The organism is Burkholderia sp. L27(2015) (assembly GCF_009765705.1).
GTDB lineage: Bacteria > Pseudomonadota > Gammaproteobacteria > Burkholderiales > Burkholderiaceae > LMUX01.
Genome location: NZ_LMUX01000021.1, coordinates 1,421,154 through 1,478,824 on the forward strand (window position 1 = coordinate 1,421,154; position 57,671 = coordinate 1,478,824).

The window sequence follows — 57,671 nt, forward strand, 5'->3', positions numbered from 1 at the left end:
AATCATGGCAAGGACAGGATGAAAATCACCCAAATCACAACGTATCGTCTGCCGCCGCGCTGGGCATTCGTGAAAATCGAAACAGATGAAGGCATCACAGGCTGGGGAGAAGCGGTGATCGAAGGGCGTGCCCGCACCGTCGAGGCGGCAGTGCTGGAGTGCGCACAGGATCTGATCGGCAAGGACCCGAGTCGAATCAACGACCTGTGGCAGATGCTGTACCGCGCGGGCTTTTACCGCGGCGGCGCGATTTTGATGAGCGCCATTGCCGGCATCGACCAGGCCTTGTGGGACATCAAGGGCAAGGCGCTGGGCGTGCCCGTGTACCAGTTGCTGGGCGGCTTGGTGCGTGACCGGATGAAAACCTACAGTTGGGTGGGGGGCGACAGGCCCGCGGATATCATTCGCGATATTCGCGCTCGGGTCGAGCTGGGTTTTGACACCTTCAAGCTCAACGGTTGCGAAGAAATGGGCATGATCGATTCGAGCCGTACCGTTGATGCCGCCGTCGCCAAAGTTGCAGAAATCCGCGCAGCGTTCGGCGACCAGATCGAGTTCGGCCTCGACTTTCACGGCCGCGTGTCCGCGCCCATGGCAAAGGTACTGATCAAGGAGCTGGAGCCGTATCGTCCGCTGTTTATCGAGGAGCCGGTGCTACCGGAGCAGTCGGAGCACTATGCGCGGCTCGCGGCACAAACGCATATCCCGCTTGCCGCGGGCGAGCGCATGTACAGCCGCTTTGAATTCAAGCGCGTACTGGAAGCGGGTGGACTCGCGATACTGCAGCCTGATGTGTCACATGCCGGCGGCATTACCGAGTGCGTAAAGATTGCGGCGATGGCCGAAACGTATGACGTGGCGCTGGCGCCGCATTGCCCGCTGGGACCCCTTGCGCTGGCTGCGTGTCTGCATGTGGATTTCGTCTCCTGGAATGCCTTTATCCAGGAACAAAGCATGGGCATCCACTACAACCAAGGCGGCGAGGTGCTGGACTATGTGTTGAACAAGGAAGATTTTGCGCTGGACGGTGGTTATATCGCGCCGTTCACCAAGCCAGGACTAGGCGTCGAAATCGACGAAGCACTCGTTATCGAGCGCAGCCGCAACGCACCCGACTGGCGCAACCCCTTGTGGCGACATCGCGATGGCAGTGTGGCGGAGTGGTAGAAGAGCGGTAGAGGCGAGCGTATAGAGGCTCCATCGGCCGGCTTCTACTCGATATCGCAGGACCAGGCGAAGCAACGCCGCCTTTTGCGTAACACGAAATTTCGTAACACGTAGTTCAGGACAACCAGGAGGGAAGTATTAAACCAATTAACCGATACAGAATCAATAAATAAGTATACCTAAATAAATAAATTAAAATTAAGGAATGGAGAAGACGATGAAGAAGACTCTACTCGCAGCGGCGCTGATGAGTGCGGGCGCCTGCGCATACGCGCAGAGCAGCGTTACGCTTTACGGGCGGCTGGACAACGGCATCGAGTACATGTCGGGTGTGCCCACCGGTCCCACAACGGCGCAATCGCGGCTTCGCGTCGAAAGCGGGGATTGGGGCACCAGCCTGTTCGGGATGAAAGGCGTCGAGGACATCGGCGGGGGCACCAAAGTGACGTTCCACTTGGAGGATGGGCTAAACACCGTGAACGGCGCGAGCGCCGGACCGGCTGGCACCGCCTTCAGCCGGTACGCCGACGTCGGTGTTACCAACGACACCTACGGTACGCTGTTGTTGGGCAAGGAGCTTTGGATATCGAACATGGATTGGGATTTCGATCCACTGGGCCAGTCGAACTGGTCGTCCGCCTCGCTGGTGGGAGGGCGTAACTGGGTCGGCTCGCAAAACGGCATCACCTATGAGACGCCTACGGTGGGTGGCTTTAACGCGGTAGGGGTGTATGGGCTAAGCAACTCAACGGACTTCAACGGCAACACCACGCCGGGTACGCAGAATGGGCGACGTGCGGGTTTTGCTGCGACCTATACCTCGGTGCTGTTTCAAGTGCGTGGGATTTACGACGAAATCCGCGACAGCACGGGCGGTTTCACCGATGTGTACGCGTCTTCGCGCGAATACTTCGCGGGCTTGAACGTGTTTCTCGGGCCCGTCACGTTGCAAGCGGCCTATCAAGGTTCGCATGCACCGCAGGCTGCGGCGGGTGCACCGTCGACTACCAACCTCGAGTGGGGAGGTGCGACTTATCGGATCAATCCTGAGGTGGCGTTGATTGCGGCGGTCTACCATGTGAACGCGAACAACGGCGGCGGGTCGGCCACCATGTACACGCTTTCGGGTACGTACAGTTTATCCAAGCGTACCTTGATTGCCCTGGAGGCCGCGACTTTGCACAATAGCAAGAACGGTGCTTTCGGGCTGAACGCGAACGAGCCGGGTACCGGCGACGCGCCACTGGCCGGCCATGGTCAGTCGGGCGTGTTCGTGGACTTGCAGCACGAGTTCTAGTACGACAGCTCCGGGTCTTGAGTTCCGCGTCCAGGGCTCCGCGGCTAGAACTCTGAGTCTAAAGCTCCGGGTCTAGCGCTTCGGGTCCAGAGCCTTTTCTCTACGGGTGGGTTCCCGCCGTCATGCTTCAATCGACTGACGGGAAATCCAGCACCGTCTGTGCGAGCGTCTTAGCGCACTGAATTGTCCAGACTGACCATAAAGACGGGGAGATCGGTCGTAGGCGGCTTGGCCGGCACCTGGAAAAACATCTCAGCGACCCAGCCTCGGTGATAGCTTGCATGGTTGACCAAATGCAGGAATATCGCGCCGCGCGACATGACCGCTTGCTCGCCCGATATAAATTTGAACGGTACGGCTTCGTCCAATGTGAGGTCGGACTGCTTCGCGCTCCAGTCGATGACCCAGTCGTTCATGGTCTGCTGCGCTTGCCACAGATCAGCCAGTTTGGGATGAAGCACAAGGTTGCGTGCGGTGTAGCCATGGTCGCGCCCCTCGAGATGCGCTTGCCAGATGCGATCGACCACGTAATTGTGGTTGAGGGTGCCCACCATCGTTTTGAACAGCGTCTGCCGCGGTCGATCCCATTCGACTTCGGGTAGATTCGCAACAGCGTCGAACATCAGTCGGTCGGCCCACGCTTTGTACTGGGAAAGCATGACAGCGGTGCGTGTATTGATCATCTTGTGTATCGCCGGTTGATAAAGGTTAAGTGGTGCACGCAGCACCGCTGGTTAGCTGGTCGCTTGGATAACGGTGCCTTTTCGACAAATTCCGTGCGGTTTCGAAAGAACCGAAAAGCCGCGGCGCTTATAATTTTTTGCACTTTGCTTGAGCGATCGATCGCGTTTTAATTAGCGAATACGGCTCACCGTGGTCGAATCTGCCTACATAGCTTACGTGGTTTCCAATCCCGCCGCCGGGTCCTGCCGGGCGGCCGAGCGCCGAGGAGCAACACATGTCTTCCGATCAAGAAGTCCTACCGCCGCTGCCGCCCTTCACGCGCGAGACCGCGATCCAGAAGGTTCGCCTGGCCGAAGATGGCTGGAACACGCGCGATCCGGCAAGGGTTGCACGTGCCTATTCGCTCGATACGAAGTGGCGTAATCGGGCGGAATTTGCGAACAACCGCGACGAGGCACGCGCGTTCCTGGAACGCAAATGGAAAAGAGAACTGGACTATCGCTTGATCAAGGAGTTGTGGGCGTTCGAGGGCAACCGCATCGCCGTGCGCTTCGCCTACGAAAGCCATGACGATTCCGGTAACTGGTCTCGATCCTACGGCAACGAGAACTGGGAGTTCGGCCCGGATGGACTGATGCATCATCGCTATGCGAGCATCAACGACCTGCCGATCAAGGAGGCCGATCGCAAATTTCATTGGCCGCTGGGCCGCCGACCCGACGATCACCCGGGGCTCAGCGAACTGGGGTTGTGATCACGCTTGTGATCAGACTTGCCTTCAAGAAATCGGCCGCGCGTCAAAGATCTTGTCGAGGGGTATCGGACGGTGCCGCAAAAAGCCCTGCGCATAGTCGATCCCCATTTCGCGCAGTAACGATTCGACGGCCTCGGTCTCGACAAATTCGGCTACGGTTTTCTTACCCGTTATCTTCGCAACGTCACGGATGCACCGTACCGTAGCTTGATCGACCAAGTCGACCACCAGATCCCGAACGAATTGTCCATCGATTTTCAGGTAATCGACGGGCAGGCTCTTGAGGTAGCCGAACGACGAGGCGCCACTACCGAAGTCGTCGAGCGCGAAGCGAACGCCGAATTTCCGCATGGACTCAAAGAAGCAGATCGCGTCGCTCAAGTTGGTGATGGCCGCGGTTTCAGTGATCTCAAAGCATAGCTTTTGATGATCGAATGCGATGGTTTCCATCAACTCCATCACGTAGCGATGGAAATCACGGTCGCCGATCGACTGGCCTGACAGGTTGATCGCTACGGTGCCGACATGTGGGAGCGTCGCCCTGTGCTCGGCCATCCACTCGAATACCTCATGCACGACCCAGCGATCGATACGTGTAGCCATATGAAAACGCTCAGCGGAGGGCAGGAACGCACCGGGCGAAATCAGCGTTCCATCATCGTTGATCAGTCGTAGCAAGATCTCGACGTGCAGGCCACCGTTTTCATCGCCCAATGGCGTGATCTGCTGCCAGTGCAGGGCGAACTGCCCTTTGTCCAACGCTTGTTCAAGCCGGTAAACCCATTGCATGTCTTGGCGATGGGCCTCGATCATCTCATCGGCCGCAAAGTAGGTATGCACGCGGTTTCGCCCGGCTGCCTTGGCGGCATAACATGCGCTGTCGGCCGCTTGCAAGATACTCGCCGTGGTCGGCCACCCCGCGTCCACCGGGACCAGCCCTATACTTGCACCGATATGGAAACGCTGGTTTCCGTGTTGAAACCGTACTGCATCGATTCCCTGACAGATCGTCTGCGCGATGTCTTGTGCCGTCTTAAAAGAGCAGTTTTCGAGGATCAGGCCAAACTCATCGCCGCCTAAGCGGGCGAAGGCATCACCCTTGCGCACGAATCGCCTGATGATGCCGACCACCTGCTTGAGCACTTGGTCCCCAGCAGCATGCCCAGCCGCATCATTGACCAGACTGAATCGGTCAAGATCGATGTACATCAATGCGTATTGCGCCTCTCCTCTGTGAGCGGCGGTCAACGTCAGTTGCAAGCACCGCTCGAATTCGTCGCGATTGAGAAGCCCCGTGAGCGTGTCATGCGTTGCCCGGTACTTCATTTCGTCGTTCAGGCGACGTTGTTCGGAGACGTCGCGCACGACCAACACCACGCCTAGCGTCTGGCCGGCAACATTCTTGATCGGTCCCGCGGACCCTTCAATATAATATTCTTGGCAATCGCGGCTGATCAATATCGTGTGATCGGCCAAGCTGACGAAACGCTCCTCGGATAGGGAAACGTTCACCGGACTATCGACCGGCAATCGGCTCACGTCCATGACGATGTGCAATATCGTTTCAGACGGCCGCCCCCGAGCATAGCCATTCGTCCAGCCGGTGAGTCGTTCAGCGACGGGATTAAGGTACTCGACTCGACCTCGCGCATCCGTGGTGATGACGCCATCACCAATGGAATGAAGCGTCACACGCAATCGCTCATGCTGCGCGGCGAGTTCGCGTTGCATGCGCTTGCGTTCGGTCACGTCCACCATCACCGTCAGTGAGTGCAAAGGCAAATCGCCGGTATCGCGTTGGATCACGGACGACACCATCATGTCGATGAGAGTCCCGTCCTTGCGCATGGCCTGGTATTCGATACCGTGACATTGGCCAGTTCGGAAAAGCTCAGGGATGACCGTCTCAGTGGCATAGGCACGCGATGCCGGCGTCAAAAAATCTACAACCAAACGGCCGACCACCTCGTCACGCGCATAGCCGAGCGTTCTTAGCCAGACATCGCTCACGTGTACCAAGCGCCCTTGTGCATCAATCGAATGGAGCATGGCCGGCGTGGCTTTAAAAAGCATCCGGTAGCGTTGCTCACTCACTGCCTTTGTTTGTTTTACCAACGATAACTGTTGTTCGTTCAACAGGGATGGATCCTGGTCTTTCGTCTGCATGTATCGGGGGGGGCGGTTCTGTATAAATATGTGCCGCGCTTCGGTCCATGATCGGGTGGGCAATCTATTTATGCATTGCCGTTACTGCACCGACGCACAGCAGAAGCGGGCGCTTCGCACCCAGGCCTTCGAGGCGAGGGAAAGCGTGACAGGCACTCCGATGTTATAGCGCCTTTCTGAATAGATTAGTCATCCTTAAGTACTTCGCATTCATCCACGCGTCGGACGACAAATTGGCAATAGCCCTATTCCATCGGAATCGTCGTAATAATTGAGAACAATTCTTGCTCTATCTAATATAAATTCCATATAAATTTCGAGTGTAATGTGGCCAACTAGCGAACCGGTTATAAGCGATCCACGTTTTCTTGACAATTGAATGAAGAGGCATTAGCGTGCTGCTTTCTTTCTTCAATGACAAGCCTCGCCATGCATTCAGCGCTTTCGCAGTTTCGTCGCCCCCGCATTGACGGTGGCCCACGATGCGCTGGCGACTTGTCGAGAAAAGTCGCGGCCATCGACGCGGCCGATTCCAACTCGTTAGTAATGGAAACTTTCTACTCGCGGCCCGACACGGTCAGCCTGGCTGTGATTGAAGGCGATCGGCCCATCGGCTTAATTAACCGCGATATTTTCCTGTCGCAAATGAGCAAGCGGTTCCACCGCGAGCTTTATGACAAGAAGACCTGTATCGCGTTCATGGACAAAGAGCCACTCATCGTCGACGCCGACATGAGCATCGAAGAGCTGACATTCAAGATCGTAGAAGTGGGTGAAAAAGCGCTGATTGATGGATTCATCGTAACGCGGGCAGGCCGATTTGCCGGCATCGGCAGCGGCTTGAAGTTGCTGGGTACCGTGGCCGAAATTCAGGCGCAAAGGAATCGCCAGCTCATGCAGAGCATCGAATATGCCAGCGTGATCCAGCGAGCCATGCTGCGCGCCTCGCGCGAGGCGCTGTCGACGACGCTGCCCGCCGCTGCGCTGGTATGGGAACCGCGCGACGTGGTCGGTGGCGACTTCTATCATTTCGCAGCGCTTTCCGATGGATGGTTCGGCGCTGTAGCCGACTGCACCGGACACGGGGTGCCTGGCGCTTTCATGACGCTGCTTGCATCGTCGTCGTTGTCGCAGGCGCTTGAGTTGATCGGCCCGCGCGATCCGGCCGCGCTGCTTGCGGCAGTCAATAGCAACGTCAAGGGGCTGTTGGGACAGGTCAACGCGGGCGGGGCGTCGCCGCAGTCCAACGATGGCCTTGATGCCGCGTTTTTCTGGCTCGATGCACAGCGGCAGCAGCTGAATTTCTCAGGCGCGCGCATCGCGCTGCACATTCTGCGACCCGATGCAAATCAGTTCGAAAGCATCCCGGGCGAACGCATGGGTGTGGGCTACGTCGACAGTCTCGCAGACTATGCATGGACGCTGCATACGATTACGGTCCCGCACGGCAGCCTGCTGTTCATTTCGACAGACGGTCTGATCGATCAGATCGGCGGTCCGCGCGAGATCACCTTCGGCAAACGCCGGGCCCTCGATCTGATCCTTGAGCATCGGGCGCAATCGCCGTCCGCGATCTGCGAAATCCTGCAGCGCGCACTCGCCGACTGGCAAGGTGCGCAAACTCGTCGCGACGACGTCACCCTATTTTTTGCACGCGTTTAAGGTAGTCCATGAACATGTCCGAATTCCTAGGCCAGGAGAACGCGTTTTTTGAGCTCGCTCAGCAACGTAACCTGATTTTTTATCACAAGGGCTACTTTTCCCATAGCATCGTTACGGCGATGAGCGAGGTCGTGAAACTGCAATTGGAAGTTGCAGGCGTCGGCGCTCCGACCCGGCGTAAATTGTTTTCATCCTTTATCGAGCTCTCGCAAAATATCGTCCACTATTCGTCCGATTGGCTCGTCGAAGGTCAGGACCAGGGTGGCGCGATACGCGAGGGCGCGGTGTACATCGTCACCGAGGTGGAGCGACAGCGACACCTCATGCTATGCGTGAATCCCATTGCGCGAGCTGCGGTGAAAGATCTGCGCGAAACGCTGGAACCGCTGCGCAACATGTCGCCCGATGAAATCAAACAAGCGTACAAGGTATCGTTGCGTGCAGACACGCCCGCGCAAAGCAAGGGCGCGGGGCTGGGATTTCTGACGATGGCGCGCGATGCGAGCGAGCCGCTCGAATTCGGATTTTTCCCACGTGCCGACGACCCGGAAACCACGCTGTTTTGCCTCAAGACCATCATCTGAAGTAAGGTATGTGTACCATCCATGGATAACTTTTACATTGCCGCCACGGCTACGTCGCCGGAAGTGAATTTCCGGTTCGACCAGAACCTGCTGTCGCTCAGTGGTGAGTCTTACCCCGAGAACGCGGCCGCGTTCTATACGCCTGTCATCGAGAAACTGCGAACCTACCTGGCGAGCTGCGCCGATACCGTTGTCACCGCCAACGTCACCCTGACGTACTTCAATAGCTCCAGCACGAAGATTCTGTTCAGCATATTCGATGCGCTGGACCGGGCGGCTTCATCGGGAAATCGCGTGTTGGTGAACTGGTATCGCGACGAAGAGGAAGAGACGATTCTCGAATTCTGCGAGGAGTTGCAAATCGATTTTACGGCGATCGAGTTTACCGATTGCCCCATTGCGACTTAAGGACGGTGATCGTAGTGTCGACTTCCCCCTCGGACGCGGCTTCGAACGACGCGCCGGATCTGTTTCAGAGCGAGACTGCAGCGCTCGAAAAAGCGCGCGCGATCCGTGCGAACGCCGACGCAGATGCCGAGAACTACCGCCTGGCGCTAGGTGAACTCATCGGGTATTTCGAGCGCCTGATGCGTGAGACGCGTCGTCTGATCGGACGCAGCGATCGCACCGAACGCGAAATGCATGCGCTCACCCAGCAGTTGCAATATCGCGCAACCCACGACGGGCTAACCGGTGTGTTCAACCGCAGTGCGGTGATTGAGCAGGCGAGCAAGGCATTGCGCCTGGAGCGCACGGTGATGGTCGTCCTCGACATCGACGAGTTCAAGAAGGTCAACGACGATTTTGGCCATCCCGCAGGCGACGCGGTCATTCTCGGCGTCGTCGATTGTTTGCGGCGCATCGTGGGAGAGCGAGGTGTCATTGGCCGTATCGGCGGCGAAGAATTTACAGTGGTGTTGCCGCGGCATGATCTAACCGATGCCTTGGAATTGGCTGAGAGCATGCGTTCGGCTATTTGCAAGCACCTTTTCGCACCGCCTGTGAATCGTCGCATTACGGCCAGTTTCGGCGTCAGTGTCAATGCAGTTGGCACCGATTTCGACACGGGCTACGGGCTGGCGGACGCTGCCTTGTATAGAGCGAAGCGTGGGGGCCGCAATCGTGTGGAGATTGCTGATCCGCAATTGGCATCGATTTCAAGCGTAGCTAGGTGATTTCGAGGAAAGCATGACAACTGTCAATCAACCGCCTGTTCACCGTCCCGAGAATCTCGGGCGTGCACGTACCGCTGCACGCTCGATGTTCGATCCTGCGCTCGTGAAGCCGGCCATCGTCGATGCGTTCAAGAAGCTCGGCCCGCGCACGCAGCTTCGTAACCCGGTGATGTTCTGCGTCTATATCGGCAGTATCATGACGACGGTGCTGTGGGTCGCCGCGCTGGCAGGGCAAGCCGAAGCGCCGGCGGGGTTCATTCTGGCCGTCTCGCTATGGCTCTGGTTCACGGTGCTCTTCGCGAATTTAGCGGAAGCGCTCGCCGAAGGCCGTTCGAAAGCCCAGGCCGCATCGCTTAGGATTGCGAGGTACAACGTGGTGGCCAAGAAGCTCGACGAGCCGCATGCGAAGGCGCCGCTGCGCATCACGACGTCGACGGAACTGCGCAAGGGCGATGTCGTGCTCGTCGAAGCCGGCGACACGATGCCCGCCGACGGCGAGGTGATTGAAGGCGTCGCATCGGTCGACGAGTCGGCGATCACCGGCGAATCCGCACCGGTCATCCGTGAATCGGGCGGCGACTTCTCGTCCGTTACCGGCGGCACGCGCGTACTGTCCGACTGGATTGTCGTACGCGTGAGCGTGAATCCGGGCGAAGCGTTCCTCGACCGGATGATCGCGATGGTCGAAGGCGCAAAGCGCCAGAAGACGCCCAACGAGATCGCGCTGACGATTCTGCTCGTGGCGCTCTCGCTCGTAATGCTGTTCTCGACGACGTCGCTGTTGCCGTTCTCGATCTTTGCGGTTGCGGTAACGAAGCTTGGCCATGTCGTCATTATTACGGCGCTCGTCGCATTGCTCGTGTGTCTGCTCCCGACGACGATCGGCGCCCTGCTCTCGGCTATCGGCGTTGCCGGCATGAGCCGCCTGCTGCAGGTCAATGTGATCGCCACCTCGGGCCGCGCCATCGAAGCGGCCGGCGACGTTGACGTGCTGCTGCTCGACAAGACCGGCACGATCACGCTCGGCAATCGCCAGGCCTCCACGTTCGTGCCGGCACCCGGTGTGACGGAGGAGTTCCTCGCGGACGCGGCGCAGCTTGCATCGCTTGCCGACGAAACGCCTGAGGGACGAAGCATCCTCGCGCTGGCCAAGCGGCGCTTCAACATCCGTGAGCGCGACATGGGTTCGCTGCACGCTCAGTTCCTCGGCTTCACCGCGCAAACGCGCATGAGTGGCGTCGATCTGCTGAACCGTGAGATCCGCAAGGGCTCGGCCGACGCCGTGCGCCGCTACGTCGAAGCAGGGGGCGGCAGCTTTCCGCAGGAAGTACAAAAGGCGGTCGACGAAGTGGCTCGCCGCGGCAGCACGCCGTTGGTGGTGGCGGAGAAGCAGGGCGCGCACGGTGAGGAGCCGGGCGCCGCGAGCGTGCTCGGCGTGATTGAGCTGAAGGATATCGTCAAGAGCGGCCTCAAGGAGCGCTTTGCCGAGCTTCGGAGGATGGGCATCAAGACGGTGATGGTGACGGGCGACAACTGGTTGACGGCGGCCGCGATTGCCGCTGAAGCGGGCGTCGACGACTTCGTTGCCGAAGCCACGCCAGAAGCCAAGCTGGCGGTCATCCGCTCGCATCAGGCCGAAGGACGGTTTGTCGCGATGACGGGCGACGGCATCAACGACGCACCGGCACTTGCGCAGGCTGACGTGGCCTTGGCAATGAACACGGGTACGCAAGCCGCGAAGGAAGCGGGCAATATGGTCGACCTCGACTCGAACCCGACGAAGCTGATCGAGATCGTCGAGATCGGCAAGCAGATGTTGATGACCCGGGGCTCGTTGACCACGCTCTCGCTCGCCAACGACGTCGCCAAGTACTTCGCGATCATTCCGGCTGCGTTTGCTTCGACGTATCCGCAGCTACGCGTGTTCAACGTGATGCATTTGACCTCGCCGACCTCCGCGATTCTGTCGGCGGTGATCTTCAACGCGCTGATCATTGTGTTCTTGATCCCGCTCGCGTTGAAGGGCGTGAAGTACCGCGCGCTCGGCGCGGCCCCATTACTGCGTCGCAACCTGCTGATCTATGGCCTCGGCGGTATCATCTTGCCGTTCCCATTCATCAAGCTGGTCGATATGGTGATTGCCGCGATGGGTTGGGCCTGATCGGCCCGTTCACGCTCAGCAGCCGCCCTTGTCGTGGCAAAACCGAATATCGCCGTACCATGCCTGCGCGGTTGAATTGGTGTTGTCCGAATCGGTCAGCACCCCATACGCCAACAGCTTGCCGGGTTTTTCGTGGAAGACACTTTGGAAATCGTCGGCTACGTTCCGGTTGAAGCTCTGCCATTGTCCCAGTGAGGCATCGCCGCCGGCCGCGACGACCATTTGAATTCGGTCGGTATGCGGATTGGGAATAACGTTGCCGACCGGCGCCGTAGTGGACCAGATATACATCAGCGTGGCGTAAGGCAGATCCTGGCCGCCTATCGACTTGGCCAGGCGTGCGGCAGTGCGGTCGCCTAACGACAACTGACTTTTATCGCCGTCGAAAATCAGTATCAGGCGTGCCGGAGCGTCCTCCAGAGCTGCCACACTATTGTCGGCTTTGGGAACCGGGTGATCGACCTTCCAGCGCCAACTGAGCCAGGGCGTTTGCGTGAGATCCGTATTCCCATCGTGCATCAGAGCCGAAGCCGATCCGGCGGAGTCGGCTTCGATGACCGTCGCACCGGAAACCGAGACCAATTTATATTGGGTCGGTACTTTACCTTTTGCCACGGGCAAATTCTTCCAACCCGCCGGCAAATCGGGGCCAGGCGACGACGCCGAAAAAACCGGGCTGGGCGCATCCGCAGGTGCGGCGGGTGTGCTGCTTTGCGCGTAGACGGGGCTGTTGGCGACCAGCATGGCACCCAAGCATAGGATGCCGGAGCTAACTAAAGCACGGGGCACACGGAGCATTACGTTCTCCTCGGGGGAAGGGGGGCGCCGCAGGAAGCTGTTGCGGCAGCACGCAAAGGGTGCTTTTGGGGCGGCCACGACGGGCACCGGACTTTGATTATTGTAGTCAATACTATGCACAGCGTGTGTCATTGCAGCTTCACGATAGGGATCAAAATCTGCTAGGCATCCACAAATTTACACGGAATGCCATCAGACAAGATGCCGCAGTGTTGCAGCCTATCGGCGGTCTCTCAATCGTTATATCCGGTGATATATTACGCCCGCCAAGCGCGCCGTGCTGCTTGCCAAGCTGAATGCAGCCTTTCAGCAAGTTCAGCCTTGTCCAACCTACCTCGGAATATTTCGGATGAAAAAAATTGCCTTAGCCGGCACGATTGCGGGCCTGCTTTCCGTGGCAGCACATGCGCAAAGCAGCGTCACCCTGTATGGAGTAATCGATGAAGGTGTTCAGTTCAATTCCAACGCCAAGAATGTCGTCGGCGGGACCAACGTGGGCGGCCGCTCAGTCTCACTGGAATCGGCAAGTGGCGGTCTGTCGAACAATCGTTGGGGGTTGCGTGGTACGGAAGATCTAGGCAGCGGCCTCAAGGCCATCTTCACGCTCGAGTCTGGATTCAATCTCAATACCGGTGCTTTCGGACAAGGCACCACGCCCTTCGGCCGACAGGCGTTTGTCGGATTGAGCAGTGTCCAATACGGCACGGTCACCATGGGTCGCCAATACGACAGCATCGTTACCTATGTTCAACCCGTGACCACCATTCGTTACTTTGGCGGTTCGTTACTGATCGAGCATCCGGGCGATCTCGACAACTTCAACAATTCGCTGCGTACCAACAACACCGTCACCTATGCGAGCCCGGACTTCAATGGCTTGACCATGGGTGCCCAGGTCAGCCTGGGCGGGCAAGCCGGCAACGTGACCGCAGGGGGGGGCTATTCGGCCGGCGCAACCTACGCCAACGGTCCGATCACGCTGGGTGCCGGCTATAACTACTTCAAGAACCCGACCGGCGCTGCTGGCACCGGGCTATTCACCGATAACGTCAACGGGTCTTCTATCCTTAGCGGTGTCTTGAATAGCGGTTATGCAACGGCCAACTCCTACCAGGTCGCAGCCGCTGGCGGCACTTACGATTTGGGGGCGGCCCTGATTGGCGTGAGCTACTCCAACGTCAAGTACGGCACCATCAGCGCACTGAATGGCGCCACCGCTACCTTTAACGATGTGGAAGTCGGCTTCAAATGGCGCTTCACACCAGCGTTGTTCGCGGGGCTCTCGTATAACTATCTTAAAGGCAATAGCGTCGACTTCAAGCCGGGCGCCAGCGTAGGCAATCAACACTTCAACGAAGTCAGCCTGCTCACCGATTACGCGCTATCCAGGCGCACTGATGTCTATATCCTCGGCGCTTACCAGCGAGCATCGGGTACCAGTTCCACAGGATCTGCGGCGGTGGCTGACATCGGAAACAGCGGGGATTCGTCGAACGACGGCCAAGCGATTGTTCGAGTGGGGATGCGCCATCGCTTCTAATTGAACGACTAGCGGTATGGCACTGTATATGGCTCGTCTTTCGACGAGCCATTCTTTTGTGGACTTGCCTGAGATTGGCACTCAGGCAGGTCGTGCCAACGGCATGGCAATACTAGGGTTAACCCTAGGCCATGCTTTCAATTGTCATACTCCACTGTTACAGACGACTTGAGATTTTTTGACTCATCTGCGGTACATTTCCTGTCATGTGTAGTGATCGCATCCAGAGTAAGGTGTGGAATCTACTTGATGTGGAGCCGCGATAGGCATTTCGGGGGCAACTAGAGGTTGAAGCAAAGGCAACAAGCTGTGGCAAGTTTTTATCGTTCTTGCGGTTGGCGTGTTGAGGCACTTTCTATCTATAAGGAGAAGTAAAAATGAAATTAGCTAACGTGCTCAAAATGACTTGTACAGTTTTTGCAGTGGCCTTCGCATGTCAGGCGTACGCCCAGGCATCGGGCGCGGCCGATGCAACCGCAACCCCCACACCGTCGGCCAAGAAGACGGTCCGAACGGCGAACCATAGGCTGGCTCTTGCGGTGCGGCACGCGCTGAGTAGGACGAAAGGTCTCGATGTTGCACGAGTCGTGGTCCTCGCCAGGAGCGGGAAGATCTCGCTTAACGGATCGATGCCGACCCAGGATCAGGTCGACAAGACCACCGACGTCGCCAAGGGTGTGCCCGGCGTGATCTCCGTCAACAATCAACTGACCGCGGGTACAGTCAATCCGTAGTCGTCGCTGTATGTATTCCCTAGCGTCGGGCCCGCTGATACCGGCTGGCCCGGCGTACATCACTTGCTCACATCCGTCATAATCGCAGCACCATACGCCTAATGTGTTTTAACGCTGGTTTCCTGCCCGTGCTGCACTATATTAAGAGGCTGGGGCGCATCGAGAAGGAGCGCGCTCGAACCGCTTGAGAGAAGAGGGGTAAAAATGCCTAGGCTTTACGCGCAAACCCGACTTTCTGTAGAGCCCGTAATCCTGGTGTCGCAGGCCATCGATACCGAACAGCGATGGCGCTGCCCGTCTCGCCTGGTGGACACACCCGCGCAGCCGGACGGCAATGTGACGATCTCGCGGTGGACGCGAGACGACGTGAAGACCGTCGAAATCACGCCTCAAGTCGATAACGAATTCCACACGATCGGCATCAACCTTAAATCCACGCGCGTGACGTTTTACCATGGCGGCCGGCCGCTGCACGATGGGTGCGTCATGCCGGGCGTAACTCAGGTAACGTGCCCCGGCGAGCCGGTGCGGGCGCTGTTCTACATGCCGTGCGATGTGCTGCATGTGTACGTGACACAAGCGTTGCTGGCCGAGTGCTATGAGAGTGCGTTCAACATTGCGCCCGTCGGTGACCTCCTCATCAGCGACCCCTCGTTGATTCGTGACCCCGTAATCGAACGCCTGGCGCTTGCGCTTGCGAATGCGTCGGATGTCTGCGGTGCGTTCAGCCGTGTCTACACCGAGAGTGTCGGGCTCGCCATCGTCTCGCGCCTGCTTGCACGCGAGTTCAACCGCGTCGGGCGTCCGCGTTCCGTGGCCGCGGTGGGTTTGCCCGCGTGGCAAGCCAAACGCGCGATCGACTACATCGACGCACACCTGACCGATTCGATCGGGCTGGCCGATATCGCGCAAAGCACGGGGCTCTCTCGTATGCACTTTGCCGCGCAGTTCCGTGCCGCGACGGGTTTGCGTCCTCATGAATTCGTCTTGCGCCGGCGTATCGAGCGTGCGCAAAGCCTATTGCTGCAGTCCAGGCTAACCTCGCTGGACATCGCTTTGAGCACAGGTTTTCGTTCGCAAGCTCACTTCACGACAGTATTCAAGCGTTTGGTTGGGGAAACGCCGGCTCGCTGGCGGGCGATCGTTCGCGACAAATAAGTTCTCAACCTACCCAGGGACGCACACACGCCCGCCATTCGTTCATTTACGTCGATCATGTCGATCAAGAAGTCGCCCTAGCATGAGCACATCCCCGACAGAGAACCCGCGCTCGCCTTGGCATCCCGGTGAACTGGAACTCCAGAAAGCGGCTGGGGTTGCGCAGCGGATGGAGGAAATCGGGCGGCAAGTGATTCGTGGTTTCATGCTCGATCAGCATCGTGCGTTTTACATGCAGCTGCCGTTCGTGGTTCTCGGGGCCGTGGATAAGGATGGCGACCCATGGGCTACGTTGCTCGCGGGCACGCCTGGGTTCCTGCAGGCACCGACTCGACACAGACTGAGCGTGAGCACCGGCAAGCGCGATTCGAGGGACCCCGCCAGCAGTGGGTTCGATAACGGCGCGTCGGTCGGGTTGCTCGGCATAGAACTGGACACGCGGCGCCGCAACCGTTTGAACGGCGTCGTGCGCAATAGTAGCGAGGCGGGTTTCGACATCGAGGTTGCCCAGAGTTTCGGCAATTGCCCGCAATATATCCAACTGCGCGATTTCGAATTTGTCCGCGACTCGGCAAGTGTGTCGAAGCAGGAAGCCGTGCGCCTGTCTGAGTTGTCCGAGCGTGCCCGGGCGATGATCACAGGAGCGGACACGTTGTTCGTCGCTTCCTATGTGGATATCGACGGGGAGCCTCGGCAAGTCGACGTCTCGCATCGCGGTGGCCGGGCGGGCTTCGTGCGTCTGGGCGACGATGGCGTTCTAACGATTCCGGAGTTCGCCGGGAATTTGTTTTTCGCAACGCTGGGCAATTTTCTCGTCAATCCCAAAGCAGGGCTTCTTTTCACCGATTTCGAAACGGGCGATTTGCTCCAGCTTTCGGGAGACGCCGAGATCGTCCTGCAGTCGCCGGAGATCGCCGCGTTCCAGGGGGCGGAGCGGTTATGGCGTTTCAAGCCGCGCCGTATCGTCTATCGTCCCGATGCTTTGCCCCTGCATTGGACGTTCCAGCGCGAAGGCTGGTCGCCCAACTCGCTGATGACCGGCGACTGGGCACAGGTCGAAGAGCGGCTGAAGGCGGCGGCATTAGCAGATTCGTGGCGACCGTTCAGGGTTACCAAGATCGCCGACGAGAGTTCCTTGATTCGGTCGTTCTACCTCGAGCCGCAAGACGGAGCAGGTCGGCTCGCGCATCAAGCAGGCCAGCACCTGCCGATCCGTGTCACGCTGGCGGGCACCAGTAAGCCCGTCATACGGACTTATACGCTTTCGGTCAGCCCATCTGACGAGTTCTACCGGATCAGCGTCAAGCGCGAAGGCGCGGTATCCGTGTACCTCCACGACACGCTTCGCGTGGGCGATGTGATCGAGGCCAGGGCGCCTGCCGGTCAGTTCACCATCGACGCCTTGGAGCGGCGACCTGCTGTGCTCCTGGCCGCCGGTGTCGGCGTGACGCCGATGCTCGCCATGCTGCGCCACATCGTATATGAGGGGCTGCGCACCCGGCGGGTGCGGCCGACCTGGTTCTTCCAGTCGGCACATGCATTGGCCGAGCGCGCGTTCACAACCGAAATACACGAGTTGGCCCAGAGGGCGCAGGGCCGCGTGCACGTGATGCGATTGCTGACGGATCCATCGGGCGCGCTCAAGGATAAAGACTACGACGTGGTGGGCCGGATCGATTTGAGGCTGCTTAAACAGGTATTGTCGTTCAACGATTACGACTTCTATCTATGCGGCCCGGGTGCATTCATGCAGTCGATCTACGATGGCCTGCGCAATTTGAACGTTGCCGATGCGCGCATCCATGCCGAGTCGTTCGGGCCCGCTGCGCTGCGCAGAAAGTGCGACCACTCGATCGATGCGGCGCCTGAGCACGTGCCGGCTGAAGCGCCGATTTCCATCGCGTTCGTCAAGTCGGGCCAGCAGGCGCAGTGGACGCCGGGAAGTGGCTCCTTGCTGAAACTGGCGGAGTCGTGCGGACTGTCGCCCGAATTCGGCTGCCGTGGTGGCACGTGCGGCACGTGTCGAACCCGCATCGTGAAGGGCGTGGTGGCCTACGCGGTCCCCCCTGCGTTCAAGGTCCCCGAGGATGAAGCGCTGATCTGCTGCGCCGTGCCTGCCAAACCGGAGGTGGGCGACAACGACCCGGACGACCCGCTGCAGCTCGATCTCTGAGCGCGTGGGTGGGTGTATCAAGACGCAGGTGCCCGGCGCGCCTGCAAAGCGAAGCGCGGGCTGACTGAACCTGCAGCGTAAGGCTCGCACACATCCTTGCCAAGGTGAGGAAAACGAGTGACGAAAACGAGGTGACGAAAATGAACATCCAGAAGGGCAACACCGCAGTCGTAATCATCGATCCGCAAAACGACGTGCTCAGCGAAAAGGGCGCCAACTGGGGCGCTGTGGGCGCGAGCGTTACCGAGAACCGAACGGTGGAGAATCTGGAGCGCATTTTCAAGGCGGCGAAGGCGAAGGGATACGAAGTGTTTATATCCCCTCATTATTTCTATCCCACCGATATCACCTGGAAAATGAACGGGCTGCTGGAAGCCGACGAGTTCGAGACCGGCACCTTCGCCAGGAGCGGTGCCTTGAACCTGACAGGCTTTCTGAATTCGGGAGCGGACTGGCTGGAGCGCTTCAAGCCTTATATCGAAGACGGCAAGACTATCGTTGCGAGCCCCCACAAGGTGTTCGGGCCGCAGACCAACGATCTCGTCCTGCAACTACGCAAGCGCGGCATCAGCGGCATCATCCTCGGCGGCATGCTCGCGAACATGTGCGTGGAGTCACATTTGCGCGATTTCGTCGAGCAGGGTTTCGAGGTGGCGGTCGTCTCCGATGCCGTGGCTGGACCACGTCACCCGGTATGGGGAGACGGCTATAAGGCGGCCATGATCAACTATCGGTTTTTGGCCCATGCGGTGGTGTCCACCGATGAAGTGGTGGATGCGATGAACTGAGGGGATAGTGCGGGCTTGGACATCAAACATTTTCTGACAGTTTGCACGCGCCGCACGAGGTCGTTGCGCGACGGCGAATGCTACTATGTCGCGAGTTTCTGCATGCAGTTCGAATGCAGCCTATATGCGTGATTTTTCAAGGGGATGTTCTTGAAGCTGCAAGCTCCTGCGGTAGCCCAACCCGGCGATTCGCTCAGCGCGGTCGGCACGCCCGCATTGCTGATCGATCTCGATGCGTTCGAAGCCAACTTACAAAAAATTTCGGACTTCGCCGCCGCTCATGGCGTGGCGTTGCGACCGCACGCGAAGGCTCACAAGTCGAGCGAGATCGCGAAGCGCCAGCTCGCGGCTGGGGCTGTGGGCATCTGTTGCCAGAAACTCAGCGAAGCTTATCCGTTCGCGGCGGCGGGCATTCCCAGCATACACATCAGCAATGAATTCGTCGGCGCCGACAAAGTCGCCATGGCGGTCGAGTTGGCGGCACATGTGCGCTTGAGCGTGTGCGTCGATTCCGTCGCTCAAGTTACTGCGCTGGGAGTTGCAGCCAAAAGCGCGGGCGTGCGTATCGATGTGCTGCCTGAGGTCGACGTGGGGCAGGGACGTTGCGGCGTGAATACGACCGAGGCGTTGCTCGAACTGGTCGATGCCATTGCGGCGCAAACTGCGCTTCGGTTCGGCGGCTTGCAGGCGTATCACGGCGGTGCACAACACATTGCAGTGCATGCGGAGCGCAAGGTCGCCGCGCAACGGGCGGCTGAGCTGGCGTCGCATTATGTCCAGGCGCTGCATGCGCGCGGCATAAACTGCGACGTCGTAACGGGCGGCGGTACCGGGACGATAGAGTTCGACGCGGCAAGCGGCGTCTACACGGAGCTGCAACCGGGGTCGTACTTGTTCATGGACGCGCATTACGGCGCTAATCAATGGACGGGCGCGCTGCGACTTCGCCACAGCCTTTTTATCGCATCGACCATCATGAGCGCGGCGCGCGCGGGCATTGCCGTGTGCGACGTGGGCTTGAAGGGCCTGGCGGTGGATTCGGGGCTACCGCGACGAATTTACTGGGAGAACGACGGGCAGGAGGCCGAGCTGCGCTACACGGCCGCGAACGACGAGCACGGCGTGTTGGTGGTGACCGACACCATGCCGAACACGATGCGCGAACTGCTGGGGCAACGCATCTTCTTTGCGCCGGGGCATTGCGATCCGACCGCCAACCTATACGACGAGTACGTGTGCTTTCGCGGCGCGCAGGTCGAGCAAGTATGGGCGATCGATGCGCGCGGACTTTCGCGGTGATGCGGGTATTGTCCTAGCGGCGACGCGCGTATCGTGCCGTTATGCGGCGACATGCGTGTCGTGCGGCCATGCGGCGACACGCATATCTCTCCTTAATGCGGCGACGCGCGCGTCGTGCCGCTAACGCGCCGGGTCGGCAGCGGGCGCATCCGGGTTGCACTCCGCTAGCTCTTCGAGCAACGACGCAGACGGCGCAAAAAACAAGCTACCCGTTACCGCTTTACTGAAATCGAGCAAGCGGTCATAGTTTCCCGCCGGCCGCCCGACAAACATGTTCTCGAGCATCAACTCGATCGGCGCGGGCGAGCGCGCATAGCCGATGAAATACGTGCCGAATTCGCCGAACCCCGGCCGTCCAAACGGCATGTTGGCGCGCAGTATTTTCACCTCTTCGCCGTTATCGGTGATGGTGGTGAGCGAGCTGTGCGACGAGCTCGGTTTGACCGACTCGTCCAGTTCGATGTCGGAGAGCTTGGTGCGGCCTATGATGCGTTCCTGTGCTTCGGTCGATAACGCGTTCCAGCCTGTCATGTCGTGCAGATATTTTTGCACCAGGATATAGCTCCCACCCGCCGCGGCCGCATCTTCATCGCCGACGATCGCAAAGACCGGTATTTCGTCGCCGCTGGGATTTTCAGTGCCGTCGACGAAGCCGACCATGCTGCGTTGTTCAAAATTACGAAAGCCATGCACCTCATCCACGACCGTCACTGCTGAACCGAGTGGGCTCATGAGTTGAGTCGCCAATTCGAAGCAGAGATTCATCTCGTTGGCGCAGATGTGCAGGAGAATATCCCCGGGCGTCGAGACCGCGACGCGCTCCCCCGAGCCTATCGCGAGAAACGGATGCAGACTCGCAGGACGCGGCTCACCGAACAGTACGTCCCAGGCGTGCGAGCCAAACCCACACACGCACGACAATTCACCCGCAGGCGCACGTCGGCCCACTGCCCTGACCAAGGCCGCGACATCACCGCACCAGGCACGGACAGTCTCATAGCTGGCGGGATCGTCGGAAATGGTAGCGACGATGAAAATCGCGCAAGGGGCGGCCGCGACGAAGGTTGCCTGTGGTCGGGCGCTTGAGGCGGCGGATATCGGAGTGTCACTCATCGGTTCGTGCCTAAATGGTCGGGGATTTTTCCGTGCAAATTGTAATCGGAATGGCGCAATGGCAGGGAACAATTCAATTGGGAACGCGATGCGGAAGCGAACGCAACAGCCCGCCGGCGGGGCGCGGGCGCACACTGACCACCGTGCAGGGGGACGCACCGCGTGTGGCTGAAACTACGTCGCGCTCGGCGCGATGGCAAGCTGTTCAAGCAGGGCCTTGGCCGGCCGTGACAACCCATCCGGATGCTTCACACAGGCCAGCAGTTGACGCGTCGCCCAACGGTCGGTCAGCGCAATGCGCCGGATGCCGTTTTTTCCGCGATACCGCTGCGCTGCGGTGGCTGGCACGATACCGATCCCAGCACCGCCTTCAACCATGCTGCATATCGCCTCGAACGTTCGCACTTGCGCTCTGAAACGCAAAGGTTGCCCCGCGAGCACAGCGTGTTCGCATACGTGTTGCTGTAAGGGACTGCCGGGACTCAAGCCGATAAACTTGCGCCCGAGCACTTCCTGGAGCGCCACGCGCCGATGTATCGCCAAGGCGTCGTCCCGGCCCACTACAAGGACGAGACGATCCGTGGCAAACGGAAACACGTGCAGTGCGCCGTGATCGACCGCGTCGGAAACGATGCCGACTTCCGCCACGTCAGCGAGCACGGCCTTGACTGTTTCCACGCTGAGGCGCTCTTTCAAATCGATATGAACGTTCGGATGGTCGCGGAGAAACGGACTCAACACTCGCGGTAGGAATTCTGTGATTGCCGAGGTATTCGCCCAAAGGCGGATGGATGCTACGCGCCCGCTTGAATGCTCTTTCAGTTCCCCTTGCAGGCGTTCCATCTGCCCCAACACCAGTCGTGCGTGATGAGCCAGCGTGTCGCCTGTGGGCGTGGATTCGACACCGCGACGGCCACGTTCGAGCAAGGGCATGCCGATCACCTCTTCCATGCCGCGCAAGCGCGCGCTGGCCGAGGGCAGGGACATATTCGCCTGGGCGGCACCCTGCGTGATGCTGCCGGATTCGAGAATATGCAAAAACAGGCGGAGGTCGATCAGGTCAAAGCGCATCAATACAGCTCCAGCAAAAATACAGGTCCCGCTCAGTTTTCACTCAGTTCACATTTTTGCCAGCCTTAGTCAAATCCTAAGGCTCATTGCGTATCATCCGCATTGTGCCAGCTATTGCATCTGGGAGAATGAGCCGGCTACCACTCTAGAACTACTATCATGACCTCGTTTTTTACCGCTCAAATTGCAGTGATCGCTCTCACGTTTGTGCTCGCGGGCACGGTGAAGGGCGTCACCGGCATGGGATTGCCTACCGTCGCGATGGGCGTTCTGGGGGCGTTTATGTTGCCGGTCCAAGCCGCTGCGCTCCTCATCTTGCCATCGTTCGTCACCAACGTCTGGCAATTGTTCGCGGGCCCGCGCTTCGGTACGCTGGCGAGACGGTTGTGGCCCATGTTGATCGGTATCGTGATCGGTACGCTGATTGCGGCCTCGTTCATTGCCGGCGGCGCGGCCCATTGGGCGGTCACCGGCTTAGGGCTTGCCTTGATGGTCTACGGCGCGGTGGGCTTGCTGGCGCGTCAGTTTTCGGTGCCGGGTCGGATCGAAAACCGTCTATCGCCTATCGTGGGGCTAGTCACGGGCTTCATTACGGGCGGCACAGGCGTGTTTGTCATCCCTGCGGTGCCCTATCTTCAGGCGCTCGATCTGACGAAAGAGGAACTGGTGCAGGCGCTGGGCCTGTCTTTTACCGTATCGACGATAGCGCTCGCGGCGGGTCTTGCGCGTGAGCACGCTTTTGTCATCGGGGACATCCGCAATTCGCTGTTCGCGGTGGCGCCCGCGCTGTTGGGCATGTGGATAGGGCAGGGTATCCGCAATCGGGTCAGTCCCGCGACATTCCGGCGATGGCTTTTTGTTTGCCTGCTGGGGCTGGGTTTGGAAATGCTGTTGCGCTCGTACTTATGACGTGTGCAGCGATGACGAGCGCGATGGGGTCTCGACAACACAAGCGCCAGCCGAGGGGCGCATCGACTTCCGCCATGCCCCTCGGAGCGAACGGCTGCGCAACAACATCATGGCGCAAGCCGCAGCAGACTGATTCAGTGTGCCGGGGACGCGCGCGTGCCGCCACCCGCCTGCACGTCGTCGTATTCCCGCGAGATGTCCTTGTTCGTGTAATCGACTAGCCGCGAGGAGGCAATCAGGCTGATCACCGCGCACACCACGATATAAGCCGCGATGGCATAGCCCGAATGGTAGTAAGCGAAGAGCGCGGTCGCAATCAGCGGCGCGGGGCCGCCGGCAATGACCGAAGCCAACTGGTAGCCCAAGGATGCACCGCTGTAACGCATTCGGCCCGTAAAGGATTCCGCGATCAAAGCGGCCTGGGGGCCGTACATCATTGCATGCGGTACCAGCGAAAGCACAATGGCCACGAAGATCCACATCGGATCCTTGGTGCCGACCATCGCAAAATAGAGCACGCCGAATACGCCGACGACGGCGGCACCGATCATGTACATCCGACGCCGCCCGATCAGATCGGACACGTGACCAAACAGCGGGATGGTTCCGAATTCCACCACCGAAGCCACCAGCACGGCGGTGAGCAACATGTCGCGTGTCATGCCCAGTGTCGAGACGCCATACGTGAAGACAAAGGCCGTGAAAATATAGAAAGGCGCTTGTTCGGCCATGCGCGCTAAGGCCGAGAGCAGGATGTCTTTCGGTTGGCGACGCAATACCTCGAGGATCGGCGTCTTCTCGATCTTGCGCTCAGCCAGAAGCCGCGAAAAAATGGGCGTTTCGAGAATATTCAATCGGATGTATAGACCGACCGCGACCAGCACGATACTGAGGAAGAACGGTATGCGCCAGCCCCACGTGAGAAAGCCGCTGCCGGAGATCTCACTCACAGCCAGCACCGCCAGGTTGGCCAGGAAAAGTCCCGCCGGCACCCCGAACTGCGGCAAGGAGGCGACGAAGCCGCGATGTGCGTTGGTGCGAGCCCATTCCATCGACATCAAGACCGAGCCACCCCATTCACCGCCCACGCCCACACCCTGGATGAAGCGCAGCACCGTGAGCAGGACTGCGCCCCAGATGCCGATTTGCGAATAGGTGGGCACAAAGGCCACGGCAAACGTCGCGACGCCCATCAGCAATAGGGTGACGATCAGCGTGGCTTTACGTCCGATCCGATCGCCGTAGTGGCCGAAAATGGCCGCGCCGACTGGCCGTGCTATGAAGCCGACGGCATAGATCAAAAAAGCCTGTAGTGTGCCGACGAGTGGGGCCGATTGCGGAAAATACAGCTTCGCGAAAACCAGGCCGGTCACTGTACTGTAGAGGAAGAAGTCGTACCATTCGATCGTGGTACCGATCGTGCTTGCGATGACGGCGCGGCGCAACTGGCGCCGGGCATTTTCATCGGAGAGGGGCATCGCCCCTGATTGGGTGGCAGCCATTTGAAACCTCCCCACAAAAAAGGGCGATACCGTGTATAGACAATTTACGCGGCGGGAGGTTCCGGCAGTGCAAAATGCGGCTGGGCAGAAAGCGTCACGATCAGCGTAGTTGCTTCAGCCCCCTGGGATCCGTTGAGTTTTCAGTGGCTGGGCAGGCGATAGGCAAACTCATAGAAGTGCGCACCCTCGACGATATTAATCTTGAAGTCACCCTCGATGCCGGTCAGTTCTTCCGTTCCAGAATCCGGCACGACGGTCACAGACAGAGAGGCTACGCCGCGATTCATGGTGCCCGTATGCTGCAGCACGAAGGAACCGTGTTTGCCTGCCAAAACCCCGGTGACCCTTTCTATGGCAACGTAGCCAGCCGAGCCTTTAACGCTCGTCCCAGCGCTGAGCATCTGCCCCTTTGTGCTTGCCGCGAGATCACCGGAAATCTGCTTGTTGATAGACATGCGAGCAAGCCGCTTTGGATCGGAATCCTCACTTTCAAACGGCATGGGTTGGAGTGAAACGACGAATGTGCCTTTTGCGATTTGGGTCATGGAAACTCCCTGTTTGATACCGTTGATAACCGCTAGCGGTAAGACTCAGGACAGTACACCACGGCAGACATGAGTTCAATCGTCCGCAATCCCGCCCGGGTTTCATACCTCAAAGGCGGCCGCCGCGTAGAACAGAACAGAACGGTTCGACATAGGAAGGCGTAGACTTGTCGACTTCCATTTGTCGTTCAAGGTAGTCCCTATGTTGATGAAAGCCCTGCGTGTCGGCCTCGGCGAGTTGATTTTGCTCGGTGATGCCGTCAGCCGCCCGCGCCCGCAACGCCGATCGGCGCAAGGTCAGGCAGCGGTAGTCAAAGAAGCGGCGCGGTTGTCGCTGTATCAGTTCCGCGCGTGCCCTTTTTGCGTCAAGACGCGACGCGCCCTACATCGGTTGAATGTGCCGATGACTCTGCACGACGCCAAGAAGGACCCCGTTGCACGGGATCGTTTGCTGGCCGAAGGCGGCAAGGTCAAGGTCCCTTGCCTCCATATTCAAGAGGCGGGTCGGTCTCGCTGGTTGTACGACTCCAAGGCCATCATCGCTTATTTAGAGGAACGGTTCGCCGGGGTCGTCTGATGCGCCGCGATGATTTTTCCTGCCAATGCAAAGCCGGTATTCGCCGCCGGTACGCCACAATAGATTGAAGCCTGTACCAGGGTTTCTTCGATCACTTCCGGCTCTACCCCGGCGCGCAACGCTGCGGCGACATGCAGCTCGAATTCTTCCCAACGTCCAAGCGCCGTTGTCATCGACAGGACGGCAACACGGCGCGTCAAATCGTCGAACCGGCTCGAGGTCCATACCTGGCCCCACGCGAGCTGCGTGATGAGCGTCTGGAAGCGTTGGTTGAACGGGGTAATGGCCTCCAGGCGCCGTTCGACATATTCAGCGCCTAACACTTGCTTGCGTCGCGCGAGCCCGACTGCGTAACGCTGCGCTTCGTCGTAAGCCGGTACTGCGTCGAGGAAGCCCAAGACCGTGTCGCACCATAAGCAAGGCAACTCGGTCATGGGAATATGAGCGCACGCCAGCGTTGTGATCTGCGCCCCGGGAATCTGCGCCGCGATCGCTTGCCCGCGCTCGGGTGGTGTCGACATGTCATGCTCGCCCGTGATCACCAGCGTGTCCGCTGAGACGCGGGATAGAGCGCCAGCGATACTCATGTCGCGAATTGCGGCGCAGCAGCCGATATATCCCTGGGGATCAAGCGAGAGCATGGTATTGCGCACGCGCTGATACTCCAGGCCGTTGCGCGCCACGAAGGCCGGCGTGTAGAAGCGGGCCATGACCGCGTCGGCGATCTGCGCCATGCCGCCGCGCTCTACGGCGTCGATGCGCGTATCCCATACTGCTGCGTCGAACCCGGTGGCTGTGTTGGACAGCACCAGCTTGTCCAGGCGGTTGCTGGCGCGCGCCGCATAACTGATGCCGACCATTCCCCCTAGCGACACGCCGCAATAGTGGAATTTCTCCAGCCCTGCGGCATCGGCTACGGCGGCCAGATCATCGGTGAGCTGGGTCATCGTGTAAGGACCGGCGGGAGCGTCTGAGGCACCGTGCCCGCGCATGTCATAGCGCACGACTCGGAAGTGGCGCATCAGGCGGGGGAGAACAGGGTCCCACAGGGAAAAATCGGTGCCTAGGGAGTTGCCCAACACCAGCGTGGGCAGCGTTGTGTCGCCATCGGCGCGCCAGTAGATGCGGGCATCGCCGCTGAGTACGTGTGGCATGGTCGGTCCTGGGTGAGCTTAACTGGATCAATAACGAGGTCAACAAAAACGGGGTTGGCAACAAACGAGGTGACTAAAAATTGCGACCGGTCCGCCATGCTTCGAGCACCGCTGTGCACATCGCCTGCGCCGCATCGAGATGGGCCGTCTGGCTACAAGCGGCGTCGATTTCCTGACCGCTCGCGGCTGCCCGGACCTCATCGTGGCGGCTAGCCAAGTCGCGCAAATCGACATGACGCGCGCTCGCCTCGTTGCATAGTTCGCCCACAATACGCTGCGCATTCTCGCTGCCAAGCTTGCGCGTAAGCAGCAGCGCGATGCCTTCGGAGAAGACCACGCCGTGCATGCGATCGATATTGGCCTGCATCGCGTGCGGCTCGACGCGCAAGCCCTCCGCCACTTCGACGGCTGCGTCAAGGCTGTTACCCGCAAGCATAAAGAGATCGGCCAGCACCGGCAGCGCGTTGGGCCAACTGCCCAAGCCACGCTCATGCTCAGCAGTCAGTTCGCCGGTAAGCGTAAGCGCTAGCGCGGGCGCGCGATAAGCAGCATCGAGCATATGCATGCATGCCACCGGGTTGCGCTTGTGCGGCATCGCCGAAGAGCCGCCGCGCCCTTCGGCGTGCGGCTCGAAGGCTTCGCCTACTTCGGGCTGCATCAACAGTGAAATGTCACGGCCGAACTTACCGAGCATGCCGCACAGGATTGCAAGTTCATTGCCCAGGCGTGCCAGGCGATCATGTGCGCCATGCCAGGAAATGACACTGGCCTGCAACCCCAGCCGCTGCGCGAGCACGCGAGTGACCGCATGCGCCTTGGCATGGTGCGCCACCAAGGTGCCGTTGGCGCCGCCAAACTGCAGCACGCGAGCACCTTCGCCGGCGTCGTGCAATGCGTGCGCGCAGCGCGCGACGGCGTCGAGCCAACCGGCCGCTTTCCAGCCAAAGGAGATTGGCGCGGCCGGTTGCAGCAGGGTGCGCGCCAGCATGGCGGTTCTGGCGTGTCGCTCGACCAGTGTTGCCAGCGCATCGCCGAGCCGCCGCAGGCCGACGTAGATCTGCTGTAGCGCTGCTTGCGATACGCACACGAGCGCGGTATCGCACACGTCCTGGCTGGTGGCGCCGTAATGCAGATAGGGCACGGCATCCGGTGCTGCGTGGCTCAGTTCTGCCTTCAATGCCTTCACGAACGGAATCGCAGGCGTGCCGGCGCGACGGGCCCGCTCGGCCAGCGCGGCAACGTCGAGGTGGACGGTCTCGCATTGCGCTGCGATGGCCTGCGCCGCACTCGCTGGAATCAGCTCGCATTCGGCCTGCGCTTGGGCAAGCGCGGCTTCGAAGCGCAACATCGACGCGACGATGGCCTCGTCGTCCCACAGGGCACGCATGGACGTGGTGGAAAAAGCGGCACGCAAAGCTTGCATGGGTGCAGTTCTCTTAGAGGTCAAAAAACACGGTTTCTTGCTCGCCCTGCATATGAATATCGAAATGATAAATCGGCTGCGAGATGCCCGAGCGTGCTGCATCCAGGCGCGCTATCAACGTAGGCCGACGCGCGGCCGGTACGGCCTGCAACACTTCGTCGCGCTCGTTGGCCTCGGGCTCGTCGCCGAAGTAGATGCGCGTAAAGGCGTGCATCAGCATACCGCGCATCAGGACGATGACGTTGAGATGCGGCGCGCTGTTTGCCGCTGCGGCACCGGGCTTGATGGTGTCGAGCACGAAGCGGTTTTGTTTGTCGGTGCCCGTGCCTATCCGGCAGAAGCCGCTCATGCCCTTGCGTGCGAGGTCCGCCGATGAGGAAATCGGCAATCCCTCGGCGTCGCTTTGCAAAAACTCGAGCAGTGCATCGCTGATGGGGTTGCCGTCGCCATCGAATACTCGGCCGATCACGGAAATTTTCTGACCTTGCACTTCGGGACTAACCGGACTGGTGGCGAACAGGCTAGGCAAATCGTAGCCATATTGCTCCGGTACAAGTCCATAGGCGAAAAACGGGCCGACGGTTTGCGAGGGGGTCTGTTTCAAAGGCATGGCTTATTTCTCCCGCGGTGTTTCGTTGGCGCCACGCAGGACGATGTCGAATTCATAGCCCAGTGCGTAGCCCGGCTGCGTGACATCGAGCTTGAAAGTGGCGACCAGCCGGTCGCGTGCCGCCGCCGGCACGCCCTGGAACATCGGGTCGTAGGCCAGCAAGGGATCGCCGGGGAAATACATCTGCGTGATCAGCCGCGAAGCGAAATATTCGCCGAATAGCGAGAAGTGAATATGGTTGGGGCGCCAGGCATTGTCGTGATTGCCCCACGGGTAGGCGCCCGGCTTGATGCTCAGAAAGCGATAACGGCCTTGCGCATCGGTCAGGCAACGGCCCGCGCCGAGAAAATTCGGGTCCAGTGGTGCGTCGTGCTGATCGGTTTTGTGCACATACCGGCCGGCCGCGTTGGCCTGCCAGATTTCCACCAGCGTATTCGCTACCGGCCGTGCGCGTTCGTCGAGCACGCGTCCGGTCACGATGATGCGCTCGCCCAGCGGTTCGCCGTTCTTGACGGCGTTGTGCGTCAGGTCGTGATCGAGCGGTCCCAGGTCGTCGGCACCGTACACGGGCGCGCGCAGATTGCGCAGGTGATCTTTCAGCGTGATCAACGGCTGGGTTGGGCCGCGCTTCACGGTAGAGCGGTACGGCGGATAGAGGTAAGGCGGATGCGATTCCCAGTCGAGCGGATCGAGCACGGTGTCGGCCACGTTGGTCTCCTGCAAAGTTTCGTATTGTGAGCAAGGCATTGCGACCCATTGCGAACAGCGGGTCGCGCGAAGCCACATAAGTTAAGCCTTTCTATAAATTATAGAAAATGATATTTTTTCAGTATTGACATAACTACTGGTTATACAAAATTGACCGACGAAAACTCATTTACCGCCGGGCGCGTCAAGCTGCGCCACCTGCAGTGCTTTCTGGCAGTTGCCGATCAAGGCAGCTTGCAGAAAGCGGCGACGCGGCTGGCGATTACTCAACCGGCGGTGTCGAAAACACTGGCCGAGCTCGAAGACATGCTGGGTGTGGCCTTGTTCGTGCGCGGGCGCGGGGGCGCTGTGGCCACGCGCGAGGCGCTGCGGTTTCTGCCCCATGCCCGGGCTTGCATGGCTGCACTGCGTGCCGGCATGGGAGCTTTGACGGATGTGTCTACGCGAAAGGCGGGCTATGCCAGTCTCGGCATTTTGCCCACGCTGAGCGCCGCGCTCTTGCCGGCGGCGCTGGGCTATTTGCAGCGCGAATGGCCAGACGTATCACTGCGCGTCGTGACCGGCACCAATCGGGAATTGTTGATGAAGTTACGCGCGGGCGACATCGAACTTGCGATCAACCGAGCCGCCGATCCGGAATTCATGACAGGTCTGGATTTTGAATATTTGTATAGCGAGCCGCTGGTCGTCGTGGTGCGCGTGGGTCATCCGTTACAGGCCAAGGCCGGCGGCGACCCGGCACGCATTCCGGACTACCCCGTGGTGCTGCCTCCGACAGGAACGGTGATTCGGCAATTGGCCGATCATCTGCTGGCTGCGAGCGGTGTTGTCGCGCTCACGTCCGTCATCGAACTGCTATCGGTGTCGGCAGGGCGTGCGCTCACGTTGGAAAGCGATGCGGTTTGGTTCGTGCCGCGCAGTGCCGTCGCGCGCGATTTGTCCAATGGCTCGTTCACCTGCTTGTCGTTGGCCGGCTCGGGCACGCAGGAGTCAGTGGGACTGACGCTACGCGCCGGCGGGCCGCGCACCGCTTTTTCGCAGGCGTTGCGCGATGCCTTCAGGGCAGCAGCGCGCGGCGCAGCACCTGTAGCTTGACCGACCCGCTTGACCGACCGCTTGATTGACCCACGTGATCGACGCGCGCGTGAGCAAGCCGCTTGATCAACGCCCGCGGCTAAAGAGCGGCGAGGCGTGGCTGGCTGCGGCCAGTTCTGCAGCCGCCGCCACTAGCGTCGGACCGAGCTGCGCCATACGCTTTTCGTCCAGCCTCACCAAAGGCCCGGCAATGCTGATCACACCCATGGCGGGGTAACCGCGTCGTTGTATGGGCGCTGCCATTGCCGTCATTCCCGGGGCAAAGACTTCGCTGATGGTGGCATACCCGCGCTCGCGCGCCGCATGGATATAGGCCAACAAACCTGCGACGGTCGTTGGCGCCTTCGGTCCGTATTGTTTGGGTTGTCCGAACCCTTGACGCGATACCAATTCGAGCGCGCGTTCGTCCGTCATCGTCAGCATCCAGGCATGGCCCGTCGCGCTGCACGAGAGCGTCGTGTCCATCCCCATATCCGGATCGTAACGCAGGCCCTTCAACGCGCCTTGTGCTTTGGCCACCCAGGTCAGTCGATCGTCATCGACGATCGCGAGGCGTACCAGCTCGCCCGATAGTTCGGCGAGGCGGTCGAGCGCGGCCTGCGCAATGTCGACGATTCCCGACGTGGCCAGAAAGCCGAGGCCCAAGCCCACCAGCTTGGTCGTGAGCACGTAGTCGCCATGCTCGCGCAATTGACGAACATAGCCGCAGCGCTTGAGGTCAGTGAGCAGGCGATGACAAGCACTACGCGGTATGTCGAGGTCGTCGGCGATCATCGCCAACGGCGTGCCTTCGACCTGGGTCGCGAGATGTTCGAGGATCGCGAGCGTGCGCTCGAGGACGCTGGACATGAAAGGCTCCGTTTGTTTTCTTGAAGATGGCAGCGCCATTACCCGTTCATCATCTCATAATAAGAAATGAAATTCCAGTATGGAACAGTGTTCCAGTATCGCTGCTAGGATTTGTTTGCGGGCGCCAAATGAAACGTTTGCCGACACGCAAATGAGTTGTTTGCCGGCACGCAAATGCATTGCTACGCGCAGGGCATTCGATTAAAACGACTTCACAAGAACCGGGGCTGGGCATCGACCTGCCGATGCACGCTACCGTTTGACGTCCTGCAACATAGCGGGACAAGGAGACAACATGATGCACGAGGCGCAACACCACTCGCACCACTCGTCCGCTGGAATGCGCGCGCGAGCCGTTACCGCCGCCACGATCGGCACCGCGCTGGAGTGGTTCGATTTCACGCTGTACGGCGCGCTGGCGGCAACACTGCTGCCCCGGCTGTTCTTTCCTTCGATGGATCCCACGTCTGCCTTGCTCGCGTCGTTGGCCACGTTTGGCGTTGGCCTTGCAGCCCGGCCGCTGGGTGCCATCATCTGCGGGCATCTCGGTGACAAACTGGGCCGCCGCAACCTGATGCTCGCAACCGTCACGATCATGGGGCTTTCGTCCGTGCTGATGGGGCTGCTACCGACCTACGCCAGCATCGGAGTGTGGGCGCCCGTGTTGCTCGTCGCACTGCGCATCCTGCAAGGTTTCGCGCTGGGTGGCGAATCGACAGGCGCGCAACTGATGGCGATCGAACATGCGAGCCCCGAGCGTCGCGGTCGGTATTCGGGGCTGCTTGGCCTGTGCTCGCCGTTCGCCCAGATATTCGCCAACGGGGCTTTGTTGCTGTTGGCATCCACGATGTCGGCGGCGGATTTCGAGTCATACGGCTGGCGTATTCCGTTCCTCTTGAGCTTCGTGCTTGTCGCGGTCGGCCTCTATGTGCGTTTGAAAGTGAGCGAGACGCCGGCATTCGAGGAAATGCGCAAGACGCAGGTTGTACAGGTGGGCAATCCGCTTCGCGATGCGCTGCGGTTCCACTGGCGGACTGTGCTTCGCTGGATGTTGTTCTTCTGCGGCCCTGCGGCGATCTTTTACCTGATCGTGGTGTTCTCGCTGAGCTACATCACCAAGACGCTCGCCGTGCCGAAGCAAACCGGCTTCCTGCTGCTCATGGGCGCCAATGTTTGCGCGATTGTCGGCGCCCTGGCCGGAGGAATGCTGAGCGACAAGATAGGGCGTAAAAAGGCGCTTGCCTTGGGTTCCATTGCCACGCTGCTGATTCTCTTTGTTTACTTCCAGATCCTGGATACGAAGAGTTTTGTTCCGATGTTGGCCATCATGGGGTTGTTCCTGGGCTTCACGCAATTCCAGAGCGGTATCCAGCCGGTTGCGTTTGCCGAGGCGTTCCCGACGAACGTGCGGTATTCGGGTTCTGCGCTGGCCTACACGGGTGCAAACCTGATTGCGGGCGGACCGATGCCGGTGTTGGCGGTGTGGCTGTTCTCGATTTGTAATGGCTCGCCGTGGGGCGTGGTCGGCGTTTGCGTCGCGTTCAACGTCATTTCCTTGATAGCGATCTTGACCGCTCCGGAGACCTTGGGCATCGACATGAATCGCACGGACCCTGCGGCCAAACTGTCCGGCACAGCGGGGTTTGCTGATGTCGGTCTCACCAAACCACACTGAAAAACCTTGAGCGGACCGCCATTCGGCGGCCGCGTTGACTATGGCGTTGGCCACCGTGTCGACCCTAAGGGATGACTCCACGGGTTGACCTTACGGGTTGACCTTACGGGTTGACCTTATTTAAGCGATCTAACCATGACAGAACTCGTATACGTATTGAATGGCCCGAACCTCAACATGCTGGGAAAGCGCGAGCCGCATCTATACGGCACCACCACCTTGGCTGAAGTCGAACGCCAGGTGAAGGCCCTGGCGTTTAAGCTCGACCTCGCATGCGAGTTTCGTCAGACCAATAGCGAGGCAACAATGGTGGACTGGCTACAGGAAGCATTCGAGCGGGACGCCGGCATCATACTCAACCCGGCCGGCTTCTCCTTTGCGTCCATTCCGGTCCTCGATGCCGTCAAGCTGACGCAGCGCCCCGTGCTGGAACTGCATATTACGAACATTCATCGCCGCGAGGAAACGCATCGTAACTCGCTGATTTCGCGAGTGGCGACGGCAGTGATTTGCGGACTGGGAGTCGACGGATATTTACTCGCGTTACAGGCAATGGCGACCCTGCTGCACAAGAACTCGTCGTTTAGCAGGTAGTTAATATGCTGATGTGACAAAACACACCAGCCATCAAGTCCACGATCAGGTCCGTGCGCGAAAATCAAGCGGCGACATGTCGTAGGCACGGCGAAAGGCGTGATTGAAATCCGACGCGCTCTTGAAACCGAGTCCGAAAGCAATTTCTATCACAGCCATATGTGGAAACCGCACTAGCTCATCGGCTGCCTCGCGCAGCCTGCGGTTGCGAATATAGGTAGACAGACCGCCCTCGCTCTCAAACAGGCGATACAGGGTAGCGCGAGACAACCGCGACGCATTGAGCACGCTTTCGGGCGATAGATCGGGCTGATGCAGATTGTCATGGATATAACGCCGCGCGGCGCTGAACATGGCGGCGCGCGCTGCGATATGTGCGCTGCCGCTCAGGCGCGTCTGTTTGCCGAAAGCGATCGCGATCAACTGGGCACAGGTGCTGATGGCGCTGTGCGCCTCGTCCGCGGTCATGGTACGCAAGCGGCTGAGCGCGGCCAACTGCGCGGGGATCATGCGGGCAATCGGTGAGGTGTATTCAATCACGCGGCCATGAATCGATTCCGCTGCCGGAACGATCGCATCCACCAACGCGCGCGCCACGTAGAATGCCTGCACCCGGCAGGCGGGGCGCTTCATGCGCATCGGCTGGTCCATATCCAGCGCGAGGATGCCGGGCCCGGCTTGCATAGCGGTGCGCTCTGGGTACAAGCCCGTCACGGTCTCGATAGATCCCTCCACGACCACGTGGAAAACATAATCGCGCATGTTGTCCCTGGAAATCCGCGTCACCGAACGCGTCTGCGACAAGGGATCGGTGAGGCTATCCAAAAACATCACATCTTTGACTCGGTAACTATCTATCGTTCCGTGGAACCCATTGGCCACTTGTGCGCGCGCGATCGGCACATCCAGGATATGGCCGACCCGATCCCGCCAGGCGAGTATTTGATGTGCCTGCGCTTCGTTTTGCGTGGTGAAGTGGGTGTGGATGAGCTTGGGCGCAGATGCCCCCCCGTCAATGAAATCGATCGCCATGGCTTTTCTACTCGTTTCCTAATCAATATCGACACTTTTGTCTTCGTAACAGAAACTTATTTCAAAACCTGAGACGCTCGATCAATACCCTCACTCAAGGTCGTCTAGACTCCGCCCGACCAACCAGGGGTGTGGCGAAATGGACGAGCAAACAGTCGACGTTACGGCGGCGATGACCGAAACGTACGACCACTATTTTTCGAGCGATGAATACCGTTTGCGCTATCCGGTCCCTAATTATGCGACGCTCGAATATGTAATGGCAAGGGGGGCGGGCAGCGGGACGAATATTCTCGACTTCGGCTGTGGCAATGGGCGTTATGGGCTGGCCCTGCTGGAGCGCACGCAAGCCAGAATAACGGGCTACGACATTTCGCGGGCGTCGCTTGCCGAATTCGAGTCGGTTCTGCAACGAACCCCACACCGTGATCGCGTGACCTTGATCCACGGCGAGCTCGAGAATTTAGACCCGGAGAAGCCGCATGACGTCGTGTTGATGTTGTTCGGCGTCTTGTCGCATATCGGTATTCGTGCCAAGCGCATCGATGCATTACGCAAAGTCCGTTCGCTGATTACGCCCAATGGAAAGCTCATCCTGTCGGTGCCCAGCATTTATCGACGCAGACCCATGGAATTGTTGAAATTCTGGGTTAGTCGTCGCCTCGGTCTGGCACGCGCTCCTCAGAACGAACCCGGAAATATCTTTTTTTCGCGCGCCATCGACGGCAGGCCCGTCGTGTTTTTTTATCACCTTTATTCGGTGGCCAGACTGCGTGAAGAACTGGCGCTATCCGGATTCAAGATGAGCGAATGTGGGCCGGAAAGCTTTCTGCCGGAATGGCTGGTGACCCAATCTTCGCTGGCGCGTTGGTTCGACAACCTGATAGTCCGGATACTGCCTGCGTCGCTAGGTTATTGCATTCGTGTGACAGCCGATCCCGTCTAGATAATCGTGATGCCTCGCCGATCGAGGTGCCGATTCAATCGAAAAATCCCATGCGCAGAGCTCGATTTCTCTTGTCCGTAATTTTTATCCTGCTGCTGACGAGCGCCGCCCATGCGGTCGCCTCCGGCCGCATGGACATGATCAAGAAGCGCGGAGAAGTCGTGGTCGGCGTGAAGGTGGATTACCCGCCATTCGGGATGCTGGATTCCGAGGGCACGCCTATCGGTCTTGAACATGATCTGGCTGTCGATCTGGCCAGGCAACTCGGCGTGAAACTACGCACGGTCGCGGTGACGGGCGCCAACCGCTTGCAAGCATTGGACGACGGCCGGGTGGATGTGGTGATTGCCACCACGGCGGATACGGCTGAGCGGCGAAAAATTGCCACCATGGTGGAACCCAGTTACTACTCGTCCGGTGTCACATTGATGACCCGGCCCGATGTCACGTTGACCAAATGGTCGGATCTGCGCGGTCAGCAAGTCTGCGCAACTCAGGGTAGTTATTTCAATCGCACCATGACGACGCGCAATCTGCTGTCGCTGCAAGTGTACGGCAGCGGACGCGATGCCAAGCTTGCCGTGCGCGACAGACGCTGCGTGGGCTGGTTATTCGACAATACTGCGATTGCCGGCGATCTGCGCTCCCCGGAGTGGCACGATTACCAGGCAACGCTGCCGCCACAGCTGATCACGCCATGGGCAATCGCCATCGCGCAATCCGAGAGCGGCGGCGATTTCGACCGGTTCATCGGCGACACCGTGGCCGGCTGGCATCGGGACGGCTTCTTGATAGCACTTGAGAAAAAATGGGGCTTGGCGCCCAGCCGTTTCCTGGCCGACGAATCCCGGCGGTGGAATGCAAAAGACGCCAACGGTCAATTCATCTGCCGGCGCGACGCGAACGGCGTCTGGCCCGCACAGTGCCGCAACCCGATATTCGTCGTCTCGTCGGAGGTCACCGGCATCAGAAAATTGGGCCTTTACGTCAAGGAGAAGACCGGCATCAACCTGACGTTTATCTATGACGATTACGAGCGTGGCCAGTTCGTTCACGGGGTGATCACGACATTGGCGCTCACGGTCTCTTGCGTGCTGGGCAGCTTGTTGGTGGGCATAGTGTTTGCCACCCTGGCCGACGCGAACATAGCGGTTGCCAGCCGCGCGATCCAGTTCAGTGCACTCGTGGGCCGGATGACCCCACCGTTGGTGCAGATCTACGTGCTGTTTTTTGGCATAGGCAGCGTCATCGCCCGGGTCTGGGGCATCAGGCTGGACCCATTCACGGTTGTCGTGGTTTGCTTGTCCTTCACCACCGGATCCAGCGTGATGAATGCCATGCTGAATGCGGCTGAAGCGCGCCGCAAGGTGGTCGCCGGTTTCCGATTGACGCTGGCAACCGTCCCCGAGGTCATCGTCCAGTCTTCAGCGCCCGTGACGGCCGCCCTGGTCAACGTAACGAAAGCAACCATGATGGCCAGTGCCATATCGGTGCCCGATCTGTTGTCGGTGTCCACGTCCATCATTGCCGAACATGGCGATGTCGGTGTCGTGATGAACACGTTGATGTTGTTCTACCTGATGCTGAGCTTTACGGTGATCAGGTTGTTCCGGCTGGTGGAGAGGAAGGGGGCGAAATGGGTTTCGGCGAAGTACTGAAAGACTTGTTGCATTGGTCGCCGTTTCTAGCCAGAGGATTTCTGTGGAATATCCTCATTTCGATCGTGGCGATGAGTTTCGGCACTGTGCTGGGCTGCGGCTTTGCCGTCATGCGCGCTTCGTCGCGCGCGTCGGTATCCCGCACTAGCGGCACGTTGACCGAATTCGCCCGCAATATACCGACCTTCGTATTTCAGTTTTACCTGGTATTCATGTTGCCGATCGCGATTTCCGTGCCGTATTTCAACGTGGTCGTACCGATTCCGTCATGGTTGAAAGCGTCGCTCGCGCTGTCCATGGCGGTGACCGGCTTTGTATCGGACAATCTGTTGGTGGCGATCAAGGCGTGGCGCGGGGGCAATCACATCGATGCGATGTTGTTCGTTCCTAACTGGGCCAATTATTTTGTGTTGATTGTCATGGCTTCTAGCGCGGCTTCGATCATCGGTGTCGGTGAACTCGTGAGCAGTTGCAATACGGTCATCAATGCGATCGGCAAGACGCAAATCATCTTGTGGGTCTACCTGTATGCGATGGTTTGGTTCTTCTTGTTTTGTTATCCGGTGGTGAAGGGCATGCGTGTCGTGCGCCGCTATATCGAGGCGCGGCATATACCTTGAGCGCGATCCATCTTCTTCAACTATAAAAACGACCTCCGCTGCGCCGCCTTGCTAAAAAATCTCGCAGACAAAGAATCGCTTACTGCGCAAACGCGATCATGCTGGAGCGAGTTAGCGTGATATTCCTAGTCACGCTGGCCGGCGCATTGGCGAGAATCCAGGCAGCCGAGAGCTCACGCACGACGACGATGTGCAGCGTTTGGTCGAGGATGCGGTAAAGCTCGCAGGCCCTATCGATATCCTGGTCAACAATGCCGGCGGCTCGGGGGGATCAAAAGAGAGCTGGGCAGATACGCTAGCCGCTTCATGGATAGCCACCTATGATCGCAACGTTCTGGCTGCGCTTCGTGTGACTACGCGGCTGTTGCCTGACATGAAACGAGCTCGATGGGGTCGCGTGATCAATATTTCAAGTTACATTACCGGCATGAATCTGCGAATTGACGGCGGCCTATCGCCCAGCCTATAAAATCATGACGTTCTACCGTGAATGCTCGCTTATTGGCCAATGCCGCCGCTCAACTCGATGCCGTGCCCAGGGCCGCTTCCAAAGCGCAACGATCTGGGCCGGTATCGCGGCTGGCGGGGAGGACGTGGTCGGTATCAAAACAGCGTAGAAATTATCTGACACTATCATCGTTGACTTGCCTTTGGGTATCACGATATTTGCTAGGCGTCATGCCGGTTACGGCCCGGAATAGTGTCGAAAAGTGACTTGGGCTCGAGTATCCAACCGAGGCACATACCTCAATGATCGGCTGCTCACTTTCCTGAAGCAATTTTTTCGCTTGCTCCATGCGTAGATAGATGAAGTAATTCGACGGTGACATGCCCGTAGATTGCTTGAATACGCGGCTGAAGTGGTATTCGCTCAGTTCCCCGAGCGCAGCGTAGCGACTTAATAGGAACGGCTCGGCAAGACTGCGCGTCATGGCATCAAATATCCTGTGCAGTTTGTATGCTTGCAGTCCACCTCGTGGTCCATGTGCCATGCCCGCCGCCGTTTTGAAGCTGCGCACCAAGTGAACTGTTAACGCCTTCGCAATGCCCTGAATGTAGACATTGCTAGGACGATCCCGTTTGTTAAGCTCGTGCCTTATATGCTCAAGCAAGGAAGACAAGACGCTGTCGGTCTCGCCAGATACTTCGCGCAGCCCGAAGCCCCGAACCGTCTTGCCATGAACGTCGCGTACTGCTTGCACAAGCAGCTGTAATCCGATGTAGACATGCATGACCTGGAAGGGCTGCTCACCGCTAGCGTTCCAACGCATCTCCGTTGGCGCAGTGGCGGTCGTCAAAAAGAAGTCTCCTTCGACGACCCGATTTCCTTTCCATGTACCGCGCGGCACTCTCTCTTCAACCATCGCCTCGCCCGAAATTATCCAAACGATCAATGGCTCGGGTACCGCAGGGATCACGATATTTTCCTGGTGCCGACGTCGCGACAAGATTTGCACGAAGACGTCGTTGGCAGACTCGGCGCGGTGCTCCCTCATCAATTCGCCGGGTATCACTTCCTGAAAAATTTCCGCAGATGTTCGGATAGTGTTCGCCATCAGTCATCTCTCATGAAAAAACGAATAGCAAAATCGCGATAGTGATAGCAAAGGGCCGCGCGACGCAACTTCGCGCTAGCGGCAAGATGACATCTGGTGCTGGCCGATCTTCCAGGGAAGATGCCGGATGAAACATGTCCGAGCGATTGCCAGCGTACTTACCTGCCTTTAGGAGCAGCAACATGAATACGCATAATGTTAATGAGGTTGAGGGAAAAGTCGTTATCGTAACAGGCGCGGCAAGTGGCATCGGTCGGGCCATCACCGAGCTGTTTCACACCCGTGGAGCGTTCATTATCGCGGAGGATATCGACCCGGCGGTGGAAGATATGGCCCGCGATGGACTTGTTCCGTTCGTAGCTGATATCACGAAAGACGGTGTCGCCGAGCGCGCTGTGGCAATGTCGATCGCAAACTTCGGCAGGCTAGATGTTTTGGTCAATTGCGCGGGTCGTATCCTTTACAAGAACATTGTTGATATGACCCGGGAAGAGTGGAACTGGCAGTTGGAAACCAACGTCACCGGGGCTTTTCTACATTCGCGCGAGGCGATGAAGGAGATGATGAAACGTCAATCCGGTGCCATCGTCAATATCGCATCCTATGCGTCTTATTTCGCATTTCCCGGCATCTCCGCCTATACCGCATCGAAAGGCGCTCTTGCCCAACTAACTCGGACCCAGGCCTTGGAAGCAATCGGACATGGCATTCGTGTTAATGCCATCGGGGTCGGCGACGTGGTGACCAACATCCTCAACCACTTCCGCAGCGATGGCCGTGAGTTCCTTGCTGAGCACGGAAAGCGTGCGCCGATAGGCCGCGCCGCGGCGCCGGAGGAAATCGCTGAGGTTGCTGCGTTTTTAGCGTCTGAGCGTGCCAGTTTCATCGTCGGGTCCGTCGTGATGGCAGACGGAGGTATGAGTGTTCAAATCGGTTGACCACTCGCCGGAGTGCTCACCTTACTTCGCCGCGGGCAGCGCGAATTCCGCACCTTTGCCGATGCTGTCGGGCCAGCGCTGCATGACGCTCTTGTAGTGCGTGTAAAAGCGCACCGCTTCCTCGCCATACGCGTGATGATCGCCAAACAGCGATCGTTTCCAGCCCCCAAACGAATGCCACGCCGGCGGCACCGGGCTGGGTATGTTGATGCCCACCATGCCGATGTGAATCTGTCGGGAGAATGCGCGCGCCGCGGCGCCGTCAGAGGTGTAAAACGACACGCAGTTCCCGAGTTCATGCGCGTTGACCAGTGCTATCGCACTCGCGAGATCAGGCACGCGGATAACCGACAGGACCGGCCCGAAAATCTCTTCCCGATAGATGGTCATATCGGGCTTCACGTTGTCAAAGAGCGAGCCACCGAGAAAGAAGCCTTCCTCGTGGCCGTCCACTTTATGGCCGCGACCATCGACGACGAGCTTGGCACCTGCCGCGATGCCCGCATCGATATAGCCCAACACTTTGGTGCGATGCGCGGCGCTGATGAGCGGGCCCATGTCCAGAGGCTCCTCCATGCCGCCGCCGATCTTGAGCGAGCGCACGCGCGGCGCGAGGCGCTCGACCAGCTCATCGCCAATACGTCCTACCGCCACGGCGACCGAGGTTGCCATGCAGCGCTCGCCGGCCGAGCCATACGAAGAGGCGATCAGCGCGTCGACCGCTTGATCAAGATTGGCGTCGGGCATGACGACCAGATGGTTCTTCGCACTGCCCAATGCCTGCACGCGCTTGCCGCGCTTTGCGGTTTCGCTGTAGATGTATTCAGCGACCGGGGTCGAGGCGACGACCGACATCGCGACGACATCGGGGTGCTGGATCAGCGCATCGACGACGGCCTTGCTGCCATGCACGACATTGAAGACCCCTTTGGGAAACCCCGCCTCGATGAACAGCTCGGCAAGCCGGATCGATGCCGACGGCGTGCGTTCCGAGGGCTTCAGGATGAACGTGTTGCCGCACGCGGCTGCCATCACAAACATCCAGCACGGCACCACCACCGGGAAATTGAACGGCGTGACACCTGCGGCCACGCCGAGTGGCTGACGTAGATTCCAGTTGTCGATACCGCCGCTGATCTGATCGGTGAACTCGGTCTTGAGCAGGTTCGGAATGCCGCACGCGAATTCGACGATTTCGATACCACGCAGCACCTCGCCCTTCGCATCCGAAAACAGCTTGCCGTGATCGCGCGTAATGAGCTCGGCGAGCTCATCGGTATGCGCGTCGAGCAGCGCCTTGAACTTGAACATCAGACGAGCGCGCGTGAGCGGCGCGGTTTCGCTCCAAGCCGGGAACGCGGCTTTCGCAGCGGCGACGGCGGCGGCGACTTCAGCCGCGTTTGCGACCGGCACTCGGGCCGTCACGCGGCCTAGCGCCGGATCGTAGACGTCGCCGAACTGGCCGCTCGCGCCAGCGGCGCGTTGACCGTCGATGAAATGACTCAACTCACGCACGCGCGTGGCGCCTTGATCTGCTTCGCTCATACATCCTCCTACACCTGTTATCAGCGACGCACCTGCCGTTGCAATTCCAGAGTCACATTACGCTTCGGCCAGAATTTGTTGAATGGCTTTCTCGAATGCTTCGACGGGTTGTGCACCAGTCAGCAGGTAGCGGTTGTTAAAAATGATAGAGGGCACTGAATGGATGCCCATTGCCTGGTATTTCTCTTCTTCCGCACGAACCTCATTGGCATAGTCGCCACCTTCCAGAATAGAGCGTGCCTGCGCGCCGTCAAGCCCGACAGATTCCGCCGCTTCGACCAGAGCTTCACGACTGCTCGTGGGCTTGCCCTCGCCGTGATAAGCCTGCAGCAGCGCCTGTTTAAGCTGTACCTGTTTGCCTGCGATACCGGCCCAATGCATCAGGCGGTGTGCGTCGAAGGTGTTATAGATGCGGGTGCGCGGGCCGAAGGTGAAACCCACCTCCGAGCCGCGCTGCCGGATCTCAGCTTGCGCTTGGGCCACCTGTTGCGGAGTGCGCCCGTATTTCTTGCCGATATGTTCGACAAGGTCTTCACCGTCCTCGCCCATCTGCGGATTCAGTTCGAAGGGATGCATGACCCATTCGGCGTCGACGGTATCGCCCAGTCGTGACACTGCAAGTTGCAGCGAGGATAGGCCGACAGCACACCACGGGCACGCGACGTCGGAGACAAAATCGATTCTGATCGGTTGTTTCATTTTCTTTCCTGATGATGATCACCTGTTGCGTCACTACCTATTCTGGACGAGTTTCGACGCGAAATTGTCACCGCCTCGGCAATTCAATTGTTCCCGTCAGTCAACCATGCTTGAGCCCTGAGCTGCTGCTGTCTACCTCGACGAGCGGGAATTGGCGCTCACAGATCGATGACGACGTCCCCAGCCGGCTGGGCGCAACAGACCAGCACGTTCCCTTGCGCAGGCATGTCGAGCGGCTCGGGACCATAACTGACCGTGCCCGAAACCAGTCCGCTTTCACATCGATGACAAACCCCGGTTCGACACGCCCATCGAGTCGGCACGTCACATGCTTCGGCCAGCTCCAGGATGCTCGGATACACGGCAGTATTCCAATGTGCCGTGACGCCACTGCGCGCGAATGAAACGAGTGGCCCTGTGCTGGCGTCCTCGTGCGGCGTGTGTGGTGGGCGCGTCGCAACGCCGACGATCCCAGGGGTCGCCGCGTCGCCGCCGTTGAAGATTTCGGTGTGTATCCGCTGCGGCGCGACGCTCAGGTCGGCGAGTGCCGTTTTCATGTCCGCCATGAAGCGCGTTGGGCCGCAGAGGTAAAAATCCGCATCGCGCGGCACGCCTGCCTCGTCGAGCGCCGCACGCGACAGATGACCGGTCGCGTCAAAATCCTCGCCGATGTGCTCGCGCAAATCCGGCCGGCTGTAGCACACATAGCTGCGCCCGTGCATCAAGGCGTGAACAAGATCGCGGGCCTCGTGCGCGAACGCGTGGTGCTGCCGGTCGCGAGCGGCGTGCAGCCACCACACCTGCCGCGTCGAGCCCGTTGCGGCCAACGCGTGCAGCATGGCAAGCACAGGCGTGACGCCGATTCCCGCGCTGAGCAGCACCAGCGGACCGTCTCCCGGCCGCAGCACAAAGCTGCCGCGCGGTGCGCTGACGTCGATTGCATCTCCTACATGGACCAGCGTTTGCAAGTAGGTTCCCGCCGCGCCGTTCGGCTCGATCCTGACCCCGAGCCGATAACGCTCGGTCGATGCGGCGCCTGATAGCGAGTAGCTGCGAAAGAGTGGTGCACCGCCGGCGCCCCGTGGCAGACGCAACACGACATACTGACCGGGTAGCGCCGTCTGCAGCGGCTGACCGTTCATGCTCTGCAACGTCAACGAGAGCACGTCGGCGCATGGCTGCTCAATCGCGGTTACCGTGAGCGAGCGAAATCCGGGCGCGACCGGATGCGCAGCGGTGGCGGGCACAAGTCCTGCGTTCCCGTTCGCGGCACCCGTCGTCTGGTCCCGCAGCAAGGCCTCGAATGACTCGTGCCACCCGGGCGAAAGTGCCTCGATGCGCAGCGCCCGTTCCAGCCCCTCGCGCGGATGATGGGCCGAATACAGGAGCGCGTTGATCTCGGTGACGCTCAGGCGCTCGTTTGCCTCGCCGACCTTCACGATTTCGTCGCCCGCGCCGACGGTCCCCTCCTGCAGCACACGCAAATAGAATCCGGGCCGCCCGCTCGATGTCAGCAGGGCAGCCATGCGGGGTTCGTTCATGCGTATGCCGACGCGGTAGCAGGTCACCCGCGGTTGCGTCACCTCGAACAAGGCAGTGCCGATCCGATAACGATCACCGATGCATACTGCGCAGTCCGGCATGCCCTCGATCGTGAAATTCTCGCCGAACTGTCCGTACTCGAAGCCGGTCCGCTGGAGTTGCGCCTGCCAATGGCGATATGACTCGATCTGGTAGACGAACACTGCCCGATGCTCGCCCCCGTGTCCGCCCAGATCGCCTTGGCCGTCTCCGGTCAGATTCAGGCGGCCGGCCCAGCAGCGCCCACGCACCGGCTCCTTCCAGATTCCGGTGTGGACCGTGCGACCTTTCCAGTCAATGTCGCGCGGCAGTCCGACGTTCACCGATAGCAGGCTAGCCATGCTTCTCTCCTTCAATCGCGAGAGTGTGCTCGCAACGCAGTTCGCGACCCCGGTTCACGACCCCGGTTTGCGACCCGCTACCCGCCGTTAGCGGACCGGAAGCACCTCACGCAGCGTCAGCTCTCGATCGGGGCCGTGCGGGATGACGTTCTGGCCTGGCTCGAGCCGCAGTGGCTTGCCATCGAGATGAACCGTGACGACGTCGGGCTCAAACGACAGGCAGTTGGCGATGCGGCCCACCTCAGGGTAGGCATCCGGATAAGCCCAGGCTGCGGGTCGGGTTTCAACGCGGGTTTCGCCACTGGTTTCACTAATATCGTAGTAGCTGCAGATCCCCTTGTACGGGCAGAAGGTCTGGTTTTTCGCGAGGGTGAGGGCGGACTCGTTGACGTCCGCGCGTGGCACGTACCAGCGCGGCGCGAAGCCGGACTCATAGAGAACGAGCGGCCGCTTGGTATCGGCAATGATCTGCTCGCCGTGGCGGACCACCAGATGACGGGACGTCTCGCGTATGTCGATGCGATGGTAGGGGTCAGCGGCATGGCCGAGGATCCGTTCATCCTCCTCAAAGAACGCGTCCATCGCCCGCCAGGCAAACGCGACGCGTGACTGCAGTTCGCTCGCGTGGGTGGGCAGGCCGGTGTGCTGCCACGCCGCGCGCTGCGCGACCTGGTCACCCGAACGCACCGCGAACCATGACGTGGGCCCGAGATCCTGGTGGCGGGTGCTAAGGTCGATGCGCTCCAGCACAGCGGAAGCGATGTCGGTTTCCGGGAAGTAGGCAACCGGATACCGGCCGGGTTCGAATAGCAGAATGACCTGCTCGCTATCGGCGATCCAGGCGCCGCCAAAGCGCACGCGCAATCGCCGGCGTAATGGCTCGACGAATAACAGCCTCGCGGGCAGAGGGTCAGGTACTAGGAATCGGCCGTTGGCTCCCAATGAGAGCGGACCTTGTTGCCATGACAGTCCCATCGCTGGTGTTCCTTCTTAGGAAGTGGCCAGTCGCGACTGCATGGCATCGACCCACACGCGGCTTTGAGATCGTTCGGCGATCGACTGCGCGTGCAGTGTGCGGAGCACGCGACCGGCCGTTGAGATCGCGTCTACCGCATAAATATACGCTTTACCGATAACGATGGTGTATCAGGTCGGCCACATCAATGAGGCAAGGCTTGTTGGGCATACGTCGACTCCCACCCGCCGCCGAGCGCCTTGCACAGCGTGATGAGGTTGGTGTCGGCGTCGGCCTTGCTTTGCTCGAGCTTGCTTTGCGAGTCGAGCAACTGCCTCTGCACATTAAGCACGTCGAGAAAATCGATCGCACCGGCCTTATACCGTTGTTGCGCAATCACCAGCGCGCGCTGGTTCAGGCTGACGACCGTTGTCAGACGATCGCGTCGCCGCTGTTCGGCGTCATAGACGACGAGCGCATCGTCCACCTCTCGCCAGGCCTGAAGAACGGTATGTTGGTAGACGATCGCCGCTTCCTGCTCTTGTGCCTTGCGCAATTGGAGTGTTCCCTTGAGCCGTCCGCCTTCGAATATCGGAAGCGTGATCGACGGTCCGACGACAAACTGGCCGGATGCCCAGTTGGCGAGATTCGAGAGCTGAAGGCTTTGGTACCCTGCGCTGCCGTTGAGCGTTATGCGGGGATAGAAGTCGGCTTTCGCCATTCCGATCGTCGCCGTGGCGGCATGCAGCTGAGCCTCCGCTCTCCTGATGTCGGGTCTACGCTGCACCAGCTCCGATGGAATGCCGATCGGCACCTGGGCTGGGAGTGTCGGCACATCCTGCGCCTGCGCGAGGGTTTGCCGCAGCGCTCCGGGCTCCTTGGCCAGCAACACGCCAATCGCATTGATGGTGGTCTCGGCACTCGATTCGAGCGTCGGGATCAGGGCTTCGATCGTCTCCGCCTGTGCGGCAGCGTTGTCCACGTCCAGGTCCGTCGTGACGCCCTCATGTACGCGCGTTTGCGTGAGCTTCGTGAGGTCGCGGGCGATTTTAAGGTTTTGTTTCGCTATATCGAGCAGAGCCTGCGTGTCGCGCAATTGAATGTAGTCTCGCGCAAGTTCAGCGCGAGCCGACAACAGGACGGCGTTGCGATCCTCATACGAGGCGTCACTGAGCGCAACCGCACCCTCGACACCGCGTCGAACCCGACCCCAGATGTCGACTTCCCACGATGCGTCCACGCCGAACTGGTAGAGGTTGTAAGCCGGCGAGCCCGCGGGGCCCGGCAACGGCGCCACGCCAAGCGGCGTGTTGCCCGAGGCCGACTGCGGCTGACTTGCCGTTGGGCTGACGCCCAGCAATCCCAGGATACCGTTCGGACTGCCACGCTCGCGGTCATAAGACGCGGCGCCGTCCAGCGTCGGATATTCCGCGGCACCCGCAATGCGTTGCCCGGCCCGGCTTTGCCGCAGACGCGCCGACGCTGCCGCCACGTCGAGGTTCGCATCGGCCAGTTGTTGTTCCAGCGAGTTCAGCACGGGATCGTTGAACAGCGCCCACCATTGAGGCTGAAAGTCCGATTCGATGGCTTTGCTGGCGGCCTGCGCAGACTGAGTGCGATCAAACACGTCGGGCGTGGCCGACTGCGGACGTTTGAAGTCCGGGCCGACCAGGCAGCCCGAAAGCGCGGAGCACACCACCACCACAAGCACCGGTGTGCGGAAAGAGAATTCGCGCGCCCTCATTTTGCGTCGACTCCTGCGGTACGCGTATCGCCACGCTTGCCAACGGCAACCTCCGTCTCGACCGAAAGCCCCACGCTCAATTGCGCCGCGGCCTCTTGGCCCGGGTCGATGGTGATCTTGACCGGCACGCGCTGGACGACCTTGGTGAAGTTGCCTGTTGCGTTGTCGGGTGCGATAGGCGAGAAACTCAAGCCCGTAGCGGGAGCAAGACTATCGACATGCCCCCGAATCACCACGCCCGGAAAGGTGTCGACCTTGATACGCACGGGGTCGCCCGGTCGCATGTTGGTGAGCTGATTTTCCTGGAAATTGGCGACGATATAGGCTTCCGACAGCGGGACGATGGCGAGCAATGGCGTGCCGATCGTGACGTATGCGCCGACTCGCACCGAACGTCGTCCCACCTTGCCGTCGACCGGCGCATGGATCTCCGTATACGACAGGTTCAGTTTCGCCTGCTCGAGCACGGCCTGGGCGCGGGCCAACGCGCCCGCCGCCTTGTCGCGCTCGGTACGCAGAACTTCGAGGTTCAGCTCAGTCGCGACGAGCACGGCCCGGTTGCGCGCCTGCTGTGCGAGTTGCTCGGCCAGCGTGCTCGTAGAATGCTGTTGCTCCTGCGTCGTTCCCGCGCCCGCGTCCGAGAGGTTCTTGTAGCGCGCGGCGTTCTGTCGCGCATACGCGATCGTCGCATCATCGGCCTGCAGCGTGGCACGCGCCTGATCGACAAGCGCTGGCTGCCGTGCAATCTCGGCCTCGTAGTTCGCCACCGATGCTTTTGCCGCCGTCACGTCCGCCTGCGCACTCATCAATGCCGCGCGGTAGTCGCGGTCATCGATACGTACCAACAACTGCCCGGCTTTCACCTGCTGGTTGTCCTCTACGAGTACCTCTGTAAGCTGACCGGGGACACGCGGCGCGACCAGCGTGAAATCGGCCGTCACATAAGCGTCGTTGGTGCTCTCGTTGGATGAGTGGGCGAATAGCCTGATGCAAGCCCATACAGCGACGCAGACGATGACCACATAGACGACAAGACGAATTTTTTGGGCAGGAAATCGGTTCTCAGATGGCATAGATATCATTGCTTAGGGGAAGAGGGCGGCGTAGTGCACCAAGGCGGATAAATACGCACGGGCAACACCGGAATAACCAAAAGAAACGCGATGGCGATACCTGCCATCATGAGATAGAGATCCGCCGATGTCAGCACGACAGCCTGCTCGTGGACCCGATGCGCGAGTTCGCCAAGACTATGAGTAGCATTGATGCTTTCGCCCGTCAGCAACGCGCGGTTGCCTAACTGATCCACGAGCATGCTTGAATGAAAATGCTCGCGCGCAGTGCCCACCCCTTGGATGAGACCGGTTGCCCCAGCAGTCGCGAAGGTTTTGACCGTGTTGAACATCGCCGAAGCAAAAGGGCCTTCCGTTGGCGGCAAGCCTGTCGTGACGCCCATGAGGATCCCCATGATCAGCATCGGTTGCCCAAGGATCTCCAACGACTGAAGCCAGTAAAAGTTCTCACGCACCCAATCGGAGCTCACGAAACTACCCAAGAAGCACGTGGTGGCAATCAGCGAGAGTCCAATGGCCATGACCCAGCGATGGTCGACTTGCCGCAGGTTCAGGACCGCGGCTGTTCCAGGGAGCGTCAACAATAACGGAATAGCCAGCAGCAAAAACAGAGGGGTGGTTTGCAACGGCCTATACCCGTGAATTTGCACGAGAAATTGGCTGGGTATGGAGGCGACGCCTACCAGCAGCGTAACCGCGCCCACCAGTGTCAGAAGCCCGTGCGCGAAGTTCCTGCGCTCAAGCAGTTGCAGCTTGAAAAACGGCACCGGATGAAACCACTGGTTGATCAGGAATGCCACGAGCAACAGGGCCCCGCCAATAAACAGCGTGGAGATAACCGGGGAATTCAGCCAATCAAGGCGGTCACCCTGCAGAAAGCCAATGACGAACATCGCCATGGCGGGGTAGCCGAGCAGGAATCCGGTCCAGTTGAACGAACGCAGCCGTTCGAGTTTCATGGGATCCGGCGGAAGTCCCTTGTAGATTGCCACGCAGCTCAGTAAACCAAGCGGCAGGATTTGCCAGAATGTCATCTGCCAACTGACATATTCCGTCCACAATGCGGCGAGAGGCGTGCCGAGCGCGGGCCCCAAGGTCGCGGTGGCCGCGTACCCTGCGAGTCCATATAGCTTGATTTTTGGGGGAAGATAACGCAGCGCCACGATGATCAACATCGGCGGCAGGCATCCGCCAGCCACGCCCTGCAGCCCACGCAACACATAAAGAGCCGGCAGGTTCGGTGCAAAGGGACAAAGAAACCCAAGGAGCATCACGGCCAGCACGGCGCCGATGGTAAATCGCTTCAGCGTGAAGGTTATGCCAAACCACGGAGCAAATACCATCGTGGCCACGTTCGTAGCCTCGAAGATCGCGGTTAGCCAGGTCCCGTCGTCATATCCGACCGAGAACGCGCCCCGAATATCGGCCAGCGCCACTGCGGTGACCTGTTCGTTCAGGATTGACAGTAGCGACGCCAGCAACATCCCGAGCAGGCCGATAGCGAGGCGAAGGGGTAGCTCGGCTTGAGCGGCCGGTTTTTGTACGGGAGGCTGCGCCTGCGGTACAGCAACCGGCGCCGACGATGGTGCGGGCTGCGGCTCTGCCGTTCCGGTTGTCGACGGGTTGGCAGTATTCATAGAGGGCCGATAGTCTATTAGTAATGTTTAATGGGCATTGCATCGGGAAAACCAACCGGCTCATTACCGTATCGCCGCCACGCAACGGATTGAATTCATTGTAGGAGACGGGTCGACTTTCTCAAAGGGGACACAGCTCGCCTATCAGGCCAATCCGTTCGTAAATTTGGCCAAAGTTACCGCTGCTACCATCGCCATTACCACGACACACCATAGGCGCTTCACGCCTCGGGCTGGACCTCCGCGAGATACGTGTTTCTCAAAGTCTCGGTAGGCCGGATAGTGGGACTATCCCTGCGTGAATTTTGCCAAGCTCATCGCGGATACTTTGGCATCGTGCCGATCCGGCAATCATCGATTTCCGTTTGTTTAACAAAGTAAATTTCTCGTACGTTGAATATCGGTAAGGTGTACTGCGTTTATTTGTCGAAACAGTGTGTTGTGGGCCATTTGATATCTTCTTTGAGCCAATCGCGAAAACAGACTGTCGCCATGCAGGATGTGGCGCTTAGAATCGCGGCGTCCGGTCGTCCCGCAGGCAAACATAGTCGGCAAACACATTCAAGTTGGGAATCCACATGAACACATTACGCGAGATGGAGGTTTTCGTAGCCATCGCCGACCAAGGCAGTTTTGTCGGCGCGTCAGAGAAACTTGGTATGTCGACCCCTGCGGTCTCACGCTCACTCAACTCGCTCGAAGCGCGTTTGGGCGCGCAACTGCTGGTAAGGACAACCCGTTCGGTGCGGCCGACGGAGGCGGGTGCGTCATACCTCGATGCCTGCCGCACGGTGTTGGATGTGGTCGCGGACGCCGAAGCCAATGTGTCCACTCGGCAGGACAACCCGGTGGGCACACTGACCATTTCGGTTCCGGTGCTATTTGGCCGGCGCTACATCGCTCCGCTGGTCAATGCCTATGCCCAGCGGTATCCGGACGTTGTCGTGAACGCCGTGTATGCCGATCGCACCACGCGACTTCTCGAGGACGGCGTGGACATCGCCATTCGTATCGGCCATCTGGAAGATTCCGCGATCTACGCGGTGCCGCTGGGCTTTGTGCGACGTCGAACCTACGCGACCCCGGCTTATCTCGCGGCACATGGGGAGCCTATTCATCCCAGGGAGCTCGCGGGTCACCACTGTGTGTCCTTCACAGGAGTGACAAATCCGTTCGAGTGGTTGTTTTATGAAAACGGCGCGAGGCTGCCAGTCCGGCTTCAGCCGCGCATGATAGTCAACCTGGCTCCGGCGGCCGTTGACGCGGCGATTGACCGCGTGGGGATAACGCAATTGTTTTCCTACCAGGCGGCGCCCGAGGTGCTGAGCGGAAGTCTGGTGCCGATCTTGACGGCATTCGAGCCCGAGTCGATTCCGGTCAATTTGCTCCATGTGGAGCGGCGAGGTGCAAGCGGCAAGATTCGGGCTTTCGTGGAGTTCGTGACCGAGACCTTGCGCAACAACGTGCACCTTCAATAGCGCGTGGGCCCGAACGCTACCTCACATATTCCATCTCTGCCGGCTGGTCTTGCTCGTCGGCATCGCTGGAAGTCCATTGCTGCTCGCCGGCCACACTACGGAATCGGAGGCGATATTGCTTGGGCGTGACGTTAAGCCGCCGGGAGAAAGTCGTTCGCATATGCGTGGCGTTGTGAAAGCCGCACTGGAATGCGACCGTCTTGAGAGGCGCATCGGTCTCCTCGAGCAGCTTCCTCGCGCTGTCGACGCGAACCTGTTCGACAAATGCGGACGGCGTTACCTTTGCATACTTCGCGAATAGCCGCGAGAAGGTTCGCCGGCTCACGGAAACGGCGCTCGCAAGCTGTTCGATCGACAGTGCATCGGTGATGTGCTCGGTCACATAGCGCAGCACCTTGCCGACGATCGGATCCTGTTCTTTCCGTACGCCGAGGTAAGGGCTGTATTGAGACTGTCCGCCTTCTCGCTGGATGTAGACGACCAGACGTTTCGCCACCCGCACCGCCAGCTCGTGCCCCCAGTCGTCGGCCACGAGCGAGAGGCACAAATCTATGCCTGCTGTCACGCCGGCAGAGGTAAAGAGGCGTCCGTCCCGGATGAAAATCCTGTCGGGCAGCACACGCGCCAGGGGGAACTCGTCAGCCAGGCGCCCCGCATCGGCCCAGTGCGTCGTGACTTCCTTGCCGTCCAGCAGTCCGGCGTGCGCGAGCGTGAACGCCCCCGTGCAAACGGAGCCGAATCGTGTTGCGCCGCGCGCCTGGTCCTGCAGCCACTTGAGAAACTCGCGTCGTGGTTGGGCGTCGGGCAACTGTGGTCCTCCTGCTACCAGCAGCAGGTCGAATGGCGTGTCGAAGTCCGCATAGCTGTGAGGCGCTGTGACTTGCATCCCGTTCGAGCAGGTCACGATGCCGGCCTGGTATCCGACGAGAGAGACCTGGTATCTCTGATGCTCGGGCAAGAACGTGTTCGCTTCGGCGAATACGTCCATGGGACCCGCCACATCCAGCGCCTGCACACCATCGAATATAACAATGGCGACTTTCATACCGTGATCCTCATGTGTCGTCGATGGAGTGAACTATAAAAGCGAAGCGCGGCCGGATACAGGGGCCGCGCTGACAATTAGTTGTTACATGGCGTATATGTAGTGACGCGCGGCTCGCCTCGAACCGCGGTGACTCGTGTTTGCCGCGCCTTTTGGGCGGGTGTCTCGGGCCGTTCTGACGGGTGTCCCGGGCCGTTCGGGCGGGTGCCAGCTTAACAAGATTGGCGGCGTCCGGCGGCGACTTGTTGTGATAAGGCCTATCTTGATTTCAGATAGCGGGACTTCCAAGCTATCGCGATGATGCTGTCTGCGCGCTTTCAATGCGGGCTTTTGCAGCGGGCATCGTGATGACTCAGATGCAGCCTATCTTGGCCCATAGATAGCCTTCTTTGGCGTGCGTGCAGCATCAAACATTGTCAGAATGGCATAGAACCATTTCTCACGATTCTTCCAGTAGCACATCAAAAAACGTGCGTGATGGGCGGTACTTGGTACGGAGAACCCGTCTGAGCAATCGTCCATAAGCTGGTGCGGAACATACGCTGTTCTCGAGTTGGAAGGGAAATCACCCTTTGATCTTGGTCGCTGATATTGTCAGCGGCCGTTTCCATGCGAGCCAGCGATGACCAAAAACCCCAACGCTAATTTAGCTACCCTCCTGACCCCTCCGGCTGCCGGCGAAACGATGTCGGGTGCCGACATCATCCTGCAAGTACTCAGCGAACAGGGCGTCGATACCGTCTTCGGCTATAGCGGCGGCGCGATTTTGCCGGCGTATGACGCCGTCTTCCGTTTCAACGAAATGCACGCGGATCATCCCGAGCGCCAGATCAACCTCGTGGTGCCGGCCAACGAGCAGGCCGCCGGCTTCATGGCCGCGGGCTATGCACGCGCGAGCGGAAAAGTGGGCGTATTCATGGTGACGTCAGGTCCCGGAGCGACGAACGCAGTCACGCCGATCGCCGACTGTAACGGCGATTCCGTCCCCGTCGTCCTCATCTCGGGACAGGTGCCGCGTGCCGCGATCGGCAGCGACGCTTTCCAGGAGGCGCCGGTCTTTAACATCATGTCCGCGTGCGCCAAGCAGGTGTTTCTGGTCACCGACCCGGAAAAGCTCGAACAGACACTGCGGACCGCCTTCGAAGTGGCTCGCTCCGGCCGTCCCGGCCCGGTTGTCGTGGATGTGCCCAAGGACATCCAGAACTGGACCGGTGTGTATCACGGGCAAGGCACATTGAAGTTTCGAGGCTACACCGAGCGCCTGCGGCAGGTGGCCAAAGGCGCTCGCCTCGAAGAGGGCAAGCGTAGCGAATTTTTCGACCTGTTGGCGCAGAGCAAGCGGCCGCTGCTGTATGTCGGCGGCGGCGTCATTACGGCGGGCGCCACGGCGGAACTGCGTCAGTTTGCGCAGCGTTATCAGATCCCTGTGGTGAACACGCTGATGGGGCTTGGCGTTATGTCCGTGACGAACGAGCTCGGGCTGGGCATGCTGGGCATGCACGGCTCGGCCTGTGCGAACTACGCGGTGGAGGATTGTGACTTCCTGATCGCGGTGGGCGCACGCTTCGATGACCGGGTCGCTGGCGGCCGTCCTCACGCATTTGCGCCCAATGCGCAGCATGTCGCGCATATCGACATCGACGAAGCGGAGATCAACAAAGTCAAGCGGGCACACTGGACGCACGTGGGCGACGCGAAGGAGACCTTGCTGTCGCTGATGCAGCACGATACCGCCGTGCAGGCCCCTTCGGCCTGGGTCGACCATATCAAGAAATTGAAACGGGTCTACGGTATGAATTACGACCGCAACAGTGCGCTGATTCAGCCGCAGTTCGTTGTCGAAAAGCTCAGTGAAATTACCGGCGGCCGAGCCATCGTTACCACAGGCGTCGGCCAGCACCAGATGTGGGTTGCGCAATTTTTCGACTTTGTCCAGCCACGCAGTTTCCTGACGTCGGGCAGTATGGGGACGATGGGTTTCGGGCTGCCGGCCGCGATCGGTGCCCAACTGGCGCGACCGGATGCGCTGGTGATCGACATCGATGGCGACGGTAGCATCCGCATGAACATTGGCGACCTGGAGACGGCTACCACCTACGGCACGCCCGTCAAAGTGCTGCTGCTCAACAATCTCGGTGACGGCATGATCCGGCAGTGGCAGCGTCTCTTTTACGACGGTCGCTTGTGCGTGAGCGACAAGTCGCTGCATCGCAAGGATTTTGTCATGGCGGCGAAGGCCGACGGGTTCGAGTTTGCTGTTCGCGTTGAAGCGAAAAGCGAACTCGAAGACAAACTTAAGGCCTTCATCGCCTTTGACGGGCCGGCTTTCCTCGAAGTCATGATCGACCAGAACGCCGATGTGTTTCCGATGGTGGGGCCTGGGCAAAGCTATACGAATATGGTCACCGGGCCGTTTATTCCGTCACGGCTTGATCGAAATCCCGAAGCGAAGGGCGCAGAGCCTCAAGCGGCCGCCGATATGTTCTAGTCGCATTGGACCGCCGTCAGAATCTGCGCATCCAGTGGTGGTGATCAGCCATCATTGTCTGTTACAAAGCATTCCTTAATTCAGGAGAGAAGCATGTCTACAGTCCGGAATGATGCATTGAGATATACCGCTGATCCGCAGAGCGATGATGATGCAGAAGAAACCGCCGAGTGGCTCGGAGCGCTTGATGGCGTCATCACGCACGTCGGTACGGATCGCGCACACTTTCTGATCCAGCAGCAGATCGAATTTGCACGGGTGAACGGCGAGCATTTGCCGTTTTCAGCCAGCACGCCCTACATCAATAGCATCCCGACGGAGAAGCAAAAGAGACTCCCAGGCGACCAGACCATCGAACACACGATACGCTCTTACACTCGCTGGAACGCGATTGCGATGGTGCTTAGGGCCGGGAAGGAAACCAATGTAGGTGGCCATATCGCCTCGTTCGCGTCCGCGGCAACCTTGTACGACGTAGGCTTCAATCACTTCTGGAATGCAGCATCCGACGCTCATGGCGGCGACCTGATTTTCTTTCAGGGCCACTCGTCACCCGGTATCTACGCCCGTGCCTTCCTGGAAGGCCGCCTGAGCGTGCCGCAACTGGAAAATTTCCGACAAGAGGTTGGCGGACAGGGCATGCCGTCCTATCCGCATCCCTGGTTGATGCCGGATTTCTGGCAGTTCCCGACCGTGTCGATGGGCCTCGGTCCCATCATGTCGATCTACCAGGCACGTTTCATGAAGTACATCGAAGCGCGCGGCATTGTGAAGACCCAAGGGCGCAAGGTCTGGGCATTCCTCGGTGACGGCGAGATGGACGAACCCGAATCGCTTGGGGCCATCGGGATGGCCGGGCGCGAACGGCTGGACAATCTTGTCTTCGTCGTGAACTGCAATCTGCAACGCCTCGATGGACCGGTGCGCGGCAATGGCAAGATCATTCAGGAGCTGGAGAATCTGTTTGGTGGCGCCGGCTGGAATGTGATCAAGGTGATTTGGGGCAGCCGTTGGGATCCCCTGCTGGCTCGCGACCACAATGGCGCGCTGATGCGCCGGATGATGGAGGTCGTCGACGGTGAGTATCAGGGCTACAAGTCGAAATCTGGCGCATTTGTGCGCGAACATTTCTTTAACACGCCCGAACTGAAGGACATGATCGCCGAGTGGAGCGACGACGAAGTCTGGGAACTCAACCGCGGCGGTCATGATCCGCACAAGATCTATGCGGCCTATTCGGAGGCGTCCACACCGAATGGTCGCCCCACCGTCATCCTTGCCAAGACCATCAAGGGATACGGTATGGGTGAGGCCGGTCAGGGGCTGAACGCGACCCACCAGCAAAAGAAGATGCAGGTGGATCAGTTGAAGAAGTTCCGAGACCATTTCAAACTGCCGATTTCCGACGACGCCATCGCAGACGTACCGTATCTGACATTTGACGAAGGCTCAAAAGAGTTCGAGTACCTGCATGCGCGTCGTCGCGACCTGGGCGGTTATCTGCCGGCACGACGTCGAAAAGCCGAGTCCCTTCCCACCCCCGCATTGAGCGCCTTCGAGGTGTTGCTCAAAGGCAGCGGTGAGGGCCGAAGCATGTCCACTACGATGGCATTCGTCAGATTTCTTAACATCGTGCTTAAGGACAAGGCGCTGGGCAAGCGCGTCGTGCCGATCGTGCCGGACGAGTCTCGCACCTTTGGTATGGAAGGTCTGTTCCGGCAGATCGGTATCTGGAATCAGGATGGCCAGAAGTACGTGCCGGAGGATTCGGATCAACTGATGTTTTATCGCGAATCGGAAACCGGCCAGATTCTGCAGGAAGGGATCAACGAGGCAGGCGGGATGTCGGACTGGATCGCCGCTGCGACGTCGTATTCGACGCATGGCGAGATCATGATTCCGTTCTACATCTTCTACTCGATGTTCGGTTTTCAGCGCATCGGTGACCTTGCGTGGGCGGCGGGTGACATGCGCTCGCGTGGCTTCTTGCTCGGTGGCACAGCGGGCCGCACGACCCTTAACGGTGAAGGCTTGCAACACGAAGACGGCCACTCGCTGATGTGGGCATCCGGTGTGCCGAACTGCATCAGCTACGACCCTACGTTTTCGTACGAGCTGGCGGTCATCATGCAAGACGGCTTGCGTCGGATGGTGACGCAGCAGGAGGACGTGTTCTATTACGTGACCGTCATGAACGAAAACTACCAGCACCCCGCGATTCCACAGGGCGATGAGGTAGCCGCGGACATCATCAAGGGCCTTTACTCGTTCCGCAAGGGCGAAGCCGACAACAAGGCACCGCGCGTGCAACTGCTGGGCGCAGGCACGATTTTCAACGAAGCCATCGCAGCGGCGGATATTCTGAAGAAC

General features: G+C 59.5%; 49 protein-coding genes (1 of these 49 only partly in view). 27 read left to right on the forward strand and 22 right to left on the reverse strand.

Annotated features, from left to right (window positions below):
• Positions 1-18: 18 nt before the first annotated feature.
• Together dgoD and GSQ77_RS24740 are read left to right on the forward strand one after the other, a co-directional pair.
• On the forward strand, positions 19-1,167 hold the full coding sequence (dgoD, locus tag GSQ77_RS24735) for a galactonate dehydratase (RefSeq protein WP_158905757.1): 1,149 nt from the start codon (positions 19-21) through the stop codon (positions 1,165-1,167).
• A 217-nt stretch (positions 1,168-1,384) separates the two neighbouring features.
• Positions 1,385-2,464 (forward strand): porin, encoded by a 1,080-nt coding sequence (locus tag GSQ77_RS24740; RefSeq protein WP_158905759.1) that lies wholly within the window; start codon positions 1,385-1,387, stop codon positions 2,462-2,464.
• 170 nt (positions 2,465-2,634) lie between these two features.
• Here the strand turns inward: GSQ77_RS24740 and GSQ77_RS24745 are convergent, their stop codons facing one another.
• Positions 2,635-3,147, reverse strand: coding sequence for a DinB family protein (locus tag GSQ77_RS24745; protein ID WP_158905761.1), 513 nt, complete (start codon positions 3,145-3,147; stop codon positions 2,635-2,637).
• A gap of 275 nt (positions 3,148-3,422) precedes the next feature.
• Here GSQ77_RS24745 and GSQ77_RS24750 point away from each other — a divergent pair, with 275 nt between their 5' ends.
• The gene (locus GSQ77_RS24750) at positions 3,423-3,902 is read left to right on the forward strand and encodes a nuclear transport factor 2 family protein (protein ID WP_158905763.1); all 480 of its coding nucleotides are present in this window, start codon (positions 3,423-3,425) and stop codon (positions 3,900-3,902) included.
• A 24-nt stretch (positions 3,903-3,926) separates the two neighbouring features.
• Here the strand turns inward: GSQ77_RS24750 and GSQ77_RS24755 are convergent, their stop codons facing one another.
• Positions 3,927-6,068 carry an EAL domain-containing protein gene (locus GSQ77_RS24755; protein WP_301951183.1) on the reverse strand — a complete coding sequence of 714 codons (2,142 nt, stop codon included), beginning with the start codon at positions 6,066-6,068 and terminating at the stop codon, positions 3,927-3,929.
• 546 nt (positions 6,069-6,614) lie between these two features.
• On the opposite strand from GSQ77_RS24755, the gene GSQ77_RS24760 reads away from it, so the two are divergent.
• From GSQ77_RS24760 to kdpB, 5 genes are all read left to right on the forward strand, one after another.
• Complete coding sequence (locus tag GSQ77_RS24760) at positions 6,615-7,730, forward strand: SpoIIE family protein phosphatase (RefSeq protein WP_158905767.1); 1,116 nt, start codon at positions 6,615-6,617, stop codon at positions 7,728-7,730.
• Positions 7,731-7,744: 14 nt separating this feature from the next.
• On the forward strand, positions 7,745-8,314 hold the full coding sequence (locus tag GSQ77_RS24765) for a SiaB family protein kinase (RefSeq protein ID WP_158905769.1): 570 nt from the start codon (positions 7,745-7,747) through the stop codon (positions 8,312-8,314).
• A 21-nt stretch (positions 8,315-8,335) separates the two neighbouring features.
• Positions 8,336-8,722, forward strand: a complete 387-nt coding sequence (locus GSQ77_RS24770; RefSeq protein WP_158905771.1) for a DUF1987 domain-containing protein — start codon at positions 8,336-8,338, stop codon at positions 8,720-8,722.
• A 14-nt stretch (positions 8,723-8,736) separates the two neighbouring features.
• Positions 8,737-9,489 carry a GGDEF domain-containing protein gene (locus tag GSQ77_RS24775; RefSeq protein WP_254067772.1) on the forward strand — a complete coding sequence of 251 codons (753 nt, stop codon included), beginning with the start codon at positions 8,737-8,739 and terminating at the stop codon, positions 9,487-9,489.
• Between the two features lie 85 nt (positions 9,490-9,574).
• The gene (gene kdpB, locus GSQ77_RS24780) at positions 9,575-11,650 is read left to right on the forward strand and encodes a potassium-transporting ATPase subunit KdpB (protein ID WP_158906571.1); all 2,076 of its coding nucleotides are present in this window, start codon (positions 9,575-9,577) and stop codon (positions 11,648-11,650) included.
• Between the two features lie 15 nt (positions 11,651-11,665).
• Here kdpB and GSQ77_RS24785 read toward each other — a convergent pair whose 3' ends face one another.
• A complete protein-coding gene (locus GSQ77_RS24785) occupies positions 11,666-12,448 on the reverse strand; it encodes a DUF3047 domain-containing protein (protein ID WP_254067773.1) in 783 nt (260 codons plus the stop codon).
• Positions 12,449-12,797: 349 nt separating this feature from the next.
• Between GSQ77_RS24785 and GSQ77_RS24790 the strand changes: the two genes are divergently transcribed.
• The 6 genes from GSQ77_RS24790 to GSQ77_RS24815 all read left to right on the forward strand — a co-directional run bounded on the left by GSQ77_RS24790 (position 12,798) and on the right by GSQ77_RS24815 (position 20,140).
• Positions 12,798-13,988 carry a porin gene (locus GSQ77_RS24790; protein WP_158905773.1) on the forward strand — a complete coding sequence of 397 codons (1,191 nt, stop codon included), beginning with the start codon at positions 12,798-12,800 and terminating at the stop codon, positions 13,986-13,988.
• A 377-nt stretch (positions 13,989-14,365) separates the two neighbouring features.
• The gene (locus GSQ77_RS24795) at positions 14,366-14,722 is read left to right on the forward strand and encodes a BON domain-containing protein (RefSeq protein ID WP_158905775.1); all 357 of its coding nucleotides are present in this window, start codon (positions 14,366-14,368) and stop codon (positions 14,720-14,722) included.
• Positions 14,723-14,926: 204 nt separating this feature from the next.
• Complete coding sequence (locus tag GSQ77_RS24800) at positions 14,927-15,880, forward strand: helix-turn-helix domain-containing protein (RefSeq protein ID WP_158905777.1); 954 nt, start codon at positions 14,927-14,929, stop codon at positions 15,878-15,880.
• Between the two features lie 82 nt (positions 15,881-15,962).
• Entirely contained in the window at positions 15,963-18,053 is a 2,091-nt protein-coding gene (locus GSQ77_RS24805) for a pyridoxamine 5'-phosphate oxidase family protein (RefSeq protein ID WP_158905780.1), read from the forward strand.
• A 140-nt stretch (positions 18,054-18,193) separates the two neighbouring features.
• Positions 18,194-18,841, forward strand: coding sequence for a cysteine hydrolase (locus tag GSQ77_RS24810; RefSeq protein WP_158905782.1), 648 nt, complete (start codon positions 18,194-18,196; stop codon positions 18,839-18,841).
• 150 nt (positions 18,842-18,991) lie between these two features.
• A complete protein-coding gene (locus tag GSQ77_RS24815; RefSeq protein ID WP_254067774.1) occupies positions 18,992-20,140 on the forward strand; it encodes a DSD1 family PLP-dependent enzyme in 1,149 nt (382 codons plus the stop codon).
• Positions 20,141-20,260: 120 nt separating this feature from the next.
• Here the strand turns inward: GSQ77_RS24815 and GSQ77_RS24820 are convergent, their stop codons facing one another.
• A complete protein-coding gene (locus GSQ77_RS24820; RefSeq protein WP_158905786.1) occupies positions 20,261-21,253 on the reverse strand; it encodes a Dyp-type peroxidase in 993 nt (330 codons plus the stop codon).
• Between the two features lie 174 nt (positions 21,254-21,427).
• Positions 21,428-22,324, reverse strand: a complete 897-nt coding sequence (locus GSQ77_RS24825; protein WP_158905788.1) for a LysR family transcriptional regulator — start codon at positions 22,322-22,324, stop codon at positions 21,428-21,430.
• 159 nt (positions 22,325-22,483) lie between these two features.
• Here GSQ77_RS24825 and GSQ77_RS24830 point away from each other — a divergent pair, with 159 nt between their 5' ends.
• Positions 22,484-23,233, forward strand: coding sequence for a sulfite exporter TauE/SafE family protein (locus GSQ77_RS24830; protein ID WP_158905790.1), 750 nt, complete (start codon positions 22,484-22,486; stop codon positions 23,231-23,233).
• A 134-nt stretch (positions 23,234-23,367) separates the two neighbouring features.
• On the opposite strand, the gene GSQ77_RS24835 is transcribed toward GSQ77_RS24830, so the two are convergent.
• Complete coding sequence (locus tag GSQ77_RS24835) at positions 23,368-24,735, reverse strand: MFS transporter (protein ID WP_158905792.1); 1,368 nt, start codon at positions 24,733-24,735, stop codon at positions 23,368-23,370.
• 140 nt (positions 24,736-24,875) lie between these two features.
• On the reverse strand, positions 24,876-25,280 hold the full coding sequence (locus GSQ77_RS24840; RefSeq protein ID WP_158905794.1) for a DUF3224 domain-containing protein: 405 nt from the start codon (positions 25,278-25,280) through the stop codon (positions 24,876-24,878).
• A 202-nt stretch (positions 25,281-25,482) separates the two neighbouring features.
• Here GSQ77_RS24840 and GSQ77_RS24845 point away from each other — a divergent pair, with 202 nt between their 5' ends.
• Positions 25,483-25,857, forward strand: a complete 375-nt coding sequence (locus tag GSQ77_RS24845; protein ID WP_158905796.1) for a glutathione S-transferase N-terminal domain-containing protein — start codon at positions 25,483-25,485, stop codon at positions 25,855-25,857.
• On the opposite strand, the gene pcaD is transcribed toward GSQ77_RS24845, so the two are convergent.
• The 4 genes from pcaD to pcaH all read right to left on the reverse strand — a co-directional run bounded on the left by pcaD (position 25,824) and on the right by pcaH (position 29,791).
• Positions 25,824-27,011, reverse strand: a complete 1,188-nt coding sequence (gene pcaD / locus GSQ77_RS24850; RefSeq protein ID WP_158905798.1) for a 3-oxoadipate enol-lactonase — start codon at positions 27,009-27,011, stop codon at positions 25,824-25,826. The genes GSQ77_RS24845 and pcaD overlap by 34 nt on opposite strands.
• A 73-nt stretch (positions 27,012-27,084) precedes the next feature.
• The gene (pcaB, locus tag GSQ77_RS24855; protein WP_158905800.1) at positions 27,085-28,434 is read right to left on the reverse strand and encodes a 3-carboxy-cis,cis-muconate cycloisomerase; all 1,350 of its coding nucleotides are present in this window, start codon (positions 28,432-28,434) and stop codon (positions 27,085-27,087) included.
• A gap of 13 nt (positions 28,435-28,447) precedes the next feature.
• Positions 28,448-29,044: a protocatechuate 3,4-dioxygenase subunit alpha gene (gene pcaG / locus GSQ77_RS24860; RefSeq protein ID WP_158905802.1), complete on the reverse strand. Its 597-nt coding sequence runs from the start codon at positions 29,042-29,044 to the stop codon at positions 28,448-28,450.
• Positions 29,045-29,047: 3 nt separating this feature from the next.
• Positions 29,048-29,791 carry a protocatechuate 3,4-dioxygenase subunit beta gene (gene pcaH, locus GSQ77_RS24865; RefSeq protein ID WP_174246490.1) on the reverse strand — a complete coding sequence of 248 codons (744 nt, stop codon included), beginning with the start codon at positions 29,789-29,791 and terminating at the stop codon, positions 29,048-29,050.
• Between the two features lie 111 nt (positions 29,792-29,902).
• Here pcaH and pcaQ point away from each other — a divergent pair, with 111 nt between their 5' ends.
• Complete coding sequence (gene pcaQ / locus GSQ77_RS24870) at positions 29,903-30,847, forward strand: pca operon transcription factor PcaQ (RefSeq protein ID WP_158905807.1); 945 nt, start codon at positions 29,903-29,905, stop codon at positions 30,845-30,847.
• 66 nt (positions 30,848-30,913) lie between these two features.
• Here the strand turns inward: pcaQ and GSQ77_RS24875 are convergent, their stop codons facing one another.
• Positions 30,914-31,696 (reverse strand): IclR family transcriptional regulator, encoded by a 783-nt coding sequence (locus tag GSQ77_RS24875; protein ID WP_158905809.1) that lies wholly within the window; start codon positions 31,694-31,696, stop codon positions 30,914-30,916.
• 295 nt (positions 31,697-31,991) lie between these two features.
• Here GSQ77_RS24875 and GSQ77_RS24880 point away from each other — a divergent pair, with 295 nt between their 5' ends.
• Positions 31,992-33,371 carry an MFS transporter gene (locus GSQ77_RS24880; protein ID WP_158905811.1) on the forward strand — a complete coding sequence of 460 codons (1,380 nt, stop codon included), beginning with the start codon at positions 31,992-31,994 and terminating at the stop codon, positions 33,369-33,371.
• Positions 33,372-33,506: 135 nt separating this feature from the next.
• Positions 33,507-33,965, forward strand: coding sequence for a type II 3-dehydroquinate dehydratase (locus GSQ77_RS24885; RefSeq protein ID WP_158905813.1), 459 nt, complete (start codon positions 33,507-33,509; stop codon positions 33,963-33,965).
• A 45-nt stretch (positions 33,966-34,010) separates the two neighbouring features.
• Here the strand turns inward: GSQ77_RS24885 and GSQ77_RS24890 are convergent, their stop codons facing one another.
• Positions 34,011-34,997 (reverse strand): AraC family transcriptional regulator, encoded by a 987-nt coding sequence (locus GSQ77_RS24890; RefSeq protein WP_158905815.1) that lies wholly within the window; start codon positions 34,995-34,997, stop codon positions 34,011-34,013.
• A 139-nt stretch (positions 34,998-35,136) separates the two neighbouring features.
• Here GSQ77_RS24890 and GSQ77_RS24895 point away from each other — a divergent pair, with 139 nt between their 5' ends.
• The 4 genes from GSQ77_RS24895 (at position 35,137) to GSQ77_RS24910 (ending at position 38,690) form a co-directional block, all read left to right on the forward strand.
• Complete coding sequence (locus GSQ77_RS24895) at positions 35,137-35,943, forward strand: bifunctional 2-polyprenyl-6-hydroxyphenol methylase/3-demethylubiquinol 3-O-methyltransferase UbiG (RefSeq protein ID WP_158905817.1); 807 nt, start codon at positions 35,137-35,139, stop codon at positions 35,941-35,943.
• A gap of 71 nt (positions 35,944-36,014) precedes the next feature.
• Entirely contained in the window at positions 36,015-37,601 is a 1,587-nt protein-coding gene (locus tag GSQ77_RS24900; protein WP_158905819.1) for an ABC transporter permease subunit, read from the forward strand.
• On the forward strand, positions 37,580-38,221 hold the full coding sequence (locus GSQ77_RS24905) for an ABC transporter permease subunit (protein ID WP_158905821.1): 642 nt from the start codon (positions 37,580-37,582) through the stop codon (positions 38,219-38,221). Before GSQ77_RS24900 ends, GSQ77_RS24905 begins: the two co-directional genes overlap by 22 nt.
• Before the next feature lie 145 nt (positions 38,222-38,366).
• Positions 38,367-38,690, forward strand: coding sequence for an SDR family NAD(P)-dependent oxidoreductase (locus tag GSQ77_RS24910; protein ID WP_301951185.1), 324 nt, complete (start codon positions 38,367-38,369; stop codon positions 38,688-38,690).
• 151 nt (positions 38,691-38,841) lie between these two features.
• On the opposite strand, the gene GSQ77_RS24915 is transcribed toward GSQ77_RS24910, so the two are convergent.
• Positions 38,842-39,777 carry a helix-turn-helix domain-containing protein gene (locus tag GSQ77_RS24915; protein ID WP_158905823.1) on the reverse strand — a complete coding sequence of 312 codons (936 nt, stop codon included), beginning with the start codon at positions 39,775-39,777 and terminating at the stop codon, positions 38,842-38,844.
• 182 nt (positions 39,778-39,959) lie between these two features.
• On the opposite strand from GSQ77_RS24915, the gene GSQ77_RS24920 reads away from it, so the two are divergent.
• Positions 39,960-40,715: an SDR family NAD(P)-dependent oxidoreductase gene (locus GSQ77_RS24920; RefSeq protein WP_158905825.1), complete on the forward strand. Its 756-nt coding sequence runs from the start codon at positions 39,960-39,962 to the stop codon at positions 40,713-40,715.
• Between the two features lie 21 nt (positions 40,716-40,736).
• Here GSQ77_RS24920 and GSQ77_RS24925 read toward each other — a convergent pair whose 3' ends face one another.
• The 7 genes from GSQ77_RS24925 to GSQ77_RS24955 form a co-directional block, all read right to left on the reverse strand.
• On the reverse strand, positions 40,737-42,260 hold the full coding sequence (locus GSQ77_RS24925) for a CoA-acylating methylmalonate-semialdehyde dehydrogenase (protein ID WP_158905827.1): 1,524 nt from the start codon (positions 42,258-42,260) through the stop codon (positions 40,737-40,739).
• A 57-nt stretch (positions 42,261-42,317) separates the two neighbouring features.
• Positions 42,318-42,959, reverse strand: coding sequence for a DsbA family oxidoreductase (locus tag GSQ77_RS24930; RefSeq protein WP_158905829.1), 642 nt, complete (start codon positions 42,957-42,959; stop codon positions 42,318-42,320).
• 158 nt (positions 42,960-43,117) lie between these two features.
• Positions 43,118-44,881 (reverse strand): MOSC and FAD-binding oxidoreductase domain-containing protein, encoded by a 1,764-nt coding sequence (locus GSQ77_RS24935; protein WP_158905831.1) that lies wholly within the window; start codon positions 44,879-44,881, stop codon positions 43,118-43,120.
• Positions 44,882-44,968: 87 nt separating this feature from the next.
• The gene (locus GSQ77_RS24940) at positions 44,969-45,739 is read right to left on the reverse strand and encodes a DUF427 domain-containing protein (protein WP_216854938.1); all 771 of its coding nucleotides are present in this window, start codon (positions 45,737-45,739) and stop codon (positions 44,969-44,971) included.
• 302 nt (positions 45,740-46,041) lie between these two features.
• On the reverse strand, positions 46,042-47,580 hold the full coding sequence (locus tag GSQ77_RS24945; protein WP_158905835.1) for an efflux transporter outer membrane subunit: 1,539 nt from the start codon (positions 47,578-47,580) through the stop codon (positions 46,042-46,044).
• Complete coding sequence (locus GSQ77_RS24950; protein WP_158905837.1) at positions 47,577-48,653, reverse strand: HlyD family secretion protein; 1,077 nt, start codon at positions 48,651-48,653, stop codon at positions 47,577-47,579. The genes GSQ77_RS24945 and GSQ77_RS24950 overlap by 4 nt, the downstream gene beginning before the upstream one ends.
• A gap of 5 nt (positions 48,654-48,658) precedes the next feature.
• On the reverse strand, positions 48,659-50,290 hold the full coding sequence (locus tag GSQ77_RS24955) for an MFS transporter (protein WP_158905839.1): 1,632 nt from the start codon (positions 50,288-50,290) through the stop codon (positions 48,659-48,661).
• Between the two features lie 578 nt (positions 50,291-50,868).
• Between GSQ77_RS24955 and GSQ77_RS24960 the strand changes: the two genes are divergently transcribed.
• Entirely contained in the window at positions 50,869-51,768 is a 900-nt protein-coding gene (locus GSQ77_RS24960) for a LysR family transcriptional regulator (protein ID WP_158905841.1), read from the forward strand.
• A gap of 16 nt (positions 51,769-51,784) precedes the next feature.
• Here GSQ77_RS24960 and GSQ77_RS24965 read toward each other — a convergent pair whose 3' ends face one another.
• Entirely contained in the window at positions 51,785-52,813 is a 1,029-nt protein-coding gene (locus GSQ77_RS24965) for a GlxA family transcriptional regulator (RefSeq protein WP_158905843.1), read from the reverse strand.
• Between the two features lie 622 nt (positions 52,814-53,435).
• Between GSQ77_RS24965 and ilvB the strand changes: the two genes are divergently transcribed.
• Positions 53,436-55,301 carry a biosynthetic-type acetolactate synthase large subunit gene (gene ilvB, locus GSQ77_RS24970; RefSeq protein WP_158905845.1) on the forward strand — a complete coding sequence of 622 codons (1,866 nt, stop codon included), beginning with the start codon at positions 53,436-53,438 and terminating at the stop codon, positions 55,299-55,301.
• 93 nt (positions 55,302-55,394) lie between these two features.
• Positions 55,395-57,671: the 5' portion of a pyruvate dehydrogenase (acetyl-transferring), homodimeric type gene (gene aceE, locus GSQ77_RS24975; RefSeq protein ID WP_158905847.1), read on the forward strand. 423 nt of this gene lie beyond the right edge of the window; the window shows 2,277 of its 2,700 coding nt (coding positions 1-2,277); its start codon is at positions 55,395-55,397; its stop codon lies off the right edge, out of view.

Excerpts from the sequence above, each read along its gene's own strand:
- dgoD (WP_158905757.1), top strand. The coding sequence starts at position 19 with ATGAAAATCACCCAAATCACAACGTATCGTCTGCCGCCGCGCTGGGCA.
- GSQ77_RS24740 (WP_158905759.1), top strand. The coding sequence starts at position 1,385 with ATGAAGAAGACTCTACTCGCAGCGGCGCTGATGAGTGCGGGCGCCTGC.
- GSQ77_RS24745 (WP_158905761.1), bottom strand. The coding sequence starts at position 3,147 with ATGATCAATACACGCACCGCTGTCATGCTTTCCCAGTACAAAGCGTGG.
- GSQ77_RS24750 (WP_158905763.1), top strand. The coding sequence starts at position 3,423 with ATGTCTTCCGATCAAGAAGTCCTACCGCCGCTGCCGCCCTTCACGCGC.
- GSQ77_RS24755 (WP_301951183.1), bottom strand. The coding sequence starts at position 6,068 with ATGCAGACGAAAGACCAGGATCCATCCCTGTTGAACGAACAACAGTTA.
- GSQ77_RS24760 (WP_158905767.1), top strand. The coding sequence starts at position 6,615 with ATGGAAACTTTCTACTCGCGGCCCGACACGGTCAGCCTGGCTGTGATT.
- GSQ77_RS24765 (WP_158905769.1), top strand. The coding sequence starts at position 7,745 with ATGTCCGAATTCCTAGGCCAGGAGAACGCGTTTTTTGAGCTCGCTCAG.
- GSQ77_RS24770 (WP_158905771.1), top strand. The coding sequence starts at position 8,336 with ATGGATAACTTTTACATTGCCGCCACGGCTACGTCGCCGGAAGTGAAT.
- kdpB (WP_158906571.1), top strand. The coding sequence starts at position 9,575 with ATGTTCGATCCTGCGCTCGTGAAGCCGGCCATCGTCGATGCGTTCAAG.
- GSQ77_RS24785 (WP_254067773.1), bottom strand. The coding sequence starts at position 12,448 with ATGCTCCGTGTGCCCCGTGCTTTAGTTAGCTCCGGCATCCTATGCTTG.
- GSQ77_RS24790 (WP_158905773.1), top strand. The coding sequence starts at position 12,798 with ATGAAAAAAATTGCCTTAGCCGGCACGATTGCGGGCCTGCTTTCCGTG.
- GSQ77_RS24795 (WP_158905775.1), top strand. The coding sequence starts at position 14,366 with ATGAAATTAGCTAACGTGCTCAAAATGACTTGTACAGTTTTTGCAGTG.
- GSQ77_RS24800 (WP_158905777.1), top strand. The coding sequence starts at position 14,927 with ATGCCTAGGCTTTACGCGCAAACCCGACTTTCTGTAGAGCCCGTAATC.
- GSQ77_RS24805 (WP_158905780.1), top strand. The coding sequence starts at position 15,963 with ATGAGCACATCCCCGACAGAGAACCCGCGCTCGCCTTGGCATCCCGGT.
- GSQ77_RS24810 (WP_158905782.1), top strand. The coding sequence starts at position 18,194 with ATGAACATCCAGAAGGGCAACACCGCAGTCGTAATCATCGATCCGCAA.
- GSQ77_RS24820 (WP_158905786.1), bottom strand. The coding sequence starts at position 21,253 with ATGAGTGACACTCCGATATCCGCCGCCTCAAGCGCCCGACCACAGGCA.
- GSQ77_RS24825 (WP_158905788.1), bottom strand. The coding sequence starts at position 22,324 with ATGCGCTTTGACCTGATCGACCTCCGCCTGTTTTTGCATATTCTCGAA.
- GSQ77_RS24830 (WP_158905790.1), top strand. The coding sequence starts at position 22,484 with ATGACCTCGTTTTTTACCGCTCAAATTGCAGTGATCGCTCTCACGTTT.
- GSQ77_RS24835 (WP_158905792.1), bottom strand. The coding sequence starts at position 24,735 with ATGGCTGCCACCCAATCAGGGGCGATGCCCCTCTCCGATGAAAATGCC.
- GSQ77_RS24840 (WP_158905794.1), bottom strand. The coding sequence starts at position 25,280 with ATGACCCAAATCGCAAAAGGCACATTCGTCGTTTCACTCCAACCCATG.
- GSQ77_RS24845 (WP_158905796.1), top strand. The coding sequence starts at position 25,483 with ATGTTGATGAAAGCCCTGCGTGTCGGCCTCGGCGAGTTGATTTTGCTC.
- pcaD (WP_158905798.1), bottom strand. The coding sequence starts at position 27,011 with ATGCCACACGTACTCAGCGGCGATGCCCGCATCTACTGGCGCGCCGAT.
- pcaB (WP_158905800.1), bottom strand. The coding sequence starts at position 28,434 with ATGCAAGCTTTGCGTGCCGCTTTTTCCACCACGTCCATGCGTGCCCTG.
- pcaG (WP_158905802.1), bottom strand. The coding sequence starts at position 29,044 with ATGCCTTTGAAACAGACCCCCTCGCAAACCGTCGGCCCGTTTTTCGCC.
- pcaH (WP_174246490.1), bottom strand. The coding sequence starts at position 29,791 with ATGCCTTGCTCACAATACGAAACTTTGCAGGAGACCAACGTGGCCGAC.
- GSQ77_RS24875 (WP_158905809.1), bottom strand. The coding sequence starts at position 31,696 with ATGTCCAGCGTCCTCGAGCGCACGCTCGCGATCCTCGAACATCTCGCG.
- GSQ77_RS24880 (WP_158905811.1), top strand. The coding sequence starts at position 31,992 with ATGATGCACGAGGCGCAACACCACTCGCACCACTCGTCCGCTGGAATG.
- GSQ77_RS24885 (WP_158905813.1), top strand. The coding sequence starts at position 33,507 with ATGACAGAACTCGTATACGTATTGAATGGCCCGAACCTCAACATGCTG.
- GSQ77_RS24890 (WP_158905815.1), bottom strand. The coding sequence starts at position 34,997 with ATGGCGATCGATTTCATTGACGGGGGGGCATCTGCGCCCAAGCTCATC.
- GSQ77_RS24895 (WP_158905817.1), top strand. The coding sequence starts at position 35,137 with ATGGACGAGCAAACAGTCGACGTTACGGCGGCGATGACCGAAACGTAC.
- GSQ77_RS24905 (WP_158905821.1), top strand. The coding sequence starts at position 37,580 with ATGGGTTTCGGCGAAGTACTGAAAGACTTGTTGCATTGGTCGCCGTTT.
- GSQ77_RS24915 (WP_158905823.1), bottom strand. The coding sequence starts at position 39,777 with ATGGCGAACACTATCCGAACATCTGCGGAAATTTTTCAGGAAGTGATA.
- GSQ77_RS24920 (WP_158905825.1), top strand. The coding sequence starts at position 39,960 with ATGAATACGCATAATGTTAATGAGGTTGAGGGAAAAGTCGTTATCGTA.
- GSQ77_RS24925 (WP_158905827.1), bottom strand. The coding sequence starts at position 42,260 with ATGAGCGAAGCAGATCAAGGCGCCACGCGCGTGCGTGAGTTGAGTCAT.
- GSQ77_RS24930 (WP_158905829.1), bottom strand. The coding sequence starts at position 42,959 with ATGAAACAACCGATCAGAATCGATTTTGTCTCCGACGTCGCGTGCCCG.
- GSQ77_RS24935 (WP_158905831.1), bottom strand. The coding sequence starts at position 44,881 with ATGGCTAGCCTGCTATCGGTGAACGTCGGACTGCCGCGCGACATTGAC.
- GSQ77_RS24945 (WP_158905835.1), bottom strand. The coding sequence starts at position 47,580 with ATGAGGGCGCGCGAATTCTCTTTCCGCACACCGGTGCTTGTGGTGGTG.
- GSQ77_RS24950 (WP_158905837.1), bottom strand. The coding sequence starts at position 48,653 with ATGCCATCTGAGAACCGATTTCCTGCCCAAAAAATTCGTCTTGTCGTC.
- GSQ77_RS24955 (WP_158905839.1), bottom strand. The coding sequence starts at position 50,290 with ATGAATACTGCCAACCCGTCGACAACCGGAACGGCAGAGCCGCAGCCC.
- GSQ77_RS24960 (WP_158905841.1), top strand. The coding sequence starts at position 50,869 with ATGAACACATTACGCGAGATGGAGGTTTTCGTAGCCATCGCCGACCAA.
- GSQ77_RS24965 (WP_158905843.1), bottom strand. The coding sequence starts at position 52,813 with ATGAAAGTCGCCATTGTTATATTCGATGGTGTGCAGGCGCTGGATGTG.
- ilvB (WP_158905845.1), top strand. The coding sequence starts at position 53,436 with ATGACCAAAAACCCCAACGCTAATTTAGCTACCCTCCTGACCCCTCCG.